Source organism: Pseudarthrobacter sp. W1I19, from assembly GCF_030817835.1.
Taxonomy (GTDB): Bacteria; Actinomycetota; Actinomycetes; order Actinomycetales; family Micrococcaceae; genus Arthrobacter.
Genome location: NZ_JAUSZR010000001.1, coordinates 1028768 through 1085432 on the forward strand (window position 1 = coordinate 1028768; position 56665 = coordinate 1085432).

53 protein-coding genes, 1 tRNA gene and 2 pseudogenes (2 of these 56 cut by a window edge) are annotated in these 56665 nt (G+C 64.1%); 32 read left to right on the top strand and 24 right to left on the bottom strand.

What is annotated here, in order from left to right; all coding sequences use genetic code 11:
- Positions 1-508 carry the 5' portion of an MFS transporter gene (locus tag QF038_RS04785; RefSeq protein ID WP_307609141.1) on the bottom strand. It extends 872 nt beyond the left edge of the window, so 508 of the gene's 1380 nt are visible here — the first part of the coding sequence; its start codon is at positions 506-508; its stop codon lies off the left edge, out of view.
- Positions 509-656: 148 nt separating this feature from the next.
- On the opposite strand from QF038_RS04785, the gene QF038_RS04790 reads away from it, so the two are divergent.
- Positions 657-2222 carry a CYTH and CHAD domain-containing protein gene (locus tag QF038_RS04790; protein WP_307609142.1) on the top strand — a complete coding sequence of 522 codons (1566 nt, stop codon included), beginning with the start codon at positions 657-659 and terminating at the stop codon, positions 2220-2222.
- Between the two features lie 203 nt (positions 2223-2425).
- Here the strand turns inward: QF038_RS04790 and QF038_RS04795 are convergent, their stop codons facing one another.
- Positions 2426-3862 (bottom strand): PucR family transcriptional regulator, encoded by a 1437-nt coding sequence (locus QF038_RS04795; RefSeq protein ID WP_307609143.1) that lies wholly within the window; start codon positions 3860-3862, stop codon positions 2426-2428.
- Between the two features lie 156 nt (positions 3863-4018).
- On the opposite strand from QF038_RS04795, the gene QF038_RS04800 reads away from it, so the two are divergent.
- Both QF038_RS04800 and gabT read left to right on the top strand, forming a co-directional pair.
- Complete coding sequence (locus QF038_RS04800) at positions 4019-5449, top strand: gamma-aminobutyraldehyde dehydrogenase (protein WP_307609144.1); 1431 nt, start codon at positions 4019-4021, stop codon at positions 5447-5449.
- 59 nt (positions 5450-5508) lie between these two features.
- Positions 5509-6879, top strand: a complete 1371-nt coding sequence (gene gabT, locus QF038_RS04805) for a 4-aminobutyrate--2-oxoglutarate transaminase (RefSeq protein ID WP_307609145.1) — start codon at positions 5509-5511, stop codon at positions 6877-6879.
- An 81-nt stretch (positions 6880-6960) separates the two neighbouring features.
- Here the strand turns inward: gabT and QF038_RS04810 are convergent, their stop codons facing one another.
- A complete protein-coding gene (locus QF038_RS04810) occupies positions 6961-8223 on the bottom strand; it encodes an NAD(P)/FAD-dependent oxidoreductase (RefSeq protein WP_307609146.1) in 1263 nt (420 codons plus the stop codon).
- 40 nt (positions 8224-8263) lie between these two features.
- Positions 8264-9352, bottom strand: a complete 1089-nt coding sequence (gene rarD, locus QF038_RS04815; protein WP_307609147.1) for an EamA family transporter RarD — start codon at positions 9350-9352, stop codon at positions 8264-8266.
- A gap of 84 nt (positions 9353-9436) precedes the next feature.
- Here rarD and QF038_RS04820 point away from each other — a divergent pair, with 84 nt between their 5' ends.
- From QF038_RS04820 to QF038_RS04855, 8 genes are all read left to right on the top strand, one after another.
- On the top strand, positions 9437-10435 hold the full coding sequence (locus QF038_RS04820; RefSeq protein WP_307609148.1) for a DNA topoisomerase IB: 999 nt from the start codon (positions 9437-9439) through the stop codon (positions 10433-10435).
- Between the two features lie 105 nt (positions 10436-10540).
- On the top strand, positions 10541-11974 hold the full coding sequence (locus tag QF038_RS04825) for an FAD-dependent oxidoreductase (protein WP_307609149.1): 1434 nt from the start codon (positions 10541-10543) through the stop codon (positions 11972-11974).
- A gap of 105 nt (positions 11975-12079) precedes the next feature.
- Positions 12080-13417: a helix-turn-helix domain-containing protein gene (locus QF038_RS04830; RefSeq protein ID WP_307609150.1), complete on the top strand. Its 1338-nt coding sequence runs from the start codon at positions 12080-12082 to the stop codon at positions 13415-13417.
- 151 nt (positions 13418-13568) lie between these two features.
- Positions 13569-15092, top strand: coding sequence for an aldehyde dehydrogenase family protein (locus QF038_RS04835; protein WP_307609151.1), 1524 nt, complete (start codon positions 13569-13571; stop codon positions 15090-15092).
- A 36-nt stretch (positions 15093-15128) separates the two neighbouring features.
- Positions 15129-16151: an alcohol dehydrogenase AdhP gene (adhP, locus tag QF038_RS04840; protein WP_307609152.1), complete on the top strand. Its 1023-nt coding sequence runs from the start codon at positions 15129-15131 to the stop codon at positions 16149-16151.
- Positions 16151-16558 carry a DUF779 domain-containing protein gene (locus tag QF038_RS04845; protein ID WP_307609153.1) on the top strand — a complete coding sequence of 136 codons (408 nt, stop codon included), beginning with the start codon at positions 16151-16153 and terminating at the stop codon, positions 16556-16558. Before adhP ends, QF038_RS04845 begins: the two co-directional genes overlap by 1 nt.
- A 174-nt stretch (positions 16559-16732) precedes the next feature.
- On the top strand, positions 16733-18295 hold the full coding sequence (locus QF038_RS04850) for an amino acid permease (RefSeq protein ID WP_307609154.1): 1563 nt from the start codon (positions 16733-16735) through the stop codon (positions 18293-18295).
- A 205-nt stretch (positions 18296-18500) separates the two neighbouring features.
- Positions 18501-18860, top strand: a complete 360-nt coding sequence (locus QF038_RS04855) for a nuclear transport factor 2 family protein (protein WP_307613405.1) — start codon at positions 18501-18503, stop codon at positions 18858-18860.
- A 2-nt stretch (positions 18861-18862) separates the two neighbouring features.
- Here QF038_RS04855 and QF038_RS04860 read toward each other — a convergent pair whose 3' ends face one another.
- The 3 genes from QF038_RS04860 to QF038_RS04870 all read right to left on the bottom strand — a co-directional run bounded on the left by QF038_RS04860 (position 18863) and on the right by QF038_RS04870 (position 21599).
- Positions 18863-19498, bottom strand: coding sequence for a DUF2461 domain-containing protein (locus QF038_RS04860; protein WP_307609155.1), 636 nt, complete (start codon positions 19496-19498; stop codon positions 18863-18865).
- Positions 19499-19624: 126 nt separating this feature from the next.
- Positions 19625-21106 (bottom strand): catalase, encoded by a 1482-nt coding sequence (locus QF038_RS04865; RefSeq protein ID WP_307609156.1) that lies wholly within the window; start codon positions 21104-21106, stop codon positions 19625-19627.
- A 7-nt stretch (positions 21107-21113) separates the two neighbouring features.
- Positions 21114-21599 carry a Fur family transcriptional regulator gene (locus tag QF038_RS04870; RefSeq protein ID WP_307609157.1) on the bottom strand — a complete coding sequence of 162 codons (486 nt, stop codon included), beginning with the start codon at positions 21597-21599 and terminating at the stop codon, positions 21114-21116.
- Positions 21600-21694: 95 nt separating this feature from the next.
- Here QF038_RS04870 and QF038_RS04875 point away from each other — a divergent pair, with 95 nt between their 5' ends.
- From QF038_RS04875 to QF038_RS04890, 4 genes are all read left to right on the top strand, one after another.
- Complete coding sequence (locus tag QF038_RS04875) at positions 21695-22966, top strand: MFS transporter (RefSeq protein ID WP_307609158.1); 1272 nt, start codon at positions 21695-21697, stop codon at positions 22964-22966.
- A gap of 33 nt (positions 22967-22999) precedes the next feature.
- Positions 23000-23869: a zinc metalloprotease HtpX gene (gene htpX, locus QF038_RS04880; RefSeq protein WP_307609159.1), complete on the top strand. Its 870-nt coding sequence runs from the start codon at positions 23000-23002 to the stop codon at positions 23867-23869.
- Between the two features lie 300 nt (positions 23870-24169).
- Entirely contained in the window at positions 24170-24715 is a 546-nt protein-coding gene (locus QF038_RS04885) for a hypothetical protein (protein ID WP_307609160.1), read from the top strand.
- A gap of 240 nt (positions 24716-24955) precedes the next feature.
- A complete protein-coding gene (locus QF038_RS04890) occupies positions 24956-25786 on the top strand; it encodes a hypothetical protein (protein ID WP_307609161.1) in 831 nt (276 codons plus the stop codon).
- 21 nt (positions 25787-25807) lie between these two features.
- Here QF038_RS04890 and QF038_RS04895 read toward each other — a convergent pair whose 3' ends face one another.
- The gene (locus QF038_RS04895; protein ID WP_307609162.1) at positions 25808-26146 is read right to left on the bottom strand and encodes a hypothetical protein; all 339 of its coding nucleotides are present in this window, start codon (positions 26144-26146) and stop codon (positions 25808-25810) included.
- Positions 26147-26244: 98 nt separating this feature from the next.
- Positions 26245-29343 carry a phage tail tape measure protein gene (locus QF038_RS04900; protein ID WP_307609163.1) on the bottom strand — a complete coding sequence of 1033 codons (3099 nt, stop codon included), beginning with the start codon at positions 29341-29343 and terminating at the stop codon, positions 26245-26247.
- A 1184-nt stretch (positions 29344-30527) separates the two neighbouring features.
- On the opposite strand from QF038_RS04900, the pseudogene QF038_RS04905 reads away from it, so the two are divergent.
- A pseudogene (locus QF038_RS04905) lies at positions 30528-30716 on the top strand (helix-turn-helix domain-containing protein); the annotation flags it as partial.
- Positions 30717-30817: 101 nt separating this feature from the next.
- Here QF038_RS04905 and QF038_RS04910 read toward each other — a convergent pair.
- Positions 30818-31684, bottom strand: a complete 867-nt coding sequence (locus QF038_RS04910; RefSeq protein WP_307609164.1) for a S1 family peptidase — start codon at positions 31682-31684, stop codon at positions 30818-30820.
- A 964-nt stretch (positions 31685-32648) separates the two neighbouring features.
- On the opposite strand from QF038_RS04910, the gene QF038_RS04915 reads away from it, so the two are divergent.
- Positions 32649-33272: a pentapeptide repeat-containing protein gene (locus QF038_RS04915; RefSeq protein ID WP_307609165.1), complete on the top strand. Its 624-nt coding sequence runs from the start codon at positions 32649-32651 to the stop codon at positions 33270-33272.
- A gap of 44 nt (positions 33273-33316) precedes the next feature.
- Here the strand turns inward: QF038_RS04915 and QF038_RS04920 are convergent, their stop codons facing one another.
- From QF038_RS04920 to QF038_RS04940, 6 genes are all read right to left on the bottom strand, one after another.
- On the bottom strand, positions 33317-33886 hold the full coding sequence (locus tag QF038_RS04920; RefSeq protein WP_307609166.1) for a hypothetical protein: 570 nt from the start codon (positions 33884-33886) through the stop codon (positions 33317-33319).
- Complete coding sequence (locus QF038_RS22290; RefSeq protein ID WP_373461515.1) at positions 33801-34322, bottom strand: helix-turn-helix domain-containing protein; 522 nt, start codon at positions 34320-34322, stop codon at positions 33801-33803. The genes QF038_RS04920 and QF038_RS22290 overlap by 86 nt, the downstream gene beginning before the upstream one ends.
- Positions 34319-34477 carry a hypothetical protein gene (locus QF038_RS04925; protein ID WP_307609167.1) on the bottom strand — a complete coding sequence of 53 codons (159 nt, stop codon included), beginning with the start codon at positions 34475-34477 and terminating at the stop codon, positions 34319-34321. The genes QF038_RS22290 and QF038_RS04925 overlap by 4 nt, the downstream gene beginning before the upstream one ends.
- 74 nt (positions 34478-34551) lie before the next feature.
- Positions 34552-34773, bottom strand: coding sequence for a hypothetical protein (locus QF038_RS04930; protein ID WP_307609168.1), 222 nt, complete (start codon positions 34771-34773; stop codon positions 34552-34554).
- Positions 34774-35025 carry a hypothetical protein gene (locus tag QF038_RS04935; RefSeq protein WP_307609169.1) on the bottom strand — a complete coding sequence of 84 codons (252 nt, stop codon included), beginning with the start codon at positions 35023-35025 and terminating at the stop codon, positions 34774-34776. It abuts the gene before it with no gap.
- Between the two features lie 169 nt (positions 35026-35194).
- Positions 35195-35398: a hypothetical protein gene (locus QF038_RS04940; RefSeq protein WP_307609170.1), complete on the bottom strand. Its 204-nt coding sequence runs from the start codon at positions 35396-35398 to the stop codon at positions 35195-35197.
- Positions 35399-35656: 258 nt separating this feature from the next.
- Between QF038_RS04940 and QF038_RS04945 the strand changes: the two genes are divergently transcribed.
- A complete protein-coding gene (locus QF038_RS04945; RefSeq protein WP_307609171.1) occupies positions 35657-36133 on the top strand; it encodes a helix-turn-helix transcriptional regulator in 477 nt (158 codons plus the stop codon).
- A gap of 447 nt (positions 36134-36580) precedes the next feature.
- Complete coding sequence (locus QF038_RS22295) at positions 36581-37216, top strand: site-specific integrase (protein ID WP_373461516.1); 636 nt, start codon at positions 36581-36583, stop codon at positions 37214-37216.
- A gap of 19 nt (positions 37217-37235) precedes the next feature.
- Here QF038_RS22295 and QF038_RS04955 read toward each other — a convergent pair whose 3' ends face one another.
- Positions 37236-37727: a YajQ family cyclic di-GMP-binding protein gene (locus QF038_RS04955; RefSeq protein WP_050054209.1), complete on the bottom strand. Its 492-nt coding sequence runs from the start codon at positions 37725-37727 to the stop codon at positions 37236-37238.
- A 185-nt stretch (positions 37728-37912) separates the two neighbouring features.
- Between QF038_RS04955 and QF038_RS04960 the strand changes: the two genes are divergently transcribed.
- The 3 genes from QF038_RS04960 (at position 37913) to QF038_RS04970 (ending at position 39496) form a co-directional block, all read left to right on the top strand.
- Positions 37913-38167 (top strand): hypothetical protein, encoded by a 255-nt coding sequence (locus tag QF038_RS04960; RefSeq protein WP_307613406.1) that lies wholly within the window; start codon positions 37913-37915, stop codon positions 38165-38167.
- A 180-nt stretch (positions 38168-38347) separates the two neighbouring features.
- Positions 38348-38429 (top strand) — tRNA-Tyr (locus QF038_RS04965).
- A 635-nt stretch (positions 38430-39064) separates the two neighbouring features.
- On the top strand, positions 39065-39496 hold the full coding sequence (locus tag QF038_RS04970) for a CBS domain-containing protein (protein WP_307609173.1): 432 nt from the start codon (positions 39065-39067) through the stop codon (positions 39494-39496).
- 141 nt (positions 39497-39637) lie between these two features.
- Here the strand turns inward: QF038_RS04970 and QF038_RS04975 are convergent, their stop codons facing one another.
- Together QF038_RS04975 and QF038_RS04980 are read right to left on the bottom strand one after the other, a co-directional pair.
- On the bottom strand, positions 39638-40654 hold the full coding sequence (locus QF038_RS04975) for a LysM domain-containing protein (protein WP_307609174.1): 1017 nt from the start codon (positions 40652-40654) through the stop codon (positions 39638-39640).
- A 357-nt stretch (positions 40655-41011) separates the two neighbouring features.
- Entirely contained in the window at positions 41012-41743 is a 732-nt protein-coding gene (locus tag QF038_RS04980) for a potassium channel family protein (RefSeq protein WP_307609175.1), read from the bottom strand.
- Positions 41744-41821: 78 nt separating this feature from the next.
- Here QF038_RS04980 and QF038_RS04985 point away from each other — a divergent pair.
- Positions 41822-42368, top strand: a pseudogene (locus QF038_RS04985) (acyl-CoA thioesterase).
- Between the two features lie 145 nt (positions 42369-42513).
- The gene (locus QF038_RS04990; RefSeq protein WP_307609176.1) at positions 42514-42930 is read left to right on the top strand and encodes a co-chaperone YbbN; all 417 of its coding nucleotides are present in this window, start codon (positions 42514-42516) and stop codon (positions 42928-42930) included.
- Between the two features lie 67 nt (positions 42931-42997).
- Here QF038_RS04990 and QF038_RS04995 read toward each other — a convergent pair whose 3' ends face one another.
- On the bottom strand, positions 42998-43276 hold the full coding sequence (locus QF038_RS04995) for a putative quinol monooxygenase (protein ID WP_307609177.1): 279 nt from the start codon (positions 43274-43276) through the stop codon (positions 42998-43000).
- Between the two features lie 114 nt (positions 43277-43390).
- Between QF038_RS04995 and QF038_RS05000 the strand changes: the two genes are divergently transcribed.
- Positions 43391-45097 (top strand): AMP-binding protein, encoded by a 1707-nt coding sequence (locus QF038_RS05000; RefSeq protein WP_307609178.1) that lies wholly within the window; start codon positions 43391-43393, stop codon positions 45095-45097.
- 13 nt (positions 45098-45110) lie between these two features.
- Here QF038_RS05000 and QF038_RS05005 read toward each other — a convergent pair whose 3' ends face one another.
- Complete coding sequence (locus tag QF038_RS05005; protein ID WP_307609179.1) at positions 45111-46094, bottom strand: DNA-3-methyladenine glycosylase; 984 nt, start codon at positions 46092-46094, stop codon at positions 45111-45113.
- Between the two features lie 140 nt (positions 46095-46234).
- Here QF038_RS05005 and QF038_RS05010 point away from each other — a divergent pair, with 140 nt between their 5' ends.
- The 7 genes from QF038_RS05010 to QF038_RS05040 all read left to right on the top strand — a co-directional run bounded on the left by QF038_RS05010 (position 46235) and on the right by QF038_RS05040 (position 52920).
- Positions 46235-46627 carry a VOC family protein gene (locus tag QF038_RS05010; protein ID WP_307609180.1) on the top strand — a complete coding sequence of 131 codons (393 nt, stop codon included), beginning with the start codon at positions 46235-46237 and terminating at the stop codon, positions 46625-46627.
- A gap of 41 nt (positions 46628-46668) precedes the next feature.
- A complete protein-coding gene (locus tag QF038_RS05015) occupies positions 46669-48054 on the top strand; it encodes a cystathionine beta-synthase (protein WP_307609181.1) in 1386 nt (461 codons plus the stop codon).
- 37 nt (positions 48055-48091) lie between these two features.
- A complete protein-coding gene (locus QF038_RS05020; protein WP_307609182.1) occupies positions 48092-49255 on the top strand; it encodes a cystathionine gamma-synthase in 1164 nt (387 codons plus the stop codon).
- 117 nt (positions 49256-49372) lie between these two features.
- Positions 49373-49882 carry a helix-turn-helix domain-containing protein gene (locus QF038_RS05025; RefSeq protein WP_307609183.1) on the top strand — a complete coding sequence of 170 codons (510 nt, stop codon included), beginning with the start codon at positions 49373-49375 and terminating at the stop codon, positions 49880-49882.
- Between the two features lie 125 nt (positions 49883-50007).
- A complete protein-coding gene (locus tag QF038_RS05030) occupies positions 50008-51282 on the top strand; it encodes an MFS transporter (RefSeq protein ID WP_307613407.1) in 1275 nt (424 codons plus the stop codon).
- A 23-nt stretch (positions 51283-51305) separates the two neighbouring features.
- Positions 51306-52076: an SDR family oxidoreductase gene (locus QF038_RS05035; protein WP_307609184.1), complete on the top strand. Its 771-nt coding sequence runs from the start codon at positions 51306-51308 to the stop codon at positions 52074-52076.
- 46 nt (positions 52077-52122) lie between these two features.
- Complete coding sequence (locus QF038_RS05040; RefSeq protein ID WP_307609185.1) at positions 52123-52920, top strand: alpha/beta fold hydrolase; 798 nt, start codon at positions 52123-52125, stop codon at positions 52918-52920.
- 82 nt (positions 52921-53002) lie between these two features.
- On the opposite strand, the gene QF038_RS05045 is transcribed toward QF038_RS05040, so the two are convergent.
- The 3 genes in view from QF038_RS05045 to QF038_RS05055 are tightly spaced (at most 31 nt apart) and all read right to left on the bottom strand, a layout consistent with a single transcriptional unit that may run on beyond the window.
- A complete protein-coding gene (locus tag QF038_RS05045) occupies positions 53003-54181 on the bottom strand; it encodes an acyl-CoA dehydrogenase family protein (RefSeq protein ID WP_307609186.1) in 1179 nt (392 codons plus the stop codon).
- Complete coding sequence (locus QF038_RS05050; protein ID WP_307609187.1) at positions 54178-55683, bottom strand: APC family permease; 1506 nt, start codon at positions 55681-55683, stop codon at positions 54178-54180. Before QF038_RS05050 ends, QF038_RS05045 begins: the two co-directional genes overlap by 4 nt.
- A 31-nt stretch (positions 55684-55714) precedes the next feature.
- Positions 55715-56665, bottom strand: partial view of a glutathionylspermidine synthase family protein gene (locus tag QF038_RS05055; protein WP_307609188.1) — the 3' portion only. Its footprint extends 261 nt past the window's final position; only the last 951 of its 1212 coding nucleotides appear in the window; the start codon falls outside the window, past its right edge; its stop codon occupies positions 55715-55717.

Sequence of the window (56665 nt, forward strand, 5' to 3'; positions counted from 1 at the left end):
TCTTGTGCGCGAAGTGCTCACGGATGAAGGACGGCATGGCCACGTTGCACACTGCCAGCCCGGACATTCCCACCACGCTGCCCAGCACCAGCATTCCGGTGGCGGGGATGCCGCGGAGCAGGAGCCCGCCGGCCAGCATGGAGAGTGACAGCAGGATGGCCTTCTCCACGCCCAGTTTGCCCGTCAGCCAGGAGGTGGCGGCGCCGGCCAGGGCGAAGCAGAGTGTGGGGATGGAGGGGATGATGGCAGCCACGAGGGGTCCGTAACCCAGTACGGTCTGCAGGTCGTGCAGAAGCGCGGATGCCCCGGTGATGCCCGCCCGCAGGTTGAGTCCGATGAGAACCAGAGCTATCACGCCGAACACGACGGCGGAGCGCGGCTTGGTTGCCTCGCCTACCGAAGTGCCTGCAACAGCAGGCGCGGCGGCCCGCACCTGCGCCGAAGCAGTGGCAGGCGCCGAAGCATGTGCGGTGTAAGGGGCTGCAGGGGAAGGGGGAGTGGCGGCCATCTTTCTAGGCTAAAGGTTAGACGTTTGATGTTTCCAGTTTTGTGGTCAAGCTCTCCCGCCCCTGCCTGCGGGGGCAATAGACTGCCAGCGGGGGCTGGGGCGCCAATCCGTCCAGGCCATGCGTGAGGAATGCGGAGGGACGGCTGTGATGGCTTCCGAGGGAATTGAGATCGAGAAGAAGTACGACGTCGGTGATGACGCCACAGTGCCCGCGCTGGAAGAACTGCCGGGCGTGGCCAGCGTTGGGACGCCCCATACTGCCGTCCTGGAAGCCGTCTACTTCGATACGGACAAGCACACGCTCGCCTCCCGCCGCATCACCCTGCGCCGCCGCACCGGCGGGACCGACGCCGGCTGGCACCTGAAGCTGCCGCCGGAAGCAACCACTGGAACAGAGCCCCAGCACCGCCGCGAGGTGCACGCACCGCTGGGCCAGCCCGGCGTCGTGCCTGACAGCCTGCTGGCGCATGTCCAGGCTCACCTCCGGGGAGCCGACGTGAGGCCAGCAGTCCGGCTTCAGACCCGGCGTACCACCCACGCGCTGTACGCCGGGGACGGGACGCACCTGGCGGACCTGGCAGATGACAGGGTGGAGGCAACCCGCCTGCGCCCCGGAGACGCGGAAGAACAGCCGCAGAGCTGGCGCGAGTGGGAACTCGAACTGGTTCACGGCGGGCCGGAGCTGTTCGAGCCCGCCGAGCCGCTGCTCCTGGCTGCGGGAGCCAGGCCGGCCGGCCACGCATCCAAGCTGGCCCGGGCCCTCGGGGGCGCGTCAAAGGCGGCCACGGCCCTGGAAGGCCAGGCAGCCCCGACGGAACTCCAGGCCGGAAAGAAGGCGCCGGCCGCCGCCGTCGTCACCGTCTACGTGACCGGGCAACTGCGCCGGCTCCTCGCCGAGGACGCCGCGGTGAGGCTGGAGGAACCCGAGGGCATCCACAACATGAGGTCCGCCATCCGCCGGCTCCGGTCGGTGCTGGCCGCGTACAAGAAGCTGTACCGGGCCACGCCCGTCCGGCGCTTGCGGGATGAGCTGGACTGGCTGGGCCAGCTGCTGGGCGATCCGCGGGACGCCGAGGTGGTTCTGGCAGGGCTGCGCAGCCAACTGGCCGGGCTTCCGCCGGGGGACGCCACGGACGCGGTCCGCGAGCAGGTGGAGCGCAAGGCCGGAGCGGCATTCGACGCCGGTTACCGCAAGGTACACAAGGCCCTGGAGTCCGAGCGGTATTTTCGGCTGCTGGACAACCTTGAAGACTTCCGTGATAACCCGCCGGTCAGGGCGGACGAGGTGGCGGCAGGTCGACGGCTCGCCGTGAAAGCCGTGGACAAGTCCGTGCGCAGGCTGCGGCGCTCGCAGAAGGCCGCCCGCCAGGCCCGGCGCGGCACGGATTACGAAAACGCGCTCCACCAGGTCCGCAAGGAGGCCAAGCGGCTGCGGCACCTGGCCGAGCTGGCGGCGCTGGTGAAGGGCAAACGCGCCGGGAAAGTGGCCAAGGCCGCCCACAAGCAGCAGAAAATCCTCGGCGGCTTCCACGACGCCGTGGTGGCCCGGAAGCTGCTGCAGGACCTGGAAGCGGGCCCTGCCCTGGCGGAGGCCACGGCCGAGGCGCTGGCGGTGCTCCGGGCGCGCCAGGCCGACGTCATGGACGAGGCCGAGGCCAAGTACCGCAAGGCCCGGAAAAAGTCCCGTGGCCTGCTGCGGCGCGGGGTTCTGTAGTCCCCACCCGCACCCTAGCCTCGCAAGCTCGGCCAGGGAACCCTGCGGGCGTGGGCCCATCCACCCGCTCCCTAGCCTCGCAAGCTCGGCCAGGGAACCCTCCCCGCTGCCTCCCCAATCTCGCAAGCTCTATTGGGGCCCTCGGTAGCGTGGGCCCAGGCGTGGGCCCATCCGTTGGCCGATCGCACCGGGCGGTGCAGCGGCTACTTCCCCTGCCGGGCGGACAGCCGGGCCACCGCGAGGGCGAGCCAGAGCTGCACCCGGTCCGTGGTGACCGCGGGGTCGTAGCCGGTCAGTTCGGTGATCTGCGCCAGCCGGTACCTGACCGTGTTCCGGTGCAGGGTGAGTTCCTCGGCGACGGCGGCCACGGAGCCGTTGTTATTCAGGTAGCTTTCCAGCGTGGTCATCAGCTCGGCACCATGGGTGGCGTCGAAGGTCCGCAGCGGATTCAGGGACTCGTGGGCCATGTCCGCCAGCGGCACGTCCTCACTGGCCAGCAGCAGCGACGTCAGGCTGAGCCGCTCCGGCTCGTTGACCGGCAGTCCGTGGCTGGCCGCGTCCCGCGCCTCAAAGTAGCTCCACCGCAGGCCGTTCGGCTTGGTGTACGCGCCGCCGATGCCGATCGTGGCATGAATCCCCGCCTCCGCCAGGTGGTCGCTCAGCTTCCGCGCCAGCGACGGCGCCGCCCCGCCGTCGTCGTTCATCACCAGCATCAGGTCCTTGCCCACGACGGCGGCAACGGACTTCTCCAGTTCCCGCGGCACCGAGGTGCTCACCAGGGCCTTGTGATGGGCGGCGGAAACGGCCAGCAGCACCACGTTCTTGCGCGTGCTGTTGACGCCCACGCCGGCCAGGCGGCGCTGCGCCTCGCTGGTCTCCAGCGCCCCGTGGATCACGTCCTCCAGCACCTGCCCGCACAGGGCGCGCTCGGCCTGGCGTTGCTTGACCATGTTGTTCAGCTCAACACTGATCAGGTTCTGGGCGTACCCGATGATGCCGGAGTCCTCAAAGGGCTTGCGGACCCAGAGGGTGCAGGCATCCCGCCGGCCGGTGGGGATGGGGTAGGAGGCCCAGGTATCGGCCTGCGGGGTGTCCTTGGTGCTGTTGTACAGCTGTGCCGTGAACTGGGTGAGCGCGATGTCCGTCCGAAGCATGCCGCCGAGGTGTTTCAGGAGCTCGGCCAGGCCGCCGCCGGTCAACAGTGCGCGCGCCAGTACCTGGTGGCCGGCGATCAGCCGCTCCAGCTTGGCGTAGTGGTCCGCGGACTGGGCGTCGGCCACCAGCTTGCCGATGGCGATAAACGGTGTCTCGTAGGGCACTTCCACCACGGGCAGGCCCCAGCGGTTGGCCTCAGCGAGCAGGGCCGGCGGCACCGCCTCGTGCGACAGCCCCACGCCGAAGCCGATGCCCACGGCGCCGGCCCGCTGTACCTGCCGGACAAAACGCCGCTGCTCGGGGGCCGATTTCAGCCGCAGGCCGGTGGTGAGGATCAGTTCGCCGCCGTTGATGAAGCGCTGCGGGTCCTCCAGCTCGGTCACTGCCACCCAATTGATGTCCTCGTGCCAGGTGGTCTCGGCGACTCCCACTTTGGACAGGTTCAGGGATTTGACACCCAGGAGGGCAGCAAGGGAAATGGCCATGAACCAAGGATAAACGGGCGCTAGTCAACCGCACTAAAAAGCGGCAGGAAGGGTGTGCAGGTGGCTATTCACTGGGCAGGGGTGCTGGCATAGGCTCAAGGCAGTCAGATCCATCAGTTTCGACGCCGATGGCCCCCAGGAAAGAGGTTGCACACCGTGGTCCAAACCTTGCAGAACTTCATCAACGGTTCTTTTGTCACGCCTGCCGGCAGCGGCACGCTGGACATCGTGAACCCCACCAACGGTGAAGTGGTGGCGCACTCGCCCATCTCCAACCAGCAGGATGTGGACGCTGCCATGGCCGCAGCAAAGGAAGCCTTCAAGAGCTGGAAGCACGTCACGCCCGGCCAGCGCCAGCTGATGCTGCTCAAGCTCGCCGACGCGGTCGAGGCCAACAGCGACGAACTGGTGGAGGCGCAGCACCGCAACACGGGCCAGGTGCGTTCCCTGATCGCCTCTGAGGAAGTCGCCGCCGGCGCCGACCAGCTGCGCTTCTTCGCCGGAGCGGCCCGCATCCTCGAGGGCAAGTCCGCCGGTGAGTACTTCGAGGGCCACACCTCCTACGTGCGCCGCGAACCGATCGGGGTTGTGGCCCAGGTGGCCCCCTGGAACTACCCGTTCCTGATGGCCATCTGGAAGATCGGCCCCGCGCTGGCCGCCGGCAACACCGTTGTGCTGAAGCCCTCGGACACCACCCCGGAGTCCACCCTTGTCCTGGCCCGCCTGGCCGGTGAGATCTTCCCCGCCGGCGTCCTGAACGTTGTGCTGGGCACAGGCCAGACCGGCGCCATGATGGTGGACCACAAGGTCCCCGGCCTGGTGTCCATCACCGGCTCCGTCCGTGCCGGCATCGCCGTCGCCTCCGGTGCGGCGAAGAGCCTCAAGCGCGCGCACCTGGAGCTGGGCGGCAAGGCGCCGGCCATCGTGTTCAAGGATGCGGATATCAAGAAGAGCGCCGCGGCCATCGCCGAGTTCGCCTTCTTCAACGCGGGCCAGGACTGCACCGCCATCACCCGGGTGCTGGTGGAGGAATCAGTGCATGACGACGTTGTGGCCGCCATGGTGGAGCACACCAAGACCCTGCACACCGGCTCGCAGAACGACGAAGACAACTACTTCGGCCCGCTGAACAACATCAACCACTTCAAGCAGGTCAGCTCGGTAGTGGAAAACCTGCCGGCGCACTGCCGGATCGAAACCGGCGGACACCAGGCGGGGGAGAAGGGCTTTTTCTTTGAGCCCACCATCGTCACCGGTGCGAAGCAGACGGACAGCATAGTCCAGCAGGAAACGTTCGGCCCCGTCATCACCGTGCAGAAGTTCAGCACCGAGGAAGAAGCGGTGGAGCTGGCCAACGACGTGGAGTACGCCCTGGCCTCCAGCGTCTGGACCTCCAACCACGGCACCGCCATGCGCCTGAGCCGCGACCTGGACTTCGGCGCCGTCTGGATCAACACCCACATCCTGCTCACCGCCGAAATGCCCCACGGCGGTTTCAAACAATCCGGCTACGGCAAAGACCTCTCCATGTACGGCGTCGAGGACTACACGCGCATCAAGCATGTGATGAGTGCGCTGGACGCCTGACGCGTCCGCGCCAACGGCACCACTCCCCAACGCTTCCCGCAATTCCTGAAAGGCCTCCCATGACCACCACCGCATCAGACATCACCTTCCGCCTGGAGCAGAAGCGCCGCGTCCAGGCCGACTTCCCGGGGCCCAAGTCGCTGGCCCTGGCCGAACGGCGCAAGTCCGTCGTCGCCGCAGGGGTCGCCTCCGGCGTCCCGGTTTACGTTGCAGACGCCGACGGCGGCATCATCCACGACGTGGACGGCAACTCCTTCATCGACCTCGGCTCCGGCATCGCCGTGACCAGCGTGGGCGCGTCCGACCCCGCCGTCGTCGGTGCCGTGAAGGAAGCCGTGGAGCACTTCACGCACACCTGTTTTATGGTCACGCCTTACGAAGGCTACGTGGCTGTCGCCGAGCAGCTGAACCGCCTCACCCCGGGCGACCACGAGAAGCGCACCGTCCTTTTCAACTCCGGCGCGGAGGCAGTGGAGAACGCCATCAAGGTGGCACGCCTCGCCACCGGACGTGACGCCGTAGTGGCTTTCGACCACGCCTACCACGGCCGCACCAACCTCACCATGGCGCTGACCGCCAAGGCCATGCCCTACAAGACCAACTTCGGCCCGTTCGCGCCGGAGGTCTACCGCATGCCCATGAGCTACCCGTACCGGGAGGAAAACCCGGAGATCACCGGTGCCGAGGCCGCCAAGCGCGCCATCACCATGATCGAAAAGCAGATCGGCGGAGACCAGGTTGCCGCGATCATCATCGAACCCATCCAGGGCGAGGGCGGCTTCATCGTCCCCGCCGAGGGCTTCCTGCCGGCGTTGGCTGCGTGGGCCAAGGACAAGGGCATCGTCTTCATCGCCGACGAGGTCCAGTCCGGTTTCTGCCGCACCGGTGAATGGTTCGCCGTCAACCACGAAGGCGTCATCCCGGACATCATGACCATGGCCAAGGGGATTGCCGGCGGCATGCCCCTGTCCGCCATCACCGGCCGCGCGGACCTGCTGGACGCCGTGCACCCGGGCGGACTGGGCGGCACCTACGGCGGCAACCCGGTGGCCTGCGCCGCCGCCCTTGCCTCCATCGGATCCATGGAGGAGTACGACCTGAACGGCCGTGCCCGCCACATTGAGGCCCTCGCCACTACCCGGCTTCGGGAACTGCAGCAGGAACTGGTTGCCGCCGGAACCGGCGTCATCGGCGAAGTCCGCGGCCGCGGCGCAATGCTGGCCATCGAACTGGTCCAGGCCGGCTCCAAGGAACCGAACCCGGAACTGACCAAGGCCGTTGCCGCCGCCTGCCTGAAGGAAGGCGTCATCATCCTGACGTGCGGCACCTACGGCAACGTCATCCGCCTCCTGCCGCCGCTGGTCATCACCGATGAACTGCTGAACGACGGCCTGGAGGTCCTGGCGGCAGCCATCAAGGCCAATGCCTAGCCGCCAATAGAGTTAGCGTCCCCTCGCAACGGCGCGAACAAAACCTGGGCCCCGGAACTACCGTTCCGGGGCCCAGGGGTTTTAAGACAGCTGTCGGTTGCCGTTATCCGGCCCGCCGATAACCACCTGCGCGGGACTGTGCAGGACGTACCCGTTAAGCCAGGAAAACAGGGCCCGGATTTTCTGCTGGAATCCGGACAGGAGCGCCAGGTGCACCAGGAGCCAGGAAAGGAAGGCCAGGGGCCCCTGGAGCTGCATGCGCTGCCGGCCAAGTTCAGCCACCGCCGCTCCCCGCCCGATCATGGCCATGTAGCCCTTGTCCACGTAGCGGAACGGCTGCCGGGTGCCGCCATTGAGGTCTGCGTGGATGTTGCGGGCGGCCCACTTACCGGCCTGCTGGGCCACTGAGCCGAGCTGCGGCAGCTTGGCCCCGGTTGAATCGGTGATGTTGGCGGCATCGCCAATGACGTAGACGCCCTCGACGTCGGGAACGGTCAGGTCGGTGCGGACATCGATGCGGCCGCCTTTCCCCTGGGGCAGCCCCGACCCGGCCAAGAGGTCACCGCCCTTAAGCCCGCCGGCCCAGACCACGATTCCTCCCGGGATGTCCGTCCCGTCAGCCAGCGTCACGCCACCGTCCCGCACTTCCGTGACGCCCACACCCATGTGCATCTGGACGCCGATCTTTGCCAGGCGCTGCCGGGTGTACTCCTGGGACTTCGCCGAAAACATGGTGAGGACTGTGGGGACCATGTCCACCAGGTGCACGCGGCACCGCGCAGCCAGTTCGGGGGAGAAATACTTGGCCACGACGAATTTGATGTTTTCCGCCAAGGCCCCGGCCGTCTCCACACCGGTAGGCCCGCCGCCCACCACAACCATTTCCACTGGCGCGTCCGGCTCCCGGTCCGCCCGGTCCAGCAGCCGGGTCACGCTGGTTCCGAGACGGGTTGCATCCGTGACCGAATACAGCGGGAAGGTATGCTCCGCCGCGCCGGGGATATTGAAAAAGTTGGGGACGGCACCAACGGCAACCACCAGGATCTGCGCGCGGAATGTGTCACCCTCGGCTGTGGTGACGGTGTGGTTTGCGGCATCGACGGCCGACACCTCCGCCGTCAGGACCCTGACGTTCCTGCGGCGCCGGAAAACCGACCGGATGGGCCGGGCAATGGCTGACACTCCGATCTGGGACGTGGCCACCTGGTACAGCAGAGGCTGGAACTGGTGGTAGTTGTTCGAGTCGATCAGAAGTACCCGAACGCCCTTGCGGCCAAGTTCCTTGGCTGCGGCGATGCCGGCGAATCCTGCCCCGATCACGATGACCTGATATGAGTCCTCCATCCGAGCAACCTACTCCGCCGGGCTTCCCCGCAACAGTGGGTCAGGTGGATTTCAGGGAAGCCTTGCTCCTCCGGCGGGCCACGGAGGTCTTGCGTGCGGTGCGCAGCATGTCCACGGTCAGGACCAGCAGCGCCAGCCACACCACGCCGAACCCGATCCAGCGGTCCACGGTCATTGCTTCCTTGAACACCAGCAGCGCCAGGATGAACTGTAGAACGGGTGCTGAATACTGGAGCAGCCCGATGGTGGTCATCGGGAGCCTGCGTGCCGCGGCACCGAAGAACACCAGCGGCACCGCGGTGATCACGCCGGAAGCCAGCAGAAGCCAGAAATGGCCGGGCCCCTGTGTGGTCAGGGTGGCGGTTCCGGCCGACGCCAGGTAGATCATGGTGGCTGCAGCAAACGGAGCCAGCACCACTGTTTCAACGCTGAGGCTGGTGACGGCATCCACCTTGGGACCAACCCGCTTCTTCACGAAACCGTACAGGCCAAAACTGAAGGCGAGCGTCAGTGCAATCCACGGGAGCTTTCCATAGGAATATGTGAGCACTCCTACCGCAATGAAGCCGATGGCGACGGCCGCCCACTGCAGCGGCCGCAGTTTTTCCTTCAGTACCAGCACGCCAAGCATGACGGAAACCAGCGGATTGATGAAGTATCCCAGTGATGCCTCCACAGCCTGTCCCGTGGTCACCCCGTAGGTGTAGGTCAGCCAGTTGATGGCGATCAGGAAAGCGGCTACGGCAAGCGTGCCAAGAACGGAACGGTCACGCAGTGCCCGGGACAGGGTGCCCCATGAACGGGTCACCGTGATGAGGAGCGCACAGAACAGCAATGACCAGACCACCCGGTTGGCCACAATTTCGACGGCACCTGCCGGCATCAGCACAAAGAAGTACAGCGGGAGCAGCCCCCAGAGTCCGTAGGCGCCGATGCCGAACAGGATCCCCGCCGTCGTGTCCTTGTCCACTGCCTTGGGCGCCCCCTTGATGCCGGCGCCGCCTGCAGGCGGCGTGCTTACTGGTGCTGCAGGTGCTGCGGATGCCGGCCCTGGCGAGGACGTTGGGGTAGCCGGTGCGGGGACATGGGCGGGGGAGGAGGATCCATCGGGAGAGGGCACAACACCCATAACATCACTTCCAGGACGGGTATTCCGCCAAATAGTCAGTAGGCTTGCTTTTATGACTTACGCCGACCGGCCGGAGACCGCTCCATGAGGCTCCGGCGCAGCAACGCTTCGGGCCGCGGCTACCGCCGGGTGGCGGCGGGCAAGGGTTTTAGTTACCGGGACCTGGACGGCTCCACCCTGCCCCCGGGCCCCGTCCGCGACCGGCTGGAAAGTATCGGAATACCGCCGGCCTGGACGGACGTGTGGATTGCCCCGTTCGAAAACGGGCACATCCAGGCCACCGGCGTGGACGCAGTGGGCCGGCGGCAGTACATCTACCACCCCGAATGGCGGGAGCGGAAGGACCGGCTGAAATTCGACCGGTCCCTCCAGTTGGCCGAATCGCTCCCGGCCGCCCGCCGTCGGGTGACCATGGACCTGCGCAGCGAAGGCTTTTCACATGACCGGGTCCTTGCGGCGGCCTTCCGGATGCTGGACAGCGGATCGCTGCGGGTGGGGTCCGAGCGGTACACCAACGAAAACGGCAGCCGCGGCCTGGCCACCCTGCTCTGCGCGCACGTCCAGGTTCGCAAGGACCGGATCCTGCTGAGGTTCCCTGCCAAGAGCGGCAAGGACTGGGAGTCGGAAATCCGCGACGCCGACCTTGCCGCCCTGCTGCGCCTGCTCAAGCGGCGGGGTCCCAACGCCCGGCTCCTGGCGTACAAGGATGGGCGGCAATGGCGGCCGGTCACCAGCGCTGACATCAACGCCTACGTGAAGGAGCGGACGGGCTCGGACTTTACCGCCAAGGACTTCCGGACCCTGCGGGGTACGGTGGCGGCGGCCGCCAGCCTCGCCAGGACGGGCCCACAAAGAACGGCGGCGAAGCGGAAGAGGGCCATCAGCCGGGCGATGATCGACGCCGCGGAGGTGCTGGGGAACACGCCGTCGATCGCGCGCAAAAGCTATGTGGACCCCCGCGTGGTGGACCACTACCACGAGGGCGAAACCATCGACCCCAAGCGGCCGGACTCCGCCGAAGCGGAGCTGCGCGCGCTGCTCTACCGCGAAGGCGACGTGGTTCCGCTGGCCAAAAGCGGATAAGGCCTGCATTTGCCGCCAGCCCGCAACGGGACCAGCAGGCCAATTAGAATGAATGACTGTGCGCTGCTCCTACCTGCGCATCCTCATCGGTCAGAAGGGCTCCGAGTGTCCAACCACGGCGAAACCACCCCCACACGTCCGCTCCGGGTAGCCATCGTGGGCGCCGGGCCGGCAGGAGTCTACGCTGCGGACATCCTCACAAAGTCCAGTGGCGTGAAGGACGGCGACTTCGAAGTCAGCATCGACCTTTTTGAGGCCTACCCCGCGCCGTACGGCCTGATCCGGTACGGCGTGGCCCCGGACCACCCCCGCATCAAGGGCATCGTCAACGCCCTGCACAAGGTCCTGGACCGCGGCGACATCCGGTTCCTGGGCAACGTCACCTACGGACGGGACCTTACCCTCCACGATTTCCGCGCCTTCTACGACGCCGTCATCTTCTCAACCGGCGCCGTCAAGGATGCGGACCTGGGTATCCCGGGCATAGACCTGCAGGGCTCCTTCGGCGGAGCCGACTTTGTGTCCTGGTACGACGGGCACCCGGACGTGCCGCGGGACTGGCCCCTGGACGCCAAGGAGATCGCCGTCATCGGCAACGGCAACGTGGCACTGGACGTGGCGCGCATGCTGGTCAAGCACCCGGAAGAGCTGCTCAGCACCGAGATCCCGGACAACGTCTACCAGGGGCTGAAGGGTTCGCCGGTGACGGACGTGCACGTGTTTGGCCGCCGCGGTCCGGCCCAGGTGAAGTTCACGCCGCTGGAGCTGCGGGAGCTCAGCCACATGAATGATGTGGACATCGTGCTCTACCCGGAGGACTTCGAGTTCGATGAAGCCTCCGACGAGGCCATCCGCAGCAACAACCAGATCAAGACCATGGTGAACACGCTCACCAACTGGCTGGTGGAGGAGCACACCGAGTCGGAGAACCCCTCCTCCCGCCGGCTGCACCTGCACTTCCTGCACAGCCCCGTTGAGATTTACGACGACGGCGGGTCGGGCAAGGTGGCAGGCATCAAGTTTGAGCGCATGCAGCTTGACGGTACGGGCAACGCCAAAGGCACCGGCGAGTTCATCGACTACCCCGTGCAGGCCGTTTACCGCGCCATCGGCTACCACGGCTCTGCCCTGGACGAACTGGAGTACGACGCCAAGCGCGGGGTCATCCCCAACGAGGGCGGCCGTGTGCTGGACGCCGAGGGCAATCCGGTGCCCGGGATCTATGCCACCGGGTGGATCAAGCGCGGGCCCGTGGGCCTGATCGGCCACACCAAGGGCGACGCACTGGAGACCATCGGCTTCCTCCTCGAGGACCGGCTCACCCTGCCGCCCGCGCAGAACCCCGATCCGCAGGCCATCATCGACCTGCTGGAGGAACGCGGCATCGAATACACCACCTGGGAAGGCTGGAACAAACTCGATGCCCACGAAGCGGGCCTGGGCGCAGCCTGGACCGGCCCCGAGGGCCTGGACCACGTGGTGCGCGAACGCATTAAGGTGGTGCCGCGCGAGGAGATGATCCGCATCTCCCGCGGCTGACCAGCCGCTTCCACCCCCTAGGTGGGGGAGGAGGGCAGGGTTAGAATTGCCACCACCCCTTGGCCGGCATGGCAACGCCGTGCCTACAGGCAGCACAGGAGTTCGATGAAGAACCTGATCCAGCCGGAACCGCTTCAGCGCGGCGCCCTTGCCGCCCACGAGCTGCTCGACGCCGGCTCCCTCCAGGATGCCCAGAGCGGACTGCGCAGCCTGATCCGCGAGTCGTGGCAGCGTTCCGCCGGATTCAAGGCGGACCCGGACAACCCTGCCGCCCCGCTGGCCATGGACCGGGATGAGCTCGAGGATTACCGCAGCCAGCATCCCCTGGCCGCCATCATGCCGGTCATCAGCAAACTCCTGGTCCAGCCCAGCCACGACAGTGGACTGCTGGTGGCGGTGGGGGATGAAGTGGGCCGGCTGCTCTGGGTGGAAGGGGACCCGGCGTTGCAGCGCAGGGCAGAGGGCATGATGTTTGTTGCCGGCGCCGACTGGTCCGAGGCCACAGTGGGCACCAGCGCACCCGGAACCGCCCTTGCCCTGGGCCGTGGCATCCAGATCGCCGGCGCTGAGCATTACCAGCGGGCGGTACATCCCTGGAGCTGCACCGCGGTGCCCTTTCATGACCCCGATTCCGGTGCCGTCCTCGGCGTCGTGGACATCACGGGCACGGCCACGGCGGTGGCGCCGCATACCCTGTCGCTGGTGGAGGCAACTGTAGCGGCCGCCCAGGCACAGTTGCGGGTGGAGCGCCTTCAGCTTGCCGCGGAGCTTGCGAAGAGGCCGGCACGACGCCGGGCCACGGCTTCTGCGTCCCGCGCACCGGGGCAGGGGGTCAAGGAAGGCAGCCTGTACCGGAACAGCCTGCAGCTGCTGGGCCGCGACCAGGCACTGCTCAGCCTGGAAGGAAAAACCATTGTTCTTTCCGCCCGGCACAGCGAAATCCTGGCGCTGCTCAGCACCCACCCCGACGGGCTTTCTGCTGAGGAACTGGGCGTCCTGCTGTATCCCGGTGAGGGTTCCACCATCACCCTGAGGGCCGAAATGGTGCGCCTGCGCAAAGTCCTCCAGCAACTGAGTCCCGATGCCGTTCCTGGTTCCCGGCCCTATCGACTTCCGGTGGATGTGGTGCCGGACAGCGGCCAGGTGCTGAGCTGCCTGCAGCGCGGCGCGCACCGCATCGCCCTGGAAATCTACCGCGGCGCTGTCCTGCCCCGGTCCGAGGCGCCTGGTGTCGTGGAGCTGCGGGACAAGGTCTCGTTACTCCTGCGAGAGGCGGTCCTCACGGACGGCAGCGCTGAGTCGCTGCTCAAGTACGCCGAACTTCCCGAGGCAAGGGACGACGTCGGGGTCCGCCGCGCCGCCCTGCGCCTCCTGCCCGCCCGCTCACCCAAGCGGGCCGCCGTCGTCGCGGACCTGGAACGGCTGGAAGCCGAACTGGGCTAAGCGGCGTGCCGGTGGTTGAGCCTGTCGAAACCAGGTTGCCGGCCAAGCTCCGGGACGTTGCAACCTGACTGCAACCTGCACGCTCCTACGCTGATTCCAACGGCGGCCGCCAGCAGCAAGAGCCGCCCTCTGCACAGCAAAGGAGCTAGCAATGACTGTTTACGCCCAGCCCGGTACCGAGGGTTCGAAGGTCACCTTCAAGGATCGCTACGAGAACTGGATCGGCGGCGAATGGGTGGCCCCGGTCAAGGGCCAGTACTTCGAAAACATCACGCCCGTCACCGGCAAGGCCTTCTGCGAGGTTGCCCGCGGGACTGCAGAAGACATCGACCTGGCGCTGGACGCGGCCCATAAGGTTGCACCGTCCTGGGGCAAGACGTCGGTTGCCGAGCGCGCCGCCATCCTGAACAAGATCGCCGACCGGATCGACGAGAACCTGGAAATGCTCGCCGTCGCCGAATCGTGGGACAACGGCAAGCCCATCCGGGAAACCCTCAACGCCGACATCCCGCTGGCCGCCGACCACTTCCGCTACTTCGCCTCCGCCGTCCGTGCCCAGGAGGGCCGGCTCTCCCAGCTCGACGACGACACCACCGCCTACCACTTCCACGAGCCGCTCGGCGTCGTCGGCCAGATCATTCCCTGGAACTTCCCCATCCTGATGGCCGTCTGGAAGCTTGCGCCGGCGCTCGCCGCCGGCAATGCCGTGGTGCTCAAGCCGGCCGAGCAGACGCCGAGCTCCATCCTGGTCCTCGTGGAACTCATCGGCAACCTGCTGCCCGCAGGCGTGCTGAACATCGTCAACGGCTTCGGCGTGGAGGCCGGCAAGCCACTGGCATCCAGCCCCCGGATCCGCAAGATCGCCTTCACCGGCGAGACCACCACCGGCCGACTGATCAGCCAGTACGCCAGCCAGAACCTCATCCCCGTCACGCTGGAACTGGGCGGCAAGAGCCCGAACATCTTCTTCAACGATGTAGCCCAGGACAACGACGCGTTCTACGACAAAGCACAGGAAGGCTTCGCGCTGTTCGCCTTCAACCAGGGCGAAGTCTGCACCTGCCCGTCCCGCGCCCTGGTCCAGGAGGACATCTACGAATCCTTTATGGCCGACGCCGTGGCACGGGTGGAGAAAATGGTGCAGGGCAACCCCCTGGACACCGAAACCCAGGTGGGCGCCCAGGCCTCCAATGACCAGCTCGAGAAAATCCTCTCGTACATCGACATCGGCAAGCAGGAAGGTGCCAAGGTCCTCACCGGCGGCAGCCGGGCCGAACTGCCCGGCGACCTGGCCGGCGGCTACTACGTCCAGCCCACTGTCTTTGAGGGCCACAACAAGATGCGGATTTTCCAGGAGGAGATCTTCGGCCCGGTGGTGGCAGTCACGAAGTTCAGCGACTACAACGACGCCATGGGCCTGGCCAACGACACCCTGTACGGCCTCGGCGCCGGCGTCTGGTCCCGCAACGGCAACATCGCCTACCGCGCCGGCCGCGAAATCCAGGCCGGCCGCGTCTGGGTCAACAACTACCACGCCTACCCGGCGGGCGCCGCGTTCGGCGGCTACAAGTCCTCGGGCATCGGGCGCGAGAACCACGCCATGATGCTGGACCACTACCAGCAGACCAAGAACCTGCTGGTCAGCTACAACGAAAACAAGCTCGGCTTCTTCTAACCCCACCACCGCTACAACGACGCAAGGATTTCGCCAATGACGACGACAATGCAAGCAGCAGTAGTAAACGAATTCGGCACCGACCTTCAGATCCAGGACCTCCCCATCCCGACGCCCGGACCCGGGGAGGCCCTGGTCAAGGTGCTCACCACGGGTGTTTGCCATACGGATCTGCACGCCGCCGAAGGCGACTGGCCGGTCAAGCCCTCGCCGCCCTTTGTTCCCGGGCATGAGGGAGTAGGTGAAGTGGTGGCACTCGGGGACGGCGTCACCGACCTTGCGGTCGGGGACATGGTGGGCAACGCCTGGCTGTGGTCCGCCTGCGGTGACTGCCAATACTGCCGCACCGGCTGGGAAACGCTCTGCGAGGCGCAGAAGAACGGCGGCTACAGCGTGGACGGGTCCTTCGGCGAATATATGCTCGTCGATACCCGCTTCGCCGCCCGGATACCGGCGGGATCCGACCCCGTCGAGGTGGCACCGGTGCTCTGCGCCGGTGTCACCGTCTACAAGGGCCTGAAGATGACCGAAGCCAAGCCGGGTCAGTGGGTGACCATCTCCGGCATCGGCGGGCTGGGGCATATCGCCGTACAGTATGCCGTCGCTATGGGCCTGCGGGTTGCTGCCGTGGACATCGCGGACGATAAGCTCGCCCTCGCCAAGGCACACGGGGCCGAACTGACGGTCAACGCTTTGCACGAAGACCCCGTGGAAGTGATCCAGCGTGAAACCGGAGGTTGCCATGGAGTCCTGGTCACTGCAGTGCACCCGTCAGCATTCGGGCAGGCCATTGGAATGGCCCGCCGCGGCGGCACGATTGTGTTCAACGGGCTGCCACCGGGGGACTTCCCGGCGCCGATCTTCGAGATTGTGCTCAAGGGCCTGACGGTCCGCGGCTCGATCGTGGGAACCCGGCAGGACTTGGAGGAGGCCCTGGACTTTTACGCCCAGGGCAAGATTCATCCCACGGTCTCCGTCCGGGAACTCGCCGAGGTCAACGCGGTTTTTGACGAGATGAAACACGCCAAAATCGACGGCCGCGTGGTCCTGAGGTTCTGATGACCGCGGACAGCATCGATGCTGCAGTGACGCTGCCCGGGGAGGATTTCTCCCGGGTGGCGCTCACGCCGGCCGCCGCGGAGTTGCTGCGCTTGCTGTGGGTCCGGCACGGGCCGCTCATGTTCCACCAGTCCGGCGGGTGCTGCGACGGATCCTCGCCCATGTGCTACCCGGCCGGAGACTTCCTGACCGGGGACTCGGATGTGCTGCTGGGCATATTTGATGTGTCCGAGGGGCTGGAGCCGCAGCCGCTGGAGTTCTGGATGTCCCGGGAGCAGTTCAACTACTGGAACCACACGCACCTGACCGTTGACGTGGTGCCGGGGCGGGGCAGCGGATTCTCCGTGGAAGCGCCGGAAGGCAAGCGGTTCCTGATGCGGTCCGCACTGATGGATTGGCCGGCCTAGCCCTTCGGCCCTACAGCCTTGAGGTCCTCCATCTGGAGGGCCTCAAGCGCTTTATGCAGAACAAAGTTTGGCCGCACCGCCGTCTCACCATTCGGAACAATTGGGACCGTCCAGTGGATGGACACTATCGTTGATAGGTCTGTTTCCATCAGAAATCAGGATTGTGATCCCCCTATGAACCTTCTCCGGACCAAATCAATCGAGCAGTCCATCGCTGACGCCGATGAACCCGGACGCAAGCTCAAACGGTCCCTCAGCACGTGGGACCTGATGATTATGGGCGTTGCGGTGGCTGTGGGTGCCGGTATCTTCTCCGTTGGTGCCAAGGCCGCAGCCAACTTCTCCGGCCCTGCCGTGACGTTGTCCTTCGCCATCGCCGCCGTCACCTGCGCCCTTGCCATCATGTGCTACGCCGAGTTCGCCACCGCCATCCCGGTGGCAGGCTCCGCCTACGTGTTCACTTACGCCACGATGGGTGAGCTGCTTGCCTGGATCATCGGCTGGAACCTGATCCTTGAGCTCTTCACGGCCGCAGCGGTGATCGCCAAGTACTGGGGCATCTACCTCAGCAAGGTGTTCGCGCTGATGGGTGCCGACATTCCGCCGGCAATCTCGCTGGGCGGGGTGGACCTCTACTGGGGCGCCTTCCTTATCGTTGCCGTGTTCACCGTACTGCTGGTGCTGGGCACGAAGCTGTCCGCCCGCGTGGGCAACGTCTTCACCCTGATCAAGATCGGCGTGGTGCTCTTTGTGATCGTCGTCGGCTTCACGTACGTGAAGTTCGAAAACTACACTCCGTTCATTCCCGCCGCCGAGCCCACCGGTGGTGCCGGCGCCGCGGATGTCCTGAAGCAGTCGTTCTTCGGTTTCCTCACCGGAGCCGCCCCGGCACAGTACGGGACGCTGGGCATCTTCGCCGGCGCTGCACTGGTGTTCTTCGCCTTCATCGGCTTCGACGTGGTGGCCACCTCCGCGGAAGAAGTAAAGAACCCGCAGAAAACTCTTCCGCGCGGCATCTTCGGCGGACTTGCCGTGGTGACGCTGCTGTACATCCTGGTATCGCTTGCCCTGACCGGCATGGTCTCCTACACGCAGCTGGCCGAGGCGAAGAGCCCCACCCTCACGACGGCCTTCGAAGCCGTAGGCGACACCTCCGCCGCCAAGGTCATTGCCTTCGGTTCCCTGGTTGGCCTGACAACCGTGATCATGGTGCTCCTGATGGGCCTGTCCCGGGTGGTCCTGGCGATGAGCCGCGACGGCCTCCTGCCCCGTGCGCTGTCCAAGACCAGTGACAAGCGCTCGACGCCGGTCCGCCTCCAGATCATTTGCGGTGCCGCCGTGGCCCTGGTGGCGGGGCTGACCAACGTGGACCTGCTCGAGGAAATGATCAACATCGGCACGCTGTCCGCTTTTGTGGTGGTGAGCCTGGGCATCCTGGTGCTCCGCAAGAAGCGCCCGGACCTCAAGCCCGCGTTCCGCGTTCCCTTCGGCAAGGTCCTGCCGGTTGTGTCCGCCGTGCTGTGCCTTTACCTGATGACCAACCTTGCCGTAGAGACCTGGATCTTCTTCGCCATCTGGCTGGCGATCGGCCTGGCGATCTACTTCGCCTACGGCCAGCGCCACTCCCGCCTGAACGAGAGGTTTGCCACGGCCAACACCGCCGTCAACGGTGGTCCTGTGGAAGCTGGCACTCCGTCGGGCTCGGCCGACGACGAGGACGAGCTGACCCGCGCCTGACCCGCCTCGCGCCTGACAGTGGTCCCGGCTGACGCACGAACCGCAGAACCGCCCGCTGATCTTCGGATCGGCGGGCGGTTCTGCGTTTGCCTGCCGGTCGCCGCTAGAATTGGGGGTGCGGCAGGACGGAGTCTGCAGTTCAATAAAAAGTGCACCTGTGGCGGCGGGCCACGGGGCGGCTGGAAGGAACGTGGGCCCTGTGCAGATGACGATGGAGCAGGTGGCAAGGGCTTTTTCGAGCCACCGGTTTGAAGAGGCCCTGCCCCAGATCCACGACGATGTTGCCTGGGAGCTTGTGGGAGGGGAAGTCCTGGCCGGCAAGCCGGCGGTGGTTGATGTCTGTTCCTCCCTCGCCCGGGACCTGCAGGATGTACAGACCACGTTCGACCAGTTCCGGATGGTTTCCGGACCTGCGTCTGTTGTGGTGGACAGCGTTGCCCGGTACCTCTCGGCCGATGGCAGCCTGAGCCGGGTGGCCTCCTGCGATATCTACGACTTTATGGACGGGCGGGTGGTCCGCATCCGCTCCTACAACGTGGAACTGGCTCCCGACACAGCCGGTTGAGCCTAGGGTGCGGCGTGCCGGCCCACCCAGTCCACCAGGGGCCGCAGTTCATCCCACAAAGCAGCAATCTCCTGGGCGGCGGCAGGAGTGGCCAGCCACGCCGGCTGCCCCAGGTCGGTAGCGGCGGAAAGGGATTTGTGTTTGAGGAGTTCGGCCCGCCGGTGGTCCTGCGGATACCCGCGCGGGACGGTCTTGAGCTTCTCTCCCTCCACCATAAAACCGGCAGCCGTCACGGCTTGGACAATGTGCCGCAGTGATTCGCCCGTTCCTGAGGCGTCCACGGAGTTGCGGTACCGGGCCAGCTGCGCCGGAGTGTGGGAGTGGTATCCGCCGCCCACCAGGAGCCCGTCCGCGCTGACCTGAAGGTAGAAGCCCACCCCTTCCTGGACGGACGCGAAGGCGCCCTGAGCCGTTTTGTATGGCGACTTGTCCTGGGAGAACCTGATGTCCCGGTTTGGCCTGAAGATTTTGCCGGGACCAAACCTGGGTTCCAGCTCGGCCAGCAATGCGAGGAACGGTTCCCGGACCAGCATCTGGTAGCGGTCCTTGTTCTCCAGCCACCACTCACGGGTGTTGTTCTCCTGCAGCTCTTGATAGAACTCGAAGGCGCCGGCGGGGATGCCCTGGAAAGTTGTCATGCGTCGATCCTAGGGACACCAGGCAACGTCAGCCATGGCCGGCAACAGCTATGTGGAAAAGAAAAAACCACCCCGCCACGTTAGCCCGTGACGGGGTGGTTTTCAGCAACTCAGAGAGGGGCTGGATCAGCCGATCTTGTTGGCGGCTTCTGCCTCGGAGAGCGGAGCAGCGCCGAGGTTGGCGCGCAGTTTGGCGCCGAGTTCGGCGTCAACGTTGGTCCAGTACTGGATGGCGCGTTCCTTGATGTCGGAGCGCTTGACGCCGCCCACGGCACCGGTGATGGTGTCCAGGAAGCGGGCCTTGGCGGCGTCGTCGTAGACCTCGCGGTACAGCGTGCCGGCCTGGACGAAGTCGCCGTCCTCGGCGTGGAGGGAGTGCGCGGCGAGGGTCAGCTCGCCGTCGTTCTCCCAGCCGCCGGCCGGGTTCTGCGGCTCAAGGGCAGCCGGACCGCCGAAGGTGTTCGGGGCGTAGACCGGAACCGAGGGGGCGTTGAACAGGTAACGTCCGGCGCCGTCCTGGCTGTAGTTGTTGACCTGGTTCTTGGGCTGGTTCACCGGGATCTGGGCGTGGTTGGTGCCCACGCGGTAGCGGTGTGCGTCCGCGTAGGAGAAGATGCGGGCCTGCAGCATCTTGTCCGGGGAGGCGGCGATGCCCGGAACGAAGTTCGACGGCGCGAAGGTGGCCTGCTCGATCTGCGCGAAGTAGTTCTCCGGGTTCCGGTTCAGCTCCATGGTGCCCACCTTGATCAGTGGGTAGTCAGCGTGCGGCCAGACCTTGGTCAGGTCGAACGGGTTGAAGCGGTACGTCTTGGCATCCTCGTAGGGCATGACCTGGACGTGCAGGTCCCAGGACGGGAAGTTGCCGGCTTCGATGTTCTCGGACAAGTCGCGGATGTAGAAGTCCGCGTCCGAACCGGCCAGGGCTTCAGCCTGCTCGCCGGTCATGGAGTTCACGCCCTGGTTGGACTTGAAGTGGTACTTGACCCAGAAACGCTCGCCCTCGGCGTTGATCCACTGGTAGGTGTGTGAGCCGTAGCCCTGCATTTCACGCCAGGAGGCGGGCAGGCCGCGGTCACCCATCAGCCAGGTGACCTGGTGGGCGGACTCGGGGGACAGGGTCCAGAAGTCCCACTGCATGTCGGCGTCGCGCAGGTGGGTGCCCGGCAGGCGCTTCTGGGAGTGGATGAAGTCCGGGAACTTGATGCCGTCGCGGATGAAGAACACCGGAGTGTTGTTGCCCACGAGGTCGTAGTTGCCCTCGGAGGTGTAGAACTTCACGGCGAACCCGCGGGGATCACGCCAGGTGTCCGGGGAGCCGTTCTCGCCCGCGACGGACGAGAAGCGGATCAGCATTTCGGTTTCGGCGCCCGGCTGGAGGAAGGCTGCCTTCGTGTACTTGGACACGTCCTCGGTGGTCTTGAACGTACCGAATGCACCGCCGCCCTTGGCGTGCACTACGCGCTCGGGCACCCGCTCGCGGTTGAACTGGGCGAGCTTTTCCACCAGGTAGTGGTCAGTCAGGATGATGGCACCGTCGGCACCAACTGACTTCGAGTGCGCGTCGGACGTAACGGGGGCACCTGACTGGGTTGTTGAAATGGCAGTCATTGTTCTCCTATTTCTGTGTTTCTTCTGAGGGACGATTGGAAGGAAGTTGTTGGGACTGCTGGCAGTCCTGGCAGATGCCCTGGTACATCACATCGGCGATCTGGATGGTCATCGGCTTGGCGTTCTCATCCCAGTGGGGCGTGAGGCAGGGCGCGTGCCCCACGGCGCAGTCCACGTCCTCAACGCGGCCGCAGCTGATGCAGATGGCGTGATGGTGGTTGTCGCCAACGCGGGTTTCATACAGTGCAGGGGAGTGCGGCGGCTCGAAGCGGCGCAGCATGTGCAGGTCCGTCAGGTCCCCCAGCACCACGTAAACGGACTGGGCTGTCAGTTCGGGGAGCTCGGCGCGGGCGGCAGCCAGGATGCTCTCGGCGGGGGAGTGGGGATGGCGTTCGACGGCGGCGAGAACCGCCAGCCGCTGTTTGGTCACCCTCCGGCCGTGGGCGCGCAGGGCGCCAGCCCATGCCTCCTGGCCGTCAAAGTGCTCCGTCATGGCTCCATTGAAACACTTATTCTGAGTTTCTCACAATAAGGCTTGGCTAACTTTGCGTGGAGGGCCCGCGGCCCCGGCGATACTAGGGTTACAGGGTGGGGAAACTGCTTGCTGATGTCACGCCGCTCAAGGAGAGCCGCGACTTCCGCCGGCTCTGGCTGGGCTCGGCCGTTTCCGCCGTCGGAAGCCAGCTCACCCTGGTGGCAGTGAGCCTGGAGATCTACCGCCTGACCCAGGACAGCTTCTATGTGGGACTGCTGGCCGTCTTCGCGCTGGTGCCCCTGGTGATCGGCGGGCTCCTGGGTGGATCCATCGCCGACTCCCACGACCGGCGCCGCGTGGCGCTGCTGGCCAGCACGGTCATGTGGCTGAGCACCGGGCTGATCGCCCTGCAGTCCTGGCTGCACCTGGGCAACGTCTGGGTCCTCTATCTCCTGGTGGCGGTGCAAAGCGGCGCGCAAGCTATCAACCAGCCTGCCCGCAGCGCCATCCTTCCCATGCTGATCCGCCAGGAACTCCTGCCCGCGGCGAACGCCCTGAGCATGATGTCCTTCGGGCTGGCCATGACTGCCGGCCCCCTGCTGGCCGGGGTGCTGGTGGCGTGGGTGGGATTTGGCTGGACCTACACCATCGACTTCGCCAGCTTCGCTCTGGTGCTGTGGGCCGTCTACCGGCTGCCGCCCCTGCCGCCGTCGGGAAGCCCCGGCAGGCCAGGCGTCCGCTCGGTCATCGAGGGGTTTCGGTTCCTGGGCACCCGTCCCAACCTGCGCATGACGTTCGTGATCGACCTGGTGGCCATGATCCTCGCCCAGCCGCGCGCGCTCATGCCGGCCATTGGCGCTGTGATGATCGGCGGCGGGGAAGCAACCGTGGGTGTACTGCTGGCCTCAACAGCGGTGGGAGCGTTCCTGGCCGGGTTGTTCTCGGGTCCGCTGGGTGCTGTCCGGTGGCAGGGGAGCGCGGTGGTGTTCTCGGTAATGGGGTGGGGTGCGTCCATCGCCGCGTTTGGCATGGTGGCGGTGCTCGCCGGCCGCTCCCCGGACGGGGAGGTTACCTTCTGGCTGCTTCCGGCTGCACTGTGCTGCGCACTGGCCGGAATTGCCGACTCGATCAGCAGCGTCTTCCGCAACACCATCCTGCAGGCCGCCGCGCCGGACCACCTCCGCGGCCGGCTCCAGGGCGTGTTCATCGTGGTGGTGGCGGGCGGGCCCAGGATCGGCGATCTCCTGGCTGGCGGCGCCACCAAAGTCGTGGCCGAGGGCTGGGTCCTGCTGATTGGCGGGCTGCTGTGCATCATGGGGGCGTGGCTGGCGGCGAGGCTGCAGCCGGGATTCCAAAAATACGACGCGCGGAACCCGGCTCCCTAGGAAGCCGTTCCCATAGATGAGCGAGGAGGAAACGTGCACAAACACTACAACGGCCTGAAGACGGCGGCGCTTTTCGGCGTGCTGTGGGCGGTGCTGCTGGGCCTCGGAGCCCTCATTGGCGCCAGCACCCGCAGCTCGGCTCCTATCTGGATTATGGCGTTGCTCGGCGTCGCCACCACAGCCTACGGCTACTGGAACAGCGACAAGATCGCCATCCGGTCCATGCAGGCCTACCCGGTCACCGAGGCGCAGGCTCCGCAGCTGTACCAGATTGTCCGTGAGCTGTCCGTGCGCGCCAACCAGCCGATGCCGCGGATCTTCGTCTCGCCCACCATGAACCCCAACGCCTTCGCCACCGGCCGGAACCCCCGGAATGCGGCCGTCTGCTGCACCGAGGGAATCCTGCAGCTCCTGGATGCCCGCGAACTCCGGGGCGTCCTGGGGCACGAACTCATGCATGTTTACAACCGCGACATCCTCACCTCGTCCGTTGCAGCCGCCGTGGCCGGGATTATTACGTCGGTGGGCCAGATGCTGCTGTTTTTTGGCGGCGGCGACCGGCGGAACTCGAACCCCCTGGCAATGCTCGCCATGGCCCTGCTCGCGCCCTTCGCGGCGTCGCTGATCCAGATGGCCATCTCCCGCACCAGGGAGTACGACGCCGACGAGGACGGTTCCGGGCTGACCGGCGATCCGCTGGCGCTCGCCTCAGCCCTGGCCAAAATTGAGCGCGGCGTCAGCATTGCGCCGCTGCCGCAGGACCAGCGGCTGGTCAACGCCTCGCACCTGATGATCGCAAATCCGTTCCGGGGCGGGGCGATGAACAAGCTGTTCGCCACGCACCCGCCCATGCGGGACCGGATCTCGAGGCTGGAACAGATGGCTGGAAGGCCGCTGCGCTGACCCCAGGTTCCCGCGACACGCATAGAGGTTGGCGCTGCCCATATTCAGGGTGCGCCAGCCTCTTGGTGTGGCGGCAGAACTTTTGCGCGCCGAAAGTCGACGGCGGGGGCTGCTAGCTGCGGAAGTTCACAAACTGCAGGTCGGCGATTGATTCAAGTTGAGTGGTGCTGCTAACGGCTAGATGGCGGCAATCTCAGGGTTGATCATGATGGCTCGTGATGGGCCTTTTCTGGACCTCTTGCGGACTTTCTGCGGACTGATAGCTCCGTTCCGTGGACGAACAACGACGAGGGCGGTAGCGTGACCAGGATGCAGACCGGCTTACAGACAACGACCGATGCACTCATGGAGCACTTCGCGGCTGACAACAAATACTGGGCTACGGATGTTGCCGATAAGGGTCTCGCGGACCCTACTCGGCAGGCGCTGACGGAATTGGGGTCCACCATTGGTAGCCAGAGCCCCTTGCTCTGCGTCGGTGGCGTTTCCCTAGATGTGACCCCTTCACCGGAGGGCGCCACATCCGGCGCCGACTATCCCTACTTGTACGACCTCACAGTTGTGACCCAACAACTCATCGTCAATGCCTGGGGATGGATCCGCGGGGCCGAAAAGGAACTGGATCGTGAACTAACACGGACTTTAGGCTTAAAAGGGCTAGCCAGTATCGAGGTAGACCTGAGGCCAGGCGAGCTCCCTGGAGATGGTATAGCAACCAAACATCATGAGGTTGCGCTCAAATTCACCAATGGTTCCACCTTTGAGCTACCCAATAACGAATGGCTCAGTGACAAAGGGGCGGAACGCATGGAAGGACTGCTCCCGCGCCTTTACGCCATGCTTTAGGCCTTGGGTAGAGGCCGATCAACTTCTCAAGGGTTACCGCGAGTGGCAGTGACAGCCGCACCACGACGCCGGCATGTACTCGTAATCCGGCTCCACATCCTCGTAAGGGCTCGATACCTCATCAGCCTCTATCCGGGCCCATCATCGCGTTGAAACCATCCAGGTCAAACTTCACCATGACGGCGAGGGTAGTCGGCAGCTACGACATCCAATCAGCAGACAATCGGCTACGCTAACCGCATGTCTGAACCTACGTGTTTTATAGCGATGCCTTTAACTACATCGGAAGAATCCAGGGTGAAATATCACGGCGACGCTGACCATTTCATTCACACACTCGAACATCTTTTCGTGCCGGCCGTTAAGGCTGCCGGGTTCATCCCGATAAAGCCCGTCATGACCGGAGGCGACGTAATCCAGGGGCAGATCATCAAGTACCTTGAGACAGCCGACATGGTCCTTTGCGATATTAGTTCCCATAACCCAAACGTTTTTTTCGAGCTTGGTATCCGGACTGCACTGGACAGGCCAGTCGCCCTAGTTCGGGACAACCACACAGACAAGCTTCCCTTTGACACAGCCATAGTGAACACCCATACCTATAACTCCGCGCTTCATCCTTGGACTATCGATGACGATAGGCAGGGTATCGCTCAGCACCTCAAAAACACCAAGGAAAACACCCCTGACAACAACGCCCTATGGGGCCATTTCGGCTTGACCAAGCGGGCAGCAGAACGTTTACCCTCCGAGAGCCCCTTAGAGGCCAAGCTGGATCTTCTTATGGGGCAAGTGTCCAACCTAGGTGCAATTGCCGAATTTAGTCGTGAGCCTCTTCCCGTAGACACTGACACGATTGTCGATGAGCTGATCCAGGCAACTTACGACTCTGGCACGAGCGTTATCGGAGCCACCACTCACGCCAGAGGTGGCATTGAGCTGCAGGTATCGCACGGGCCTGTTACAGCTACGCTGGCAAAGAGAATCTCACAATTTAGCAAGAAATATGGGCGGTCGGTAAGAGTAGTTGCGGCCGATGGATCTGTCCTTAAGGACTTCCCCCGATTCTAGGAGCGCATTCCAGGCTGACGCCTATGGCGACTTAGTCACTTCCCGAACGGACACCCCCAGGCCACGGCAGGTTTGGGCCAACGAGTCCTTTATGGAATAGGCGGGCGTCTCGCTGAGCTTCGAAATCAAAGGCGAATCCTCGACGCCGTTTCTTATACTCTCAGTTTCAGCCTCGACTGCCTTTGCTCCAATGTCGAAAAGGATCATGTTCATAGCTGCTTTGGTGTCCGTGGCTTTATCCCGAGCCTTGTCCAGCATCGTGCAAGCTTCGTAGCCCGCGGGATCGGTGTCCTTGAACGACTGCGAGCAGCCCGTCACTAGCACGGTCAACAGAACCGCGGGCGCTACAAGTTTGCGCATATTTCCCCCAATTTGAATAAGTCTTCTGACATTAACCTACAAAGCAGGGCCGCAGAAGCCCCCGCCGGCGGTAATGACTGACGGGGGCTTCCCAGGTGTTAGCGGGCGCGTCCGTTCGCGGTGCGAGTCACTGAGCCTAGCTTCGCATCGGTGACGCCACCGGCTACAACTTCGATGCGTGCGTCTATCTGTTCGTTACCGATGAACACGCGAACCTCTGGAGCGCCCACGTTGAAAGCAGGCGCAGCGAACGACTGAGCCCTGTACTCCCGCCCACCATTCGCATAACCCGGCAACTTCGGGAACGTGCCCGCGTTGATCGCAGCAAGCTCACGGTTATAGCGGTCTGACGAGCCGCGGTTAACAATCCACTCGCCAGCATCCACACGAACTTTCGGCATGCCCATAGGATCGATCCCTAGGAAACCGTCAGTTACAGCGGTACCCGGCCCGGACGTAGGCAACTGCCCGCCGTCCGCATAACCAGGAACCCGGCCACCAGTAGCAAGGCCACCACGCAGCGAACCGTTCTCCCTACCACCAACACCAGAACCCATACCGCCCGGGTCCTCAATAGTCTTCTTGAGAGTGGTCTCGTGGGTGGTGGCCCAGACGTCCATGAACACCTGCCTGCCGTCCAGGTTGTCAGCCTTACCCTTGATCTTGTCCAACTCGCTTGACGCTTTGTCGTTGACCCAAGTGTCGATGGGTACCTCGTTGGGGATACCAAGCGCCTTACGGGCCATAGCGTCGGCCGCGTCGCCCGTGATGCCCAACTGCCCGGCTGCACGGATCAGGTCGTTATACGAGGTCCACAGGTTCTTCTGCAGTTCGGCCTGCGCGGCGGCGCTGCCCTGCGTGGCCAGCGTCTCAGCAGCAGTAGCCGTCATCGCAGCCATCGCAGACTGCGCGAGTCCGTTGTAGGCGGACTGGTTGGCGCGACCCTGCTCCGTGTTGATGTCCAGCGTCGTGCCGTTCTTCTTCACAGACTCAGTCACCGCATCAATAGCAGCCTGATACTGAATCTGAGCATCCGAAGCAGACAACGACAACAGACCAGCATTGAAAAGGACCTGCGTCCACCTCTCAATATCAGACACCGAACCGTCAGCCGCCAGACCGACCTCATCTAGTGCTTTCTCGATAGCCTCTGCCTGCTCCGCGGCGACCTCCGCAGCCTCCCCCGTTCCCTTGATGGCCGCCGCAGCCTTATCCCCACCAGCAGCGGCGGCTTCCATCTTGGCCGGCGTCTCCCCAAGAGCCCAGTTCAAAAGCTCCTGATCCGTCAACGCGACGTTCGAATCACTCGCCATCTTCCGCAACGAATCAAGATACTCCGGGAACCGCTCACCCACAGTCTCCAAACTGATGCCCTGATTCTCCGCAGAGTCAGCAATGGACTTGAAACCCTTAGCCGCCAAATCCATATTGCCGCTGGAAGCAGCCGATGCCAGAGCCTGATCCGCTTTACTGATCCCATCAGCGAGCTTAGCCATGCCGTTATTGATCCCAAGGCTTGCACCGAAGGACTCAAGGGCGCTGTTGAAATCCTGGTTGATCAGCTTGTCCAGCGACTCGCCCACAGTGGAGATACTTCCCTCGAACTCCTTAGCCCCAACCTCCGAGAAGATCGAATCAAGCGAGCTCTTACTCTTATCCAGACCCACCAGCGCCTGCGTAAACTCCTCCACCGAGGCCGTAGCGGGCTGCATCGAGTTGTGAAGCCCCTTGATCGCCTCGAAACCAATGAACGCCCCAGAAGCCAAACCAGCGGCCTTACCCACCTTGCCCAAAGCACCGGCCGCCTTACTGCCTTCCGGCGCCAAGGTCTTGAAAGCGTTCATGCTGTCCAGGATCCGCGGCGTCAGCGTAAGGAACGCGCCGGCACCAAGAGCAGCAACACCAGCAACCCCACCAAGCACGGACAGTGCGCCCTGGACAGGGGCAGGGAGTGAACCGAACGCCTGAGCAACACCAGCAGCGCCCTCAGCAACGCCTGAGATGATCGGCAGGAGTACGGCGCCAGCTTCGATAGCTGCGTCTTTGATGTTGTTCCAAGCAATCTGAACTTTCGCCTCGGTCGTTTCGTACCGCTTAGCGGCCTCCTCAGCGAGCGCGGAGTTAGAAGCCCATGCCTCATCCCCGAGCTTCAGAGAGTCCGCCAGCAGCCCACCAGCGCCCGCCAGGCGAAGGATAACGCCCGTTTCCTCAGTGCCCTTGATGCCCAGGTTAGCCATGGTGTCGATGACGTTGCCGCCAGATTCCTTGACCTTATTCAGGCCCTGAACCATCATGTCAACGGCGCGAACAGGGTCAGTCTCAAAAGCAGCAGCGAAGTCCTTGGACGAAACCCCGGCAACCTTTGCGAGATTATCGAGCCCTTCGCCCCCAGTCTTCACATCGCCGTACATGCGCTGCATCACGCGGGAGATGACACCGCCGCCAAGCTCAGCCTCAATACCAACCGACGCCATAGCGTTCGCCAGGGCGAGCACGTCAGATTCAGAAGCACCAACGAGCTTTCCAGCACCAGCAATACGCTTGGCCATGCTAACAATCTCAGCCTCAGTAGAAGCGCCCGCGTTGCCAAGGGCCACGAGAGTAGCGCCGAAGCGTTCGACACCTCCTGAGCCTTCGCGCTGCATGGTTCCCATGACGTTCGAGATTTGGGCGATCGCGGTTGCTGCCTCGTCAGCGGAAAGGTTTGTCGTCTCACCGAGGGCAATCATGGTTTCCGTGAAGCCCACGACATCCTGGCGCTTCACACCGAGCTGCCCGGCTGCTTCTGCGACACCAGCGATTTCCTCGTGCGTCGCAGGCAGGGTTTTAGCCAAGCCCCTCAGCGATGATTCAAGTTCGTCCATCTGCTTAGGCGTGCCGTCAACAGTCTTGGTAACACCTGCCCAGGCGCTTTCCCAGTCCATCGCCGCCTTGCCAGCGAGCTCCAAACCACCTACAGCCGCGGTGCCGAAGCCAAGCATCGAAGTGCCGGCAGTGTCCCAAGCCTCGCGGTTCTTGTGCGCAGACTGAACCAGCCTGCCAAGGTGCGTATCGGCGCCGGCGCTTGCCTCCTCCGATACCTTCTTGACCTTCTGCGTCGCGGCCGAGGCCTCCGCCATGGCGGCCTTAAAATTGTGGATCTCAGCGCTGAACTTCACGCTTACACGGCGTTCCGCCATGATTACCATCACTTCCATTACGATTTGCAATAACCAAGGGCAAGGACTGCCGCCTGATTTTTGGTACAAAAAAGCCCGCACGATGGCGGGCTAACAGGTGTTGCTATTCAGTTATGAGTTCGGAGGGCGCTAGATGAGGTGCTTGATCTCATCCCAAGGCTGATCCGGCACATCGCCGTCCCACTCGGGCATATCCTCGTACCCGCCCGGCAGGTTCTCATCCGCCCACGAATAACGCGCCTCAGACCATGCCGCCCAGCGCTGATACTCAGACTTGCCAGGCCAATCAGCAGGGACGAAAGTGGTTAATTCAGCAGGGATCCCAAGTACCGCGCCGGCAACTTTCCGCCTACGCCTAACCACGGCGGCCCCCATACACGCCGCGGACACCGCGAGCAGCCGGCAAATCATCATCAGTAAGGCCAGGGATCTGCAACGTTGCCAACAAACGGGCGAGCGATAGCCGCTGCTGCCTGCTCTCAGCCACCGCTGGGTGCAACCTGGCACCCTGAGAACTGCCGATCATCAGACCGTCAGAGACAACCGCAGCGTCAAGCTCCACAATCCGGTCACGGACCCGGCAGGCTTCCTCCAGCAGCGCCAGTTCATGGTCAGCCAACTCAAATTCATCCGTGGTGACATCCCACAGCCTCTTACCAGCGGATTTCGAACCTCTCGGCGTAGCCATAAAACAACCTTTCAATTAACCGGAAATGCCCCTAGCGGGGCCTACAAAATAACTAGTTCACGCCGGTTGCTAACCGGGCAAAATAACGCCCCGACAGGGCACACAGCCCCTCAAGGGCCTATCGTTTCGGATGCGGGAAGATATGGTGCCTGTCCCCAGCGGGGTTTCTTTTTGAGGGTCGGGGGGTCCTGCCCCTGGGTCTGATTGTTGGTTGGATACTGGATGTATGGATGAGCATCGTGATGATGATCAGGAGACATGCAAGGTGTGCGGTAAGCCGATGAGGCGCGAACCCGCGATTACCAGGGCGCACAGGCAAGGTAGTAGCCGCTTCGCTCGGCTTGCTGGTTCGAGCTGGGTTTGCAGCGATCCTCAGTGCCCAAGCAGACGCACTATTCGTGGTAGTCGCTGAAGCCCTTTCACCTCTTCGTTGCTGCGTTAGGGTGATGCAGTGACTGATGATGAGAGGCTGAAGCGCCCGATGTTCTTGACGGTCAGCTAGGTAGCTGAGGAGCTAGCCATTGGTGTCCCGACTGTTCGGCAGTTGATCAAGTCTGGTGAGTTGCGGGCGTTGCAGATCGGTGGCCGCGGCATCTGGCGTATCGCTTCTAAGGATGTCGAGGACTACATCGAGCAGGCGTATCGCGTCACGGCTGAACGGATAGCAGCAGGCGACCTAGCTGATGGGGATCCTGTGGGATAGGGGTTACTACCAGCGGGCGGGACTTGGGTGCAAGGGAAAGGCCCCAACAGTTCGAGCGAACTGCGGGACCTTTCGGGCTGTGCTTCTACGGCAATGCGTGTTTACAGGTACTGATCCAACCAGTCCTGCACGATAGGGATGTCTACGCGCTGGTACCCGTCAATGTAACGGCAGTTCGCGGTGAAGCCGTAGCTTGAAACTGCTACGAGGTAGCCGTTAAGGAAGGCGGGTCCGCCGGAGTCTCCGAAGCAGCTTCCACCACCTCCCCGGTTGTCGTTAGGGTTGCCCTGAAACTGGAGTACCTGCGGGGTGAGCTTCTGACCGGGCGCTGTCGTGTAGCGGCGGATCAGCGGGTAATCCATCGGTTCCGGCTTCTGCGGCCCCGCTTCGGGTTTACGCACCTCCGTGCCGTACCCGACGAGCTCGAAAAGCGTTTTGTTTAGAATGGGTGAACGGAACTGCTCTAGGTATCCCTCCGGGACGAGTTCGGCGGGCTCGACGCCAGTCACCGGTTTGTTGAGACGCACGATTCCAACGTCGTTCCAATTTTTGAGGTCGGTGAAATCCGAGTAGTCGGGGTGAGTTTCCGGCGTTCCCCACAGAAAGCCTGCCGCTTCGAGTTCTTTCGGGGTGTATCCGACGCTGGGATCCTTGGCCTCCGGCAACAGGGAGGGAGGTTCCTCTGCGATGACGGATGCGAAAGTAACTGCCGTTACCCCTATGCCCGGATCGGTGCAGTGCCCTGCTGTTATCAGGACGGTTGGCGAGACCAGGGTCGCTGAGCACCTGTACCGTCCAGGCTCCGGGTGCTCAGCGTCCGTGCCGTAGGAGACTATCAGGGCGACGTTGGGGTGTCGGTTTCCGTCGGGTTCGCCACCGGTGATTGCTGTTGCCGGCAAGGCGCTGGTGATGGTGAGTGTGAGTGTTGCCGCCAGGAGGAGCGCTAACCGTTTTTGTGAACGTTTCACTGGTCTTGCCTTTCATCGGGGCCATCCGGTGGCGTTAATCTAGTACTTTCGGGGCATTGTCCCCCTACCTAATTTGGCTTGTTGTGCCCGTAGCCGTGGTTATGTAGCTACGGGCACAACGTCACGCCCTGCAAGCCTTGTTCAAGCAGGGTGCGCGCTCTCCTGCTGTGGTTAGTAGGGCCAGTCGGCGCAGAGATGAAAGTAATCTCCGGTGTTGACGGTCACTGACCCCGACGAGGTCTGTAACAGCAGGTCACCAGTTGCACTGATGGCCGCTGGAAGTGTCGCCTTGTACACGCCTCCTGCGGCGTGCAGGTTGACGCTCGCGAATGCCGGGAGCGGTGGACGCCACCCAAGCGGGACAAGCGGGCAAATGAGTAGATACGTGGTGCTGAGCGTGAATGACCCGCCAGCCCTGGACAGCCTCACCGACATGGTTACGTGGTTACGGTCCGCGCCTACCTGACGGGACAGCCCGCCGTTGAAAGACCAGTTCGCATCAGACGTGACGGGGGAGCCGGTCTGCGCTTGACGGATCCACGCCAACCCATCCCACGTCTCCAGAATCCCGCTAAGGTCGGCCCGGGAAACCGTCATCCCCACATACTTACCGCCAGTCGGGGCGAGCGCGTCACGCTCAGCCCCGTTAGCAACCGGCACGATCGCATTCAAAGACTCAACGGCTTTCTTCGTGTCCGGGATCTCGTTATACGGGTCAGTCCCAGCCGGGACAATACCCTTATTCCATGTAGTCTGAGGCACAGTGTTTTCCTATTCGTTTTGAATTTAGGTATGAAAAAACCCGCCATAAGCGGGGCTACGTTCGTGTTGGTTTCATTCGGTTGAAAGCTGCTGTCGTACTGTCAGAGCCATGAGGACACCGATACGGCGACCGTTCATCAGGTCAAGGTCAGCCCGTAGTGCGGCAGCTAATGGGCGACCGTCCTGGCGCCACGATCTGGTCGTGGGCCTGGTGTCCGGTGCCGTCGTAGCAGCCGCCTCAATGGCCGGGTCGGTCTATTTCGATGACCAGCGGTCGGATCGGGAAGCGAGTCAAGAGGACCTTCGATCTGTTAGGGAGGGCCGGCAAGAAAATCTAAGATTCGTTCGGGATAGATCTTCTGCTGAACTCCTTCCGAGACCATTTGCAGAAATGGACCTAGCAGGCCAAAACCTTGCAGGACTTCAATTGGTTAGAGCGGACCTTTCCAACAGTGACCTCAGCGAGGTTTTCGCCGAGGGTGTAGATCTTTCAGGAAGTGACCTTGCGGGGGCGGAGATGACGAGGGCGAACTTCCGTGGTTCCAGGCTTAGATTCACATATTTCAACAACGCCGATCTGGCAGGGGCAGATCTTTCAAGTGGGTGGTTCAACTCCGCAACTTTCTCGGACGCCGACGTGGACGGCGTGAATCTTCTTGGCGCCGAATTGTCGGGTGCGGATTTCAGGGTCAGAAATATCGAGAAGGCGATTGTCGTCAATGATGCAGGTGAAACTGTCTGTTACGACGAGAAAACGAAGTGGCCGGAAGGGTTCCAGCCGCCGCCAGAAGACCCGATATGCAATAGAAAGTTGGACTTAGGCTAAAGCGGCTCCGTGATCAACGCTTTGGTTACGGAGCCGCTACATCTTTATCCCCAGCCGAGTTCTTCGGGCTTCTGAAGGTTGAGGGAGACCCCGCGCTCCCACGCGTCCTGGTTTGAGAAGATCCCCTTGGGTGTCTGGAGGGACAGGAGTTCTTTCAGCTTGTCGCCGTAGAAGGGGTGGTTTTCGGCGTGGCTGTTGGCTACCTCGTTCCAGGAAAGTTCAATGGCCCGCTGCATGAGGGCTTTGACCATTACCGTGTCGCCGGATATTTCGGCCTGGTCGAGGAGCTTGAGTGCCTTCTCCTGGTCGAACTGTCCGAGGGATCCGACGCGGTCCTGCGCGTCGCGGAAGCTGATGGCGGTCAGGGCGTCAGCGGTGGTTGTGTTGCCGAACAGGTCGCGTCGCAGGACGTGGGTTCGGAGTGTCTTGGCTGAATTTTCGGAGTCCTTGATCGCACCGAGGGCCGCGGAAGCACTGTTGTACTCGGCGGCGATCTTCTCCTTCTTGCCCTCGGGGGTGAGGTTGTTGTCAGATCGGATCCGCTTGAGCGCCTCGGCGTAGTTGTCCTGGATCTGTGCGGCGCGGCGGCCATCGGGGGTTTCGCTGAAACTCATGGTTCGGTTTTTCCTTATGCTGCTTGGGCCGCTTTGGCTGCGCGAAGTGTTGCACGTCTTCCCGGCGTATCCGGTAGCGTCCGTTAACTTGCGTGGCTGGTAGGCGATTCTCGCTGATTGCGAGGCGTACAGCCCGGTCTGTGATGTAGAGAATGTCGGCGGCTTGTGTGGTGCTGAGCCATTGATTTAAGTCTGCGGTTGCTTCCGGTTTTACCGCTACAGGGCTTCCGGTTGCGGTAGACCGCCAGGTAAGGGCAGCCAGCCTGAGTGCCACTAGGACGGCGTCAACCTCTGCGTCAGCTCCACGGTTCTCGATGCGCACCTGGTTAAGCCTGGCGTGCCGTTCAAGCCACGCACAGACCCTAGCGGGGACCACCACAACCGGAGCCGCAACGCCGTGAACGTAGGCCTCTGGCGGGCGCCTGGGGGCCGTCACGGAGCCTCCCTGTCATAGGTCACGAGGGAAGGAATGACGTGTTGGGGCCAGTCCTCGCCGTGCTGCCGCTTGAGGTTTACCAACGCGATGACAGCCAGTGATGCGATGACCCACTGTGCATTCCTCGGGATGATCCGATTAAGAGCCTTGGTCACTGCACGGGCATCGTAAGCCTCGACACCCTTCAGTAGCTCAACGGCCAGCCGGCCAGCCCTATCTCCCGAGCCGCTCACTGGCTGCCGCCAGTCCGGTGCTCGTCCAGCGAGTCCACGATGGCGTTACAGAATGCAATCGCGTGATCCTCCCGGAGGACATAGCGGAGGATGGTGTCGGAGAAGATCGCCACGCCTGGTTCTTTTCCGTCCGGACCGTTGAGGAACGCTGCCCGCGTTGTCAGTGTTTCGCCGTCGATGATGTTTCGGTTGTAGTGGGCGCGCTTGCTGTCGAACATTTAGTCCCTTCCCTGGGTCTTGTACGCGGATTCGATGGATTCGAGGATGTTGAGGGCGACCTGTGGTCGGTTGCCTCCCATGAGGTTGAGCAGGCCGGCGCAGAACCGCATGAGCGATTTAGTAGTGTCCAAGTGATGCTGCTGTGGATCCTCCGACACCATGACAGCCTCGATCAGGACGGTGTCAGTTACAGTGCCGGGCGCCTCAAGAGTGGCCCGGAGCAGGGCAATGGCGGTGTCTTCCGGGGTCATGCTGCCCGCTCGCGGGCTTGATACATGGCGAGCTGAGCCTCCGCGGTATTGGCTCTACGCATCCAGTGCGTGGCTTCCTGCTGCGCGTGCTCAAACTTGAGTCGGTACGTTTCGGCCTGTGCGGGCCAGTCCCACTGCTGTAGGACTTTGGGGGAGTAGTCGTAGGGCACTAGCTTGCCTTCCTGTTCTTACGTTCTTTTTCAACTGCATTGACTGCCGCCGTACCCGTCGGATCGCGGTGCAGTGTCGTCTTGCCGTAGTGCCGTTCAGGAGTGTTCTTCAGCGCTAAAAGCTGCTGTAGATAGGTGGCGGCAAGGTTCCGGTAGTGGATGGTTTGGTGCTTCCAGTACTCAGCAAGTTCCGCGTCCGTCATGCCGCCTCCCAAGCCGTCGGTTCGCCGGTTCCGTCAGTCACGTCGGTTCGTGCAAGGGGGGTTAGATTCATCCGACGGAACGGGGTTTCGAACTGGTGGCGGAAATACCCACGCTTCGAGTCGCCCTGCCGTGTGGAGTGAATCTTGAAGGCTTGTACGAGCATCCTGCCGAAGCGTTGAACTGTAAGTACTTTCCCGTAGCTACTCATCGGCCAGCAGCAGGTACATCAAGCCGAAGAGGCTCAGTTTGTAGAGAACGTGCAACGCCTTCGTGAGGCTAAAGGCTGGTCACAAGGGGAGCTTGCGCGGCGCATGGCAGCAGACGGATGGGACGGATTCCATCAGACAACGATTAGCCGCATAGAGAAGGGCCAGCGTCCGGTTCGGTTGGCGGAAGCCCGCGCTCTTGCGAAGGTGCTAGAGAGCCAAGTTGGACTTATGATGGCGCCTCCGGAATCCGAAATTCTAGAGTCTCTAGCCAACAACATCGGATTGATGCGACTGGCCAGAAGACGTATCTGGGCGCAACTTGAGGAGATGAACGAGGTCAATTTCATACTCAAGACCCTGATGGACGACGTGGAGAGAATCCCACGGGAACAGTGGGAGCGCCTGGGCTTATGGGAAGACGTGGCTGCGATGGTTGTCCCGGCTAGCCACATGCAGAACTGGTCGGCGGCTTCCCTGATCGCCGAGGCCTTGGAGGGTCCGCATGGCGTCGATCCAGAAGCGTGACAACGGTTCTTGGCGGGCCCGATACCGTGACGATGCGGGCAAGGAACACGCCAGACACTTCCCGAGAAAAATAGATGCTCAGCGGTGGCTGGATGAAGTCACTGCTTCGGTGGTAACTGGCAGGTACGTGGATCCCAAGGCCGGGAAAATCACCTTCAGTGGTTTGAGCAATGGGCGGCTGCCCAGGTTTGGGCCACCGGTACGAAACTCAAGGCCGAACAAGCTCTAGCCGCTGCGACCTTCCGGGAGTCCCCGATTCGGGCGATCCTGCCGTCCCATGTTCAGGCATGGGTGAAGGGCCTGTCCGTCAGGTTGGCGCCGGCCACCGTGGCTGTCTATTACAACCTGGTTAGTTCCGCGTTTCGGGCTGCTGTCACGGATAAGGTCATCGCGGAGAACCCCTGCGCGGGGGCGAAGCTGCCCCGTAAGCGGCGCCGCGAAGCCGCGATGACCATCCCAGCACCCGAACAAGTCAAAGCCGCCCTAGATGTCGCCCCGGAATGGTTTGCCCCGTACATCGCCGTTTGCGCCTTCGCTGGCTTACGTTTGGGCGAGGCCGCCGGGTTGCAGTTGGCTGATGTGGACTTCCTTCGGCGCACCATCAGCGTCTCGCGGCAGATCCAGGGCAATACAAAAGCAAGCGCCGAAGTCGTTCCACCTAAGCATGGTTCCGAGAGGTGCGTTTATGCCGCGGACGAACTCCTTCAGGTCCTCGCCCGTCATGTCGAAACCACGGGCGTCTTCGGTCGGGAGAAATGGCTGTTCGGCGCCGGGGGAACGTACTTCAATCGCAACTCCGCTGCCGACCGTTGGCGGCAGGTTCGGGAAGCCGCGGGCATAGGAGCGTTCACCCTGCATGATCTCCGTCATTTTTTCGTCTCGGGGCTCATAGCTGAGGGGTGCGACGTTGTGACAGTGCAACGGGCCGTTGGTCACGCAACGCCTTCAATAACTCTGAATACCTACAGCCACCTCTGGCCCATCGCTGAAGACAAAACGAGGACCGCAGGATCAATGCTGATCGCTGCGGTCCTCGACAATTCTGCGGACTATCCGCGGACTATCCGGAAAGCATCCCAGTAAGTACGCGGAAAAACGGCTGCTAGCTGCGGAAGTTCACAAACTGCAGGTCGGCCTCGTCGAAGTCCTTCAAGAGTGCCATGGTGGCCTGCAGGTCGTCGCGCGACTTGGACGTAACCCGCAGTTCGTCGCCCTGGATCTGGGACTTCACTGACTTGGGGGCTTCGTCGCGGATCAGTTTGTTGATCTTCTTGGCCAGGTCCTGCGCGATGCCTTCCTTAATGGAAGCCTCGAGGCGGAACTCCTTGCCCGAGGCGTAGGGTTCGCCGGTGTCCAGGGACTTCAATGAGATGCCGCGGCGGATCAGCTTGGACTGGAGCACGTCCAGTACCGCCAGGACGCGCTCTTCGGAGTTTGCCTTCATGAGGATCTTCTCGCCGCTGAAGTCCACCTCTGCACCGACGCCTTTGAAGTCGTAGCGCTGGGCCAGTTCCTTCTGTGCCTGGTTGAGCGCGTTGGCCACTTCCTGCTTGTCCACTTTGCTTACGACGTCGAACGTTGACTCGCCTGCCATGACTCTCCTTGTGCTGGTGGGGGCCTTGTCCGCGGACAGGGCCGGGATCGCTGCATTCCAGCCTAATACGGATGTCGCTGATGAGGGGGAGCCGTATTTCACAGTTCCCTCTCAGCGGACATCCCGGGGGAACGAAGGAGGTCCGGGCAGAGTTGAAGGAGTTGGAACTGCTCGAAAGGAACACCATGCACCGCAAAGCTGTCCACTACGTCACACGAACCACATCAGCGGCAGCCGGGGCGGTTGCAACGGCAGCAACCTCGGTTGCGGCAGCGGCGGTGGCAGCGTCCATCATGTTCAGCCCGGTGGCGGATGCGTCCTCCCGCATGGACGGCGTTCGGGAGGACCTGCTCCGGGCGGTGCAGTTGAACCAGATCACCGAAGAGCAGGCCGTGAAGTTCGAGGCGAAGCTGGCCGGAAGGATTCTGGGCGAGGCCTGACAGCAGGCTTAAGGACCGCCTCCGAGGGCGGGAAATCCGCGCTGTTCCGGGCTTCGGAGCGCCGATTCGATTCTTCGGCGGAAGTTCTGTAAAGTTGTCTTGCCCGCGGTTACTGGAAGCGGAACGGCTCGGAAACGGACGCTCTGCAGACTGCATCTTCGGGTACTTCTTTTGAAGTTCGGCAGATTACCCGAGCGGCCAAAGGGGGCTGACTGTAAATCAGCTGGCAACGCCTACGGGGGTTCGAATCCCTCATCTGCCACCCAAGGAAAAGCCTCCGGAACCACAGGTTCCGGAGGCTTTTTCGTGTCTTCACGCCGGTGCCGGGTGCCAGGCTTAGCGGGCTTAGCGGGGCTAGCGGCGCCCGGAGAACGCCCATCAGCTCCTGCACCCAATCGGGCAACCCTTCATCAGCTCCTGCACCCAATCGGGCAACCCTCCATCACCCCCTGATCAAAATACTGAAACCCTCCATCACGCTTGGGAGAACAGGAGTTATCGATGCTCGGGCCGCGGAAGTACGGCCCTCGATATTGATCTGGAAGTGATGGGGCAACGCGCCAGTAGCGGCAGGAGCTGATGGAGGGTTGCAGGGAAAACGGCAGGTGCTGATGGGGCGTTGGGAGGGAGGGCCCGCAAGAGCGCGCAACCTGCAGCTCCGCAAGCACCCCAGCCACCTTCAGCGTCAATAGTCTTGCCATCGCCGATTTCCCGCGCCTTTACTGGGAAGCAGGCCCTTTCCATACACACGTTTTGTCCTATAACCCAGGTGCCGGAGCTGGCCGGCAAAGGCGGCAAAACCGCCGTCGACATGTCAGTGGCACGGGCGTAGTCTGGCACCATCGGCGCAAGTGCCCGATGCCCTGCGTCGATCAAAGAATCGATAAAGGAGGATCAATGAGTGCCGTACGTGAATTCATGACTACGGACGCGCAGTGTATTAAGGAAAACCAGTCCCTCGCAGATGCTGCCCGGATGATGCTGGACCTTGACTGCGGATCGTTGCCGATCTGCGGTGACGACGGCAAGTTGAGGGGCATGATCACCGACCGTGACATCGTGCTCAAGTGCGTGGCTGCAGGCCGCGATCCGCGCGAAATGATGGCCCGCGACCTCGCCTCGGGCCGGCCCTACTGGATCGACGCCGATGCAAACGTTGATGAGGCCATCGACATGATGGAAACCCACCAGGTCCGCCGGCTTCCTGTCATCGCCGACCACAAGCTGGTGGGGATCCTGAGCCAGGGAGACATCGCCCGCAATTACTCCGAGCAGCGCGTGGGCGAGCTGGTGGAGCACATCTCCGAACGCAAACGGATGAACGCTTAACCCGGTAATTCTTTATCAACCAACGCCACGGAGGTCCCTCCGTGGCGTTTCTTGATGCCACATCCTGGCCTTGTCCGCAGCTCCCTGCCCTGAAGGTTAGGAGCCGCGGACAAGCTTGGGATGCGCCCGGGCTGGCAGGTGTCAGTTCAGTGCAATCAGGAGCATTTGGCTGGTTCCCGGGATGCAGGTCTGCAGGATGGCCCGGGGGAAGCCGCCAAACACGTTGATGACGTCATTGGTGGTCCCCGGGTTGGGTACCTGCCCGCGAGCCGTCGCCGTGTAGGTTCCGTAGCCCGGGATGCTCACCGTCTCACCCACGCCGATTCCGGAGAAGCGGGCCCAGCCGCCGCAGAAATCATGTTCGGTGATGAAGAGCGAGTAGCCGTCGTTGGGGGTGAAGTGGATAGGCCCGATGCAGGCGTCAACCATGGACTGGCCGCCTGCGCCGGCAACGTAAATGGTCCGGACGGCAGGAGCGGCCGCGACCGGGGCGGGCGCCGGAGCGGCTGCCGGTGCCGGTGCGGGGGCCGAAGCAGGAACAGGAGCAGCAGCAGGTGCCGGGGCCGGTGCGGCAACGGCCGGACCCGTCAGGACCAGTGTCTGGCCCGGGACGATGATGCTGTACTGGCCCAGCCCGTTCGCGGCAAGCATGGCGTTCATGTCCACCCCGAACCGCCCGGCAATTGCACCGACGGTATCGCCAGGAACCACGGTGTACTGGTTTCCGTCGGCGGCCGGTGCGGGCGCCGGTTCAGGAGCGGGCGCGGGCTCGACGGCGGGTGGCGGCGGTGCTGCCTCCGCCGGCGCTTCCGCGGCAGGCGCGGCAGCAGCGGGCGCCTCGGCTGGTGCCGCTGCCGGCGCCTCTGCGGGCGCCTGGACAGATTCCGCGGCACCGGAACCGGCAGCATCGGCCTGCGGGCCCTGCGCTTGGGAAACCGCCTCGGCAATGGGAGCCGCCGCCGTCGTACCTGCCGGAGCGAGGGTGACGGGAGCAGCAAGCGCCCCCACTCCCACCGCCGCCACAACGGCGGCGGTGGCCATCCCCGCCCACAGCTTGTTGCTGATGGTGGGGCGGCCGGCCGTCAGGTCGGAGCGGGGGACGTCGGTGGCGAAACTACGGCTCGGACCGTCGGGAGTAGAGAAGTATGGCTGGTTCATGGGTAGCCCATCGAGGTGCGGTCCGGCCGGGCTGCTGCGGACGCAGGGAGCGGGGCAGGACGGATCGAGGTGTGACGCACCGGCGGCCCAGCCTTAGGCCAGGCCGCCGCCGGCGCATGATGGAGGCGTCCGCATACCCAGAAAATACGGAAGCTCCGCGAGAAGGCACTGCCATCCGGAAGCCACCCGGTGAACAGGCCAGCACATGTTCGGTCCTAGGAATCCCGAGTCTAGGAAGTCCGGGAGGGCGCAGGCACCAGTAGGGATTACCCGAATATTTTGGGCCGGTACTTGGGAGTGCGGTCCCGGATACTCAAAATCGTTCCTGCGTACTACCTGCTGCTCCGGGCCGGGATGCTACCGGCTTTGCCGGCCTTTCAGCTCCGCGATCTCCCGGCGCAGCAAAGCGATTTCCGTGACTAGTTCCGCCATTTCGGCCCGCACCGGCTCCTCGGCTTCGGCCGCCGCTTCGGCGGTGTCCTCCACCCGCTGGACCAGCCAGGATGCAATGGAGGCCGTCACCACACCAAGAACAGCGATGCCGCTCATCATGAGGGCTGCAGCTACCATCCGGCCGAGAGGCGTTACCGGGTACATATCCCCGTAGCCCACGGTGGTGATGGTGGTAATGGCCCACCACAGGGCATCGCCGAACGTCAGGATCTTCGCGTCCGGCGCAGACTGCTCCACGTCCAGGACAGCGAGGGCGCCCACAAACACGAGCATGGTGGCCGATCCAACTACGTACGTGACCACGCGTCCCCGGAGGGTGTCGCCCAGCGTCCGGTGGAGGACGGACAACAGCGTCACCAGCCGGAGCAGGCGAAGGGGGCGGAAGAATGGCAGGGCCACAATCAGCAGCTCATGCAGGTTCCGGACGAACCAGCTGCCCCGGTCGGCGGCGAGCCAGAGGTTGGCCACGTAGTCCACGGCGAAGATACCCCACGTGGCCCACATAATGGCCTCCAGCCAGAAGGCCGCGCTGCCCTCAATGCGCCCGATGACCTGCGACGCATACGCTGCCAGGAAGACCAGCGCCGTCATGGTGAGCGGCCAGTCCGCCAGGTCCCGGTAGCGTTGTTGCGTCATGCAGGAAATCCTACGTGGACGCCGATGAGCTTCACCGGCACCGGTAGACCGGATGTTACTCGCAGGTAACATGGAGGCATGCACCTGTTGTTGAGAACCCTCCTGCTGCTCATAACCTCGTCCCGCCGGCCGCCGCTGACCGTCTGGGACCACTCGTCGCTGCCGCTGCGGGTGCTGCCCACGGACATCGACATCGCCATGCACGTCAACAACGGGATGTACTTGTCCCTGATGGACCTTGGCCGGTTCGACCTCATGGTCCGTTCCGGCGTCTGGAAGCGGATGCGGCGCCGGGGATGGGGCCCTGTGGTGTCCGCGGAAACCATCTCGTTCCGCAAGTCCCTGCAACTGTGGCAGCACTACACCATCGAAACCAGGATCATCGGGCTGGACGCGAAGGCCATCTACTTTGAGCAGCGTATGGTGGCCGACGGCGAGATTTATGGCCGCGCCTACATCACCACCCGCCTGGTCCACCAGGGCCGGCCCGTTAGCCAGGACGACATCCTGCGCGAGTTCGGCGAGCCCCCCCGCAGACCTGGTTCTCCCCGAATGGGTCCATGAGTGGCGGGCCTCCAGCGCGTTGCCCGGGAGCCGGACCCCGGCGCCGCACGCCTGGGCCTAGAGCTCCGGTCCAAGAAATAAGCCCGCGCCAGCAACCCACGGCGCGGCTCGATTTGGGGAATGGCAAAGGTTATTCCCGATGACGCGGGGAGCGAACAAACTGCCCCGGCCAAGACATCCCGGCCGCGCACGCGTACGGTTAAAAGATGGCTACCGTTGACATCACTGGTGAACAGTTCGCATCGACCATCGAAGGCAATGACATTGTCCTGGTGGATTTCTGGGCAGAATGGTGCGGCCCCTGCAAACAGTTCGGCCCCACGTACTCCGCCGTCTCCGAGAAGCACCCGGATGTCCTCTTCACCAAGGTGGACACAGAGGCCGAGCAGCAGCTTGCCGCCGAGGCAGGCATCTCGTCCATTCCCACCCTGATGGCATTCCGCGAAAAGGTGCTGGTGTTCTCACAGCCCGGCGCGCTGAACTCCCAGCAGCTGGAACAGGTTGTGGACGCCGTCAAGGCCCTGGACATGGACGAGGTCCACGCCCACGTGGCACGCCAGCGCGAAGAAGCAGCCGCCGCTGCTCCCGGCCGGCAGGACGGCACACAGATCCCCGAGGCCTGACTCTTTCTTAAACTTCGAAGCGGCGCCCTCCATCAGGAGGGCGCCGCTTTCGGTTAACCGGTGGGTCTTAGAGGCGTTCCAGCTTGACGGGCTCGGCCAGCAGCGCGCTCAGGGACTCGTTCAGGTCCTGGACGGCGACGCCCTTGGAGTGCTTGGCCAGATCCTCCTCGGACGCCCACTGTTCAGTCAGGACCAGCTTGTCCTCGGTGGCTTCGGTCAGCTCGTAACGGATGCAGCCGGGTTCGTTCACCACCTCGTCAATGGCGATTTCCAGGGCCAGCTTTACACGGTAAAACTCGCCGTCGTTGGGGATGAACGTTGCCTGCAGGTCAATGGGAGAACTCATGGATTTCACAATACCGGCCACTGGCTGCAGCCCCGCTCCTGTTTACGCGAGCCATCCGACTGTTGCACCGCTTCAATCCTTTGATTGCCCGGGGCCGCTTGGTAGCGTGCCCTCATGCGCGCTTACACAGCCGGGGACACTGACGTCCCGTTGCTCGAGGAGACCATCGGCGGAAACTTCGAAAAGATGGTGGCCAGGTTCCCGCTCCACGACGCACTGATCGAGGCGGCTCCGGTGCCCGGTGCGGACGCGAGGCGGTGGAGCTATACCAAGATGAACGACGACGTCGACCGGCTGGCGCGCGCATTGCTCGCCCTGGGCGTCGCCAAAGGGGAGCGGGTGGGGATCTGGAGTCCGAACTGCGCCGAGTGGACGCTGCTGCAGTATGCAACGGCCAAGGTGGGTGCCATCCTGGTGAACGTCAATCCCGCCTACCGGAGCCACGAGCTGGAGTTCGTGCTGAAGCAGAACGGGATGCGGATGCTGGTCGCCGCGCCCTCGGACCGGAACAGCGACTATGTGGGGATGGCCCGCCATGCGCTCGCAGAGTGCCCGGACCTGCGTGAACTCGTCTTCCTTCCCGTGCCCGGCGGGAAAGGGTCCAGCTGGGAGGAGACCGGCGGGGACGGGTCCGACGGCGCCGTCCCGCTCAGTGCCGCGGAGCTGACGTACGCTGAGCTGCTTCGGCGGGCGGACGACGTCGGGCATGCCGCACTGAAGGCGCGCATGGCTGAACTAAGCCCGCACGATCCGATCAACCTGCAGTACACCTCGGGGACCACGGGCTTTCCCAAGGGCGCCACGCTGACGCACCACAACATCCTGAACAACGGCTACTCGATCGGGGAGCTGCTGGGCTACACGGAGCACGACCGGGTGGTCATTCCGGTGCCGTTTTATCACTGCTTCGGTATGGTGATCGGCAACCTGAACGCCCTGAGCCATGGTGCTGCCACCATCATCCCGGGCAGGGGCTTCAACCCGGCCGCGGCGCTGGAAGCGGTGCAGGACTTCGGCGGCACCTCGCTGTACGGGGTGCCCACCATGTTCATCGCCGAACTCGCCCTGCCGGACTTCGCCTCCTATGACCTTTCCACGCTTCGGACCGGCGTGATGGCCGGTTCGCTGTGCCCCATCGAGGTGATGAACCGGGTGATTTCGGAGATGAACATGCTGGACGTGGCCATCTGTTACGGGATGACGGAGACCTCCCCGGTGTCCACGATGACCCGGAAGGGGGACACCCTGCAGCACCGGACGGAAACCGTGGGCCGGACCATGCCGCACCTGGAAAGCAAGATCGTTGATCCGGGTTCGGGTGAGGTCCTGGAACGCGGAGAGATCGGCGAACTGTGCACCCGGGGCTACGCCGTGATGGAGGGCTACTGGAACCAGCCGGACAAGACCGCCGAGGCCATCGACGCCGACGGCTGGATACACACCGGTGACCTGGCCCGCATGGACGACGACGGCTACGTGGTGGTGGAAGGCCGCATCAAGGACATGGTGATCCGGGGCGGCGAGAACATCTATCCGCGCGAAATCGAGGAGTTCCTTTACACCCACCCGTCCATCCAGGACGTGCAGGTCATCGGGGTTCCGGATGCCAAGTACGGGGAGGAACTGATGGCGTGCATCATCCTCAAGCCCGGTGCTGAACCGCTGGACGCCTCCGCCCTTGCCGAGTTCTGCCACGGGAAGCTGGCGCACTTCAAGATTCCCCGCTACGTCGATGTTCGGGAAAGTTTCCCGATGACGGTTTCCGGCAAGATCCGCAAGGTGGAGATGCGCGAGGAAGCCGTGGCCCGGCTGGGCCTCTAACTCCAAGGCGGGGTCAGTGCCGGCGGTGGTCCTGGATGGTCATCCGCGGGCCGAAGGTGGGTTTCCGGAAGCCTGTGCTTTGGATCATCCGCACCACCCGCTGCCGGTGCCCCTGCCAGGGGGCCAGCAGCCGGAGCATGCCGGCGTCGTCCGTCCGCCGGCCCGTCAGCGCTGCGCCGACGTACGCCGCCAGGTGGTAGTCGCCCACTGAGATGGAGTCCGGGCAGCCATGCGTCCGCTGCACCACCTCCGCCGCCGTCCAGATGCCGATGCCCGGAATGGTCTGCATCTTCGCTGCCGCCTCCAGCGCCGGCAGTGCTGCCAGCCGTTCAAGCGCGACGGCGGAACGCAGCGCCCGCATGACCGTCGCTGAACGCTGTGGTCCCACACCCGCCTTGTGCCACTCCCAGCTGGGGATCTGAGCCCATTGTGCGGCGGTGGGCGGCAGCATCAGTCCCGGGGGAGCCAGCAAGCCTGCCTGCGGTGCGGGGGAGCCGTAGCGGTGCACCAGGTAACGGTAGGCCCGCCGGGCCTCGATCACGGTCACTTTCTGCTCCAGGATGATCGGCACGAGCTGGTCGACCATCCGCCCGGTGGAGGGAAGCCGGAGGGCCAGGCTCCGCCGCCGCGCCTCCCGGACCATGCGGGGGAGCGTGGCGTGGAACGCCGGCTCGTCAAACTCCTGCCAGTCATCATCCACGCCCAGGAGCCGGGGCGCCGCGCTGATCGCCGCGCCTGCGCCCGGGCCCCATGCCTGGACGTCCACCCGGAACTCCAGATCCACGCTGCCGGCGGGGCTGAGGCGCACGGTGGCCGGCCCGTCCGGCGTCGTAAAGGCATGCCAGATGACGCCGCCCTGGGCACTGAAGGACGGATCACTGTTGCCGCGCAGGAGCGGGCCCAGGGTCCGGGCAAGGTCATACGGACCACCCGGATACCAGCGGAGAGACGCATCCGCGGCGGCTGCCAGCCGCGCGGGTGCCTCTGCAATGGTCATACATTCATCGTCCCATGGCAGGCGGACAATGCGCCCGCCGGGGTTCCATCCGGGCCTTAATCTGCGGAGTGCTAAGGACTAGACTCCCAGGTGTGGCGCGGGGCGTCCGCGCCTTCACTTCGCATCCAAAGGAGCATGCAGTGGCTGGAGTTGTGCATTTCGAGATCCCCGCCGACGACAAGGAACGCGCCAACGGCTTTTACCAAAGCGCATTTGGTTGGAACCTGAGCCCCATGCAGGGAATGGACTACACCATCGCCATCACCACGCCATCGGATGAACAAACAGGGATGCCCAGCGCGCCCGGTGCCATCAACGGTGCCCTGTTCCCGCGCACGGACAACCTCAGGACGCCCATCATCACTATCGATGTGGAGGACATGGACGCTGCCCTGGCGCAGGTGGAATCTGCCGGCGGTTCGGTGGCCCAGGCCAAGGACGCCGTTCCCGGCATGGGTTACTACGCCTACTTCAAGGACACCGAAGGCAACATCATGGGCCTCTGGCAGACAGATTCCTCGGCAGGAAGCTGACTGACGGGGCAGGCGCCAGCGAAAGCGGTAGCTTTGTACTCATGAAGTACGCCCAGTCCGTCCTGGACCTCATCGGCAATACCCCGCTCATCAAGCTCAACCATGTGACGGAGGGCATCAAAGCCACCGTCCTGGTCAAACTGGAGTACGTGAACCCGGGCGGATCCATCAAGGACCGCATCGCGGCCAAAATGATCGAGGACGCCGAGCGGGACGGCAAGCTGCAGCCCGGCGGCACCATCATCGAACCCACCTCCGGCAATACGGGCGTGGGCCTGGCTCTCGTTGCCCAGCAGAAGGGCTACAAGTGCATCTTTGTGGTTCCGGACAAGGTGGGCGAGGACAAACGGGCCGTCCTGCAGGCCTACGGCGCGGAAGTAGTGGTGACGCCTACAGCCGTTCCGCCGGACAGCCCGCAGAGCTACTACGGCGTCTCGGACCGGCTGGTGCGCGAAACGCCCGGCGCGTACAAGCCGGACCAGTTCTCCAACCCGGCTGCGCCGGGCAGCCACTATGAGACCACGGGCCCGGAAATCTGGCGCGATACTGACGGCAAGGTCACCCATTGCGTGATCGGTGCCGGCACCGGCGGCACCATCACCGGCACCGGCCGGTACCTCAAGGAGGTTTCGGCCGGCAGGCTGGAGTCCGACGGCGGACTGGTCCGGATCATCGGCGCCGACCCCGAAGGTTCGGTCTACTCAGGAGGCACCGGACGCCCCTACTTCGTCGAAGGCGTGGGGGAGGACATGTGGCCGGCGAACTACGACAAGTCCGTCCCGGACCAGGTGATCGCCGTCAGCGACGCTGACTCGTTTGCGATGACCCGCCGCCTCGCCCGCGAGGAAGGCCTGCTGGTGGGTGGCTCCTCGGGCATGGCTGTAGTAGCCGCGCTGCAGGCGGCGCGGGACCTGCCGGAGAGCGCCGTCGTCGTCGTGATCCTTCCCGACTCCGGACGCGGCTACCTGGCCAAAATCTTCAACGACCAGTGGATGCGCTCCTACGGTTTCCTCTCCGGCGGTGAAGAAACCTCGGTAGGTGAGGTGATCAAGTCCAAGAACGGCGAACTGCCGGACCTGGTGCACATCCACCCCAACGAATCCGTCCGCGATGTCATCAACATCATGAACGAGTTCGGTGTCAGCCACATCCCGGTCCTGTCCCAGGAGCCACCCGTGGTCATGGGCGAGGTGCTGGGCGCGGTGGATGAGCGCAGCCTCACGGCCAAGCTGTTCCGCGGCGAGGCGAAGCTGACGGACAAGATCGCCGAGCACATGGGCCCCAAACTGCCCGTCATCGGTTCACTGGAGACCATCTCGGCGGCCAGGGAACTGCTCTCGGACGTGGATACGGTGATGGTCACGTTCGTTGGTGCACCGGTGGGCATCCTCACCCGGCACGACCTTCTGGCCTACCTCAGCAACTGACCTGCACCTCCGACCTGCTCGCCCAATAAGGAGCACCATGTCCCTCCCGGAAAACCAAGGTTTCAACACCCGCGCCGTCCACGCCGGCCAGCCCTTCGAGCCGCGCACCGGCGCCGTGGTTCCGCCGCTGCACTTCAGCTCGACCTACGCCCAGGACGGCATCGGTGGGCTCCGCGACGGCTACGAGTACGGCCGCGGCGGCAACCCCACCAGGGACGCGTTGCAGGAACAGCTCGCGGCTTTGGAGGGTGGCACGCACGCCTACAGCTTCAGTTCAGGGTTGGCGGCCGAGGATTCACTCATCCGCGCCCTGACCCGGCCGGGTGACCACATCGTGCTGGGCAACGACGCCTACGGCGGGACCTACCGGCTCATCAGCCGTGTGCTGGGCGGCTGGGGGATCGGCAACACTCCGGTGGACATGGCCAACCTCGACGCCGTCCGGCAGGCCGTTGCCGCCAACAAAACCCGCTTCGTGTGGGTGGAGACGCCGTCCAACCCGCTGATGAAGATCACGGACATCGCCGCGCTCGCAGAGATAGCGCACGACGCCGGCGCCCTCCTCGTCGTCGACAACACCTTCGCGTCGCCCTACCTGCAGACTCCGCTCGCCCTGGGTGCCGATGTGGTGGTCCACTCCACTACTAAATACATTGGCGGGCATTCGGACGTAGTGGGCGGCGCCGTGGTGGTCAAGGACGCCGAACTCGCCGAGAAGATCGGCTTTGTGCAGTTCGCCGTGGGTGCTGTTTCAGGTCCCATGGACGCATTTCTCACCACCCGCGGTCTGAAGACGCTGGGCGTGCGGATGGACCGGCACAGCCTCAACGGCCAAGCCGTGGCGGAGTGGCTGCTGGAGCGACCCGAAGTGGAGGCTGTCCTGTATCCGGGGCTGCCGTCCCACCCCGGCCACGAGCTCGCGAAGAAGCAGATGCGCAGCTTCGGCGGCATGGTGTCGGTGCAGTTCAAGGGCGGCGAAGCGGCTGCCCGGAAGGTGGCCGAATCAACCAGGGTGTTCACCCTGGCCGAGTCGCTGGGCGGCATCGAGTCGCTGATGAACTACCCGTCGGAAATGACCCACGCCTCGGTCAAGGGCACCGAGCTCGCTGTCCCGGTGAACCTGCTCCGGCTGTCCTGCGGCATCGAGGACGTGGAGGACCTGGTGGCGGACCTGGAGCAGGCGTTCTCCTCCATCCCCTAGTTCGGGTCCTACCCCGCGAGATTTCACTTCGCGGCAATGTTTCCGGCAGAGATTGCTGCGAAGTGCCATCTCGGCGCCGGTCTGGCTTTCTTCAAGAAAGTCAGCTAGTGTGCCCGTATGGCACTTCGATCTGACTGGTCCCGGCGCACCTGCAGCATGGCCCGCGGCCTGGATATCCTTGGCGATCCCTGGACCATCCTGGTCCTCCGGGAAGTGTTTTTCGGGAACGGCCGTTTCGATGCGATGAAATCCCGGCTGGAGGTGGCCGACTCCGTGCTCACCAAACGCCTGGCCGGCCTCGTGGAGTCCGGGCTGCTGACCAAGCGGCCGTACGACGACGGCGGCCGCACCAGGAGCGAGTACGTCCTCACGGAGAAGGGTGAAGACGCCCTCCCGGTGCTGAATGCCGTCACCATCTGGTCGGAGAAGCACTTGCCCGCCCCCTCCGAACAGGCCCACCTGTACGTCATTCACCGCGACTGCGGCCAGCGCACCAGTTCCGCCGATACCTGCATCCACTGCGGTGACCGCCTGACGGCGACCAACACCAGCTGGCACAGCCAGGCCAGGACACCATCGCCGGTGGAACTTGCCACCGCCGCATCCCCGAAGGAAACAGCCGCGTGAGCGACGACAAACCCACCCACGGAAGCACCACAGCACCGGCAGCCAACCCGCTCCTTGGCGACGGAACTGACGGTGCGGCTTCCGCCGTCGTCCGTCCGCCGGAAAGTCCGCAGCGGCGCCGGCGCCTGCACCCCGCATGGATCGTTGCCGCCGTCGCCTTCCTCGCGCTGGTGGGAGCGGCCGGTTTCCGGGCTGCTCCGGGGGTGCTGATGGTGCCCCTGCAGCAGGAGTTCGGCTGGTCCACCACGGTGCTTTCTGCTGCCGTCAGCATCAACCTGGTCCTTTTCGGGCTCACTGCGCCGTTCGCCGCAGCGCTCATGGAGCGCTTAGGCATCCGGGCCGTGACGGCAACGGCGCTGGTGCTGGTCGGTGCCGGCAGCGCACTGACCGTGCTGGTGAACCAGTCGTGGCAGATCCTGCTGACGTGGGGCCTGCTGATCGGGCTGGGGACCGGGTCCATGGCGCTGGTGTTCGCCGCCACGATCGCCAACACCTGGTTCGTCAAAAACCGGGGGCTGGTGATCGGCATCCTCACCGCAGGAAGCGCCGCCGGCCAGCTGGTCTTCCTCCCGTTTATCGCCGCGCTGGCGCAGGATCCTGGCTGGCGGCAGGCGTCGCTGCTCATCGCGGCAGGGGCCCTGGCGGTGGTTCCGCTGGTGCTGAAGTTCCTCAAGAACTCGCCGGCCGACGCCGGGGCGCTGCCGTACGGTGCGGAACAGCCGGATGCCGGCACCCTCCAGGCAGTTCCCGTGGACAGCGGTCCCCGCGTCAACGCCGCCGTGCGCACCCTGCAGGTGCTGAAGCGGGCCAGCAAGGTCCGCACCTTCTGGGCCCTGGTGGCGGGCTTCGCGATTTGCGGTGCCACTACCAACGGGCTGATCGGCACCCACTTCATCCCCTCCGCCCATGATCATGGCATGCCTGAAACCACCGCTGCTGGGCTGCTCGCCGTCGTCGGGATCTTCGATATTGTGGGCACCATCGCCTCGGGCTGGCTGACCGACCGGTTCAACCCCCGCATCCTGCTGGCTGTCTACTACCAGTTCCGGGGCATCGGCCTGCTGGTGCTGCCCCTGCTCCTGAGCGCCGAAGTGCAGCCCAGCATGATCGTGTTCGTGGTGATCTACGGCCTGGACTGGGTGGCCACCGTGCCGCCCACCGCGGCCATCTGCCGGGAAACGTTCGGCGCAGACGGCAGCGTGGTGTTCGGCTGGGTGTTTGCGGCCCATCAGCTCGGGGCTGCTGCCGCTGCCCTGGCCGCCGGCGTGATCCGGGACTCCACCGGCCAGTACACCTACGCCTGGTTCGGCGCGGCGGCGATGTGCACCATCGCCGCGGTCATCAGCGCCACGATCCGCAAGCATGCCGCCCCGCGGGAAGAGCCGGTCCCCGTGGCTTAACACCACGCCATTAGGCTGGTGCCATGGAACCCCTTTTGCCAGGCGCCGTCCGCAACACTGCCTTGATCACGGGTGCTGGCCGCCTTGCCTCCATTGGTGCCGGGATCGCCCGGCAGCTGGCGGCCGAAGGCTGGGACCTGGTTCTGGCTTACTGGCAGGAGTACGATGCCCGGATGCCGTGGGGGAGCGAGCCGGACGACGTCGTACGCCTGACCGCCGAGCTGGAGGCGATCGGTGCCCAGGTGCATACCCTGCCGGCGGATCTGGAGGACCCGGCCGCCGCGGAGCAGTTGCTGGGAGAAGCCGTCCGCCTGGCCGGCCCGCTGCAGGGCCTGGTGCTCAGCCACGCCGAGTCCGTTGATTCGGGAATCCTGGACACCAGCCTGGAATCCTTCGAGCGCCACTTTGCCGTTAATACGCGTGCGAGCTGGCAGCTGATTGCCGCCTTCGCCCGGCACGTGACGGACGACGGCGGCGCGATCGTTGCGCTGACCAGTGACCACACAGCGTTCAACCTTCCCTACGGCGCGTCGAAAGGGGCCCTGGACAGGATCGTGATTGCCGCCGCGCGGGAGCTGGGCCCACTGGGCATCTCCGCCAACGTCCTGAACCCAGGGCCCGTGGACACAGGCTGGATGGACGACGAGGTCCGTACAGCAGTGACGGCTCAGCAGCCCACCGGCCGGCTGGGCACCCCCGCGGACGTGGCCGGTACTGTGGCATTCCTGCTCTCACCGGCCGGCCGCTGGGTATCTGGCCAACTGATCAAAGCCGACGGTGGCTTCTCGGCCTGACATCTTTGCGTAGGCAACAGGCCTCCGCAGTCCTACAATCGCGCATATGGACGCCGTTGAGGTAGCCGGACTCAGGATTGCCTACCAGCGGGTGGGCAGCGGGCCGCCGCTGGTCCTCTTCCATGGCGCGGGCGAGGACAGCAGGATTTGGCGTCAGCAGCTGGAGGACCTCTCCCGGGACTTCACGGTAATCGCCTGGGACGCTCCCGGATGCGGCCAGTCCGATGATCCTGCACCGGATCTTTCGGCCCGGGACCTGGGCCTGCTCGCTGCCGGCTTCGTGGAGCAGGCCGTCCGCGGCAATGGAAAGCCGCATATCCTGGGCCTGTCCTGGGGCTCAATGGTGGCGCTGGAGTTATACAAGGGGTACCCGGACGTCCCTGCATCGTTGCTGCTGGTGTCGGCGTATGCCGGCTGGGCAGGGTCGCTGCCGCCGGAGGAAGTGGAACGGCGGATTGCCATGGTGGAGGCAGAAATCGGCGAGCCGCCGGGAAAGTTCGTGCACGAGTGGCTGCCCACACTGTTCACGCCCGGCGCCGACCCTGCAGTAGTGGCCGAAATTGCAGCCATTATGCTCGATGTCCGCCCGGCAAGCCTGCAGGCATTGCTCAGCGCGAGCGGACGGGCGGACTACCGCCACGTCCTGCCCACGATTACTGTTCCCACGCTCCTGATCTACGGCGAGGAAGACCAGCGCTCACCGCTGCCGGTGGCGCATGAGCTGCACCGGCAGATTCCTGGGGCAGTGCTGACGGTGATTCCCGGCGCCGGGCATCTGGTGTTTGCCGAAGCCCCGGATCCGTTTAATGCCGAGGTCCGGCGCTTCCTGCATGGTCTCGCCTGAAACCCCACCCAACTAAGTAGCGCTAAGTGTCGGTTTGGCGCTCCAGAGCGACAGTTAGCGCTACCTAGTTGGGATGCATGGGTCAGCGGAAGGCGCCGAGGCCGGTGATGTGCTGGCCGAGGATCAGGGTGTGGACTTCGTCGGTGCCCTCATAGGTGCGCACCGATTCCAGATTGGCCGCATGCCGCAGGGGCGGGTAGTCCAGGGTTATCCCGTTGCCGCCCAGGATGGACCGGGCCTCGCGAGCTACTTTAATGGCCTCGCGGACGTTGTTCAGCTTGCCCAGCGAGATCTGCTCCGGCCGCAGCACACCGGCGTCCTTGAGCCGGCCCAGGTGCAGCGCCAGCAGCGTGCCCTTCTGGATCTCCACCAGCATGTTCACCAGCTTTTCCTGTGTCAGCTGGTAGCCGGCCAGCGGCTTGCCGAACTGGAGCCGCTCCTGCGAGTACGCCAGTGCTGCAGTGTAGGAATCGCGGGCAGCACCCATGGCGCCCCAGGCGATGCCGTACCGCGCTTCGTTGAGGCAGGTGAACGGCCCTCGCAGGCCGCGCGCCGCCGGGAGCAGGGCCTCCGGACCCAGCCGGACGTCGTCGAACACCACATCGCACTGGATGGACGCACGCATGGACAGCTTCTGCGCGATAGGCGTGGCCGTCACGCCGGGCGTTCCGGCCGGCACCAGGAAGCCGTGCACGCCGTCGTCCGTCATGGCCCACACCACCATGACCCCCGCTATCGAAGCGAGCCCGATCCAGCGCTTGGCGCCATTGAGCACCCAGCCGGCGTCGTCACCTGAGCCGTCGCGTCGGGCGAAGGTGGTCATGGAGGACGGATCGGAACCGGCGGTGGGCTCGGTCAGCGCAAAGCAGCCGATGACCTCCCCGGCGGCCATCCGGGGGAGCCACTCCTGCTTCTGGTCCTCCGAGCCCCACGTGTGGATGGCGGTCATGGCCAGCGAACCCTGCACCGAAACGAATGTCCGGATTCCGGAGTCTCCGGCTTCCAGTTCCATCGCCGCCAGGCCGTATTCGACCGCGGTACGGCCAGGGCAGCCGTAGCCCTGCAGGTGCATCCCCAGCACCCCGAGCTCACCAAGTTCCGGTGCGAGCTCCAGGGGAAAGACAGCATTCTCATACCAGCGGGCGATGTCCGGCCTGATCCGCTGGGCGGTGAAGTCCCGGACCTTCTGCCGGAGGGCCAGTTCGTCCGCGCTCAGCAGGGAATCGAGGGCGAGGACATCAGACGACGGGTCAGGTGTCACGGTTTCCCCACAAAGTAGGTGCGCGTAGCGGGCAGGAACCGGCAGACGATCGCCAGGACCACGCCCAGAGCCAGGAGCACCACGCCGCTGACAAAGGCACCGCCGACGCCGAAGATCCGGGTATCGCCGTAGGCCGGGTCCCACATCTGCACGGCTGAGACGAAGAAGGCAGCGGTCAGCAGCAGCGCCCCCGCGAGCGGCAGGATGCCCCGGAACCACAGGTTCCGCGCCGACTGCCGGAGCGTATTCCGGAAGAACCAGAAGCAGGCGAAGCCGGTGAGGGCGTAGTAGAAGGCGATAAAGAGGCTGATGGCGCTGATGGAGTCCGAGAGCAGGTTTTCGCTGAGGAAGCTCATGGCCACGTAGTAGGCAATGGCGGCGCCGCCCATCACCTGGGTGGAGAAGCCGGGTGTCTGGTTCTTTGGATGCACTTCACCGAACTTTGCCGGCAGGGCGCCGTGGACGCCCATGGACAGGGTGCCGCGGGCGGTGGGCAGGATGGTGGTCTGGGTGGAGGACAGGACCGAGGCCAGGACTGCGACGACGATCAGCCAGCCCCACGGGCCCAGCACCACGTCCTTCATGGCCAGGAAGACATCGTCCTGGTTCGCCTCGTTGCCGAGCCCGATCCCTTCCGTGCCCACCGTGGCGTACATCATCACCAGGAGCCCAACCGAGACATAGATGGCCACCAGGACGAAGGCCGAGATGACGGCGCCGCGGCCGGGCGTGGTGGAGGGGTTTTCGGTTTCCTCGTTGACCGCCAGGCACGTGTCCCAGCCCCAGTAAATAAAGAGGGCCAGCAGGGCGCCGTGCACCACGGCGCCGGGATCGGCGAAGGCGCCTACTGGGTTGAACCAGTCAAAATCGAAGGGCTGGATGGTGGTGTCGCCGCTGGCTGAGCCCCTGATGATTCCCACCACGATGGCCAGGGCAAAAATGCCCAGCGAAATGTACTGCACGTACGTGAGGACACGCTGCACGTGCTCGCCCAGGCGGATGCCGCGGTAATTCACCAGCGTCATCACGGCAATGAACAGCACGCCCGTGGCAGTCACCAGTACCTTGTTTTCCGCCAGCGAACCGTCACCCACCAGTAGCCACAGGTACTGGCCTGCCACCTGCGCAAGGTTGGCCAGGACGATGGTGCCTGCGAGCGCAACACCCCAGCCGCCCAGCCAGCCTGCCCATGGCCCGAAGGCACGCCGGGACCAGGTGAACGTGGTGCCGCAATCCGGGATGGCGCTGTTCAGTTCCCGGAAGGCGTAGGCGATGAACAGGACCGGGATAAAACCGATGAGCAGGATCAGGGGAGTGTAGTCCCCATTTACCGCCACGATCAGTCCAAGGGTTGCGGCGAGGGAGTAGACCGGGGCGGTTGAGGCCAGGCCCAGCATGACGGAGTCGCCGAGGTCCAGGATCCCGGCGCGGAGTCCCTTGGCCGGGACGCCGGCACCGTGCGCTCCGCCCGGGCCTCCCGTCGTCGTAATCTCTGTGCTCATGCCGTCACCGGGCTCGAAAATGTCAGGGGGCTCATAGTGCTATACCTGCCTTGCTGGAATTGGCCGCGGCTGAGAGCGGGGCCGGAGCGTCAATGGTGTTGGGCACGAACCTGCAGAAGTAGTCCGTGACCGGGCCGTCCGATTCGCGGATGCCGCAGCCCACGGATTCGCCGTCCACCACCCACAGGCCAAGGACGGGATGGTTGCCGTCGAAGTCCGGCAGGGGGTGGTACTGCTGGTAGCACCAGCCTTCGCGGCCGTAGCCGCCGGGCTGCTCAAGGTTGATGCCCTGGGCGTGGATCCGGATGTTGTCGCCTTCGCGGCCGTGCAGGGGCTTGGCCACCCACTCCTTCAAGGGACCGGGCTCGTTCAGGTACGCCGGGAGCAGGTTGGGATGCTCCGGGTAGAGGTGCCACAGGGCGGCCAGGAGTGCTTTGTTGGAGAGCAGCATCTTCCAGGCCGGCTCCACCCAGCGCGGGTTGTGGGCGCGTTCGAGCAGGCGGTGGCCGAACGGTTCCTTCATCATCAGCTCCCACGGATACAGCTTGAAGATGGTGCTGATCATGAAGTTGTCCAGGTCCACAAAACGGTTCAGGTTGGGGTCCCAGCCGATATCGGACATGTTGATGCCGATGGTGGTCCAACCGGCCTGGCTGGCGACGTCCCGCATGTAGGCGGCGGTCATCCAGTCCTCCCCGGATTCCTCGACTTCCGAATGCGCCACGTGCAGGGTGCTCATGCCGGTGCGGAATTGGAACTTCTTCCACTGCCGGATCAACGCTTCGTGGATGCCGTTCCACTGGTCCTTTTCCGGGAAGACGTCCTGCAGCCAGAACCATTGGGCGACGGCGGCCTCAATCAGTCCGGTGGGAGTGTCGGCGTTGTACTCGAGCATCTTGGCCGGGCCGCCCTGCCCGTTGTAGATGAAATCGAACCGGCCGTAGACGTCCACATCCGCCGCCTGCAGGGAAGCCGCGGCCAG

Bases quoted from the DNA above. Each gene is read 5' to 3' on its own strand.
- QF038_RS04790 (WP_307609142.1), top strand. From the start codon at position 657: ATGGCTTCCGAGGGAATTGAGATCGAGAAGAAGTACGACGTCGGTGAT.
- QF038_RS04795 (WP_307609143.1), bottom strand. From the start codon at position 3,862: ATGGCCATTTCCCTTGCTGCCCTCCTGGGTGTCAAATCCCTGAACCTG.
- gabT (WP_307609145.1), top strand. From the start codon at position 5,509: ATGACCACCACCGCATCAGACATCACCTTCCGCCTGGAGCAGAAGCGC.
- QF038_RS04810 (WP_307609146.1), bottom strand. From the start codon at position 8,223: ATGGAGGACTCATATCAGGTCATCGTGATCGGGGCAGGATTCGCCGGC.
- rarD (WP_307609147.1), bottom strand. From the start codon at position 9,352: ATGGGTGTTGTGCCCTCTCCCGATGGATCCTCCTCCCCCGCCCATGTC.
- QF038_RS04820 (WP_307609148.1), top strand. From the start codon at position 9,437: ATGAGGCTCCGGCGCAGCAACGCTTCGGGCCGCGGCTACCGCCGGGTG.
- QF038_RS04830 (WP_307609150.1), top strand. From the start codon at position 12,080: ATGAAGAACCTGATCCAGCCGGAACCGCTTCAGCGCGGCGCCCTTGCC.
- QF038_RS04835 (WP_307609151.1), top strand. From the start codon at position 13,569: ATGACTGTTTACGCCCAGCCCGGTACCGAGGGTTCGAAGGTCACCTTC.
- adhP (WP_307609152.1), top strand. From the start codon at position 15,129: ATGACGACGACAATGCAAGCAGCAGTAGTAAACGAATTCGGCACCGAC.
- QF038_RS04845 (WP_307609153.1), top strand. From the start codon at position 16,151: ATGACCGCGGACAGCATCGATGCTGCAGTGACGCTGCCCGGGGAGGAT.
- QF038_RS04850 (WP_307609154.1), top strand. From the start codon at position 16,733: ATGAACCTTCTCCGGACCAAATCAATCGAGCAGTCCATCGCTGACGCC.
- QF038_RS04855 (WP_307613405.1), top strand. From the start codon at position 18,501: ATGACGATGGAGCAGGTGGCAAGGGCTTTTTCGAGCCACCGGTTTGAA.
- QF038_RS04860 (WP_307609155.1), bottom strand. From the start codon at position 19,498: ATGACAACTTTCCAGGGCATCCCCGCCGGCGCCTTCGAGTTCTATCAA.
- QF038_RS04865 (WP_307609156.1), bottom strand. From the start codon at position 21,106: ATGACTGCCATTTCAACAACCCAGTCAGGTGCCCCCGTTACGTCCGAC.
- QF038_RS04870 (WP_307609157.1), bottom strand. From the start codon at position 21,599: ATGACGGAGCACTTTGACGGCCAGGAGGCATGGGCTGGCGCCCTGCGC.
- QF038_RS04890 (WP_307609161.1), top strand. From the start codon at position 24,956: ATGTCTGAACCTACGTGTTTTATAGCGATGCCTTTAACTACATCGGAA.
- QF038_RS04895 (WP_307609162.1), bottom strand. From the start codon at position 26,146: ATGCGCAAACTTGTAGCGCCCGCGGTTCTGTTGACCGTGCTAGTGACG.
- QF038_RS04900 (WP_307609163.1), bottom strand. From the start codon at position 29,343: ATGGAAGTGATGGTAATCATGGCGGAACGCCGTGTAAGCGTGAAGTTC.
- QF038_RS04920 (WP_307609166.1), bottom strand. From the start codon at position 33,886: ATGAGTTTCAGCGAAACCCCCGATGGCCGCCGCGCCGCACAGATCCAG.
- QF038_RS04930 (WP_307609168.1), bottom strand. From the start codon at position 34,773: ATGTTCGACAGCAAGCGCGCCCACTACAACCGAAACATCATCGACGGC.
- QF038_RS04935 (WP_307609169.1), bottom strand. From the start codon at position 35,025: ATGACCCCGGAAGACACCGCCATTGCCCTGCTCCGGGCCACTCTTGAG.
- QF038_RS04940 (WP_307609170.1), bottom strand. From the start codon at position 35,398: ATGACGGACGCGGAACTTGCTGAGTACTGGAAGCACCAAACCATCCAC.
- QF038_RS22295 (WP_373461516.1), top strand. From the start codon at position 36,581: ATGACCATCCCAGCACCCGAACAAGTCAAAGCCGCCCTAGATGTCGCC.
- QF038_RS04955 (WP_050054209.1), bottom strand. From the start codon at position 37,727: ATGGCAGGCGAGTCAACGTTCGACGTCGTAAGCAAAGTGGACAAGCAG.
- QF038_RS04960 (WP_307613406.1), top strand. From the start codon at position 37,913: ATGCACCGCAAAGCTGTCCACTACGTCACACGAACCACATCAGCGGCA.
- QF038_RS04970 (WP_307609173.1), top strand. From the start codon at position 39,065: ATGAGTGCCGTACGTGAATTCATGACTACGGACGCGCAGTGTATTAAG.
- QF038_RS04975 (WP_307609174.1), bottom strand. From the start codon at position 40,654: ATGAACCAGCCATACTTCTCTACTCCCGACGGTCCGAGCCGTAGTTTC.
- QF038_RS04980 (WP_307609175.1), bottom strand. From the start codon at position 41,743: ATGACGCAACAACGCTACCGGGACCTGGCGGACTGGCCGCTCACCATG.
- QF038_RS04990 (WP_307609176.1), top strand. From the start codon at position 42,514: ATGGCTACCGTTGACATCACTGGTGAACAGTTCGCATCGACCATCGAA.
- QF038_RS04995 (WP_307609177.1), bottom strand. From the start codon at position 43,276: ATGAGTTCTCCCATTGACCTGCAGGCAACGTTCATCCCCAACGACGGC.
- QF038_RS05000 (WP_307609178.1), top strand. From the start codon at position 43,391: ATGCGCGCTTACACAGCCGGGGACACTGACGTCCCGTTGCTCGAGGAG.
- QF038_RS05005 (WP_307609179.1), bottom strand. From the start codon at position 46,094: ATGACCATTGCAGAGGCACCCGCGCGGCTGGCAGCCGCCGCGGATGCG.
- QF038_RS05015 (WP_307609181.1), top strand. From the start codon at position 46,669: ATGAAGTACGCCCAGTCCGTCCTGGACCTCATCGGCAATACCCCGCTC.
- QF038_RS05020 (WP_307609182.1), top strand. From the start codon at position 48,092: ATGTCCCTCCCGGAAAACCAAGGTTTCAACACCCGCGCCGTCCACGCC.
- QF038_RS05025 (WP_307609183.1), top strand. From the start codon at position 49,373: ATGGCACTTCGATCTGACTGGTCCCGGCGCACCTGCAGCATGGCCCGC.
- QF038_RS05035 (WP_307609184.1), top strand. From the start codon at position 51,306: ATGGAACCCCTTTTGCCAGGCGCCGTCCGCAACACTGCCTTGATCACG.
- QF038_RS05040 (WP_307609185.1), top strand. From the start codon at position 52,123: ATGGACGCCGTTGAGGTAGCCGGACTCAGGATTGCCTACCAGCGGGTG.
- QF038_RS05050 (WP_307609187.1), bottom strand. From the start codon at position 55,683: ATGAGCACAGAGATTACGACGACGGGAGGCCCGGGCGGAGCGCACGGT.